Annotated in this window: 51 protein-coding genes and 8 pseudogenes; 18 read left to right on the forward strand and 41 right to left on the reverse strand. The window is 39.0% G+C overall.

Features of this window, described 5'->3' with window-relative positions:
- Positions 1 to 126: 126 nt before the first annotated feature.
- Positions 127 to 1,776 (forward strand): ribosomal protection-like ABC-F family protein, encoded by a 1,650-nt coding sequence (gene abc-f, locus ACQVGS_RS19090; protein WP_127695881.1) that lies wholly within the window; start codon positions 127 to 129, stop codon positions 1,774 to 1,776.
- Positions 1,777 to 1,829: 53 nt separating this feature from the next.
- On the opposite strand, the gene ACQVGS_RS19095 is transcribed toward abc-f, so the two are convergent.
- The 4 genes from ACQVGS_RS19095 to ACQVGS_RS19110 form a co-directional block, all read right to left on the reverse strand.
- Positions 1,830 to 2,651, reverse strand: coding sequence for a sugar phosphate isomerase/epimerase family protein (locus tag ACQVGS_RS19095; RefSeq protein ID WP_106020870.1), 822 nt, complete (start codon positions 2,649 to 2,651; stop codon positions 1,830 to 1,832).
- Positions 2,652 to 2,666: 15 nt separating this feature from the next.
- A complete protein-coding gene (locus ACQVGS_RS19100; RefSeq protein ID WP_106020872.1) occupies positions 2,667 to 4,010 on the reverse strand; it encodes a sugar porter family MFS transporter in 1,344 nt (447 codons plus the stop codon).
- An 83-nt stretch (positions 4,011 to 4,093) separates the two neighbouring features.
- The gene (locus tag ACQVGS_RS19105; protein ID WP_106020873.1) at positions 4,094 to 5,098 is read right to left on the reverse strand and encodes a LacI family DNA-binding transcriptional regulator; all 1,005 of its coding nucleotides are present in this window, start codon (positions 5,096 to 5,098) and stop codon (positions 4,094 to 4,096) included.
- Positions 5,099 to 5,190: 92 nt separating this feature from the next.
- The gene (locus tag ACQVGS_RS19110; RefSeq protein WP_106020875.1) at positions 5,191 to 6,216 is read right to left on the reverse strand and encodes a Gfo/Idh/MocA family oxidoreductase; all 1,026 of its coding nucleotides are present in this window, start codon (positions 6,214 to 6,216) and stop codon (positions 5,191 to 5,193) included.
- A 350-nt stretch (positions 6,217 to 6,566) separates the two neighbouring features.
- On the opposite strand from ACQVGS_RS19110, the pseudogene ACQVGS_RS19115 reads away from it, so the two are divergent.
- A pseudogene (locus ACQVGS_RS19115) lies at positions 6,567 to 6,883 on the forward strand (HIT domain-containing protein).
- Positions 6,884 to 6,893: 10 nt separating this feature from the next.
- Here ACQVGS_RS19115 and ACQVGS_RS19120 read toward each other — a convergent pair.
- The 8 genes and pseudogenes from ACQVGS_RS19120 to ACQVGS_RS19155 all read right to left on the reverse strand — a co-directional run.
- Positions 6,894 to 7,367: a GNAT family N-acetyltransferase gene (locus ACQVGS_RS19120; protein WP_101864964.1), complete on the reverse strand. Its 474-nt coding sequence runs from the start codon at positions 7,365 to 7,367 to the stop codon at positions 6,894 to 6,896.
- Positions 7,368 to 7,494: 127 nt separating this feature from the next.
- Positions 7,495 to 7,839: a DoxX family protein gene (locus ACQVGS_RS19125; RefSeq protein ID WP_106020877.1), complete on the reverse strand. Its 345-nt coding sequence runs from the start codon at positions 7,837 to 7,839 to the stop codon at positions 7,495 to 7,497.
- A complete protein-coding gene (locus tag ACQVGS_RS19130) occupies positions 7,836 to 8,435 on the reverse strand; it encodes a TetR/AcrR family transcriptional regulator (protein WP_106020879.1) in 600 nt (199 codons plus the stop codon). Before ACQVGS_RS19130 ends, ACQVGS_RS19125 begins: the two co-directional genes overlap by 4 nt.
- Before the next feature lie 164 nt (positions 8,436 to 8,599).
- Complete coding sequence (locus ACQVGS_RS19135) at positions 8,600 to 8,935, reverse strand: thioredoxin family protein (protein WP_106020880.1); 336 nt, start codon at positions 8,933 to 8,935, stop codon at positions 8,600 to 8,602.
- Positions 8,936 to 9,119: 184 nt separating this feature from the next.
- Positions 9,120 to 9,509 (reverse strand): DoxX family protein, encoded by a 390-nt coding sequence (locus tag ACQVGS_RS19140; RefSeq protein ID WP_106020882.1) that lies wholly within the window; start codon positions 9,507 to 9,509, stop codon positions 9,120 to 9,122.
- A gap of 126 nt (positions 9,510 to 9,635) precedes the next feature.
- A complete protein-coding gene (locus tag ACQVGS_RS19145; RefSeq protein ID WP_491830398.1) occupies positions 9,636 to 10,580 on the reverse strand; it encodes a ring-cleaving dioxygenase in 945 nt (314 codons plus the stop codon).
- Between the two features lie 26 nt (positions 10,581 to 10,606).
- Positions 10,607 to 11,227, reverse strand: coding sequence for a nitroreductase family protein (locus ACQVGS_RS19150; RefSeq protein WP_106020886.1), 621 nt, complete (start codon positions 11,225 to 11,227; stop codon positions 10,607 to 10,609).
- Positions 11,228 to 11,530: 303 nt separating this feature from the next.
- Positions 11,531 to 11,715, reverse strand: a pseudogene (locus tag ACQVGS_RS19155) (PLP-dependent aminotransferase family protein); the annotation flags it as partial.
- On the opposite strand from ACQVGS_RS19155, the pseudogene ACQVGS_RS19160 reads away from it, so the two are divergent.
- Positions 11,711 to 11,827, forward strand: a pseudogene (locus ACQVGS_RS19160) (MBL fold metallo-hydrolase); the annotation flags it as partial. The pseudogenes ACQVGS_RS19155 and ACQVGS_RS19160 overlap by 5 nt on opposite strands.
- A 100-nt stretch (positions 11,828 to 11,927) precedes the next feature.
- Here the strand turns inward: ACQVGS_RS19160 and ACQVGS_RS19165 are convergent.
- Positions 11,928 to 12,686, reverse strand: a pseudogene (locus tag ACQVGS_RS19165) (GNAT family N-acetyltransferase); the annotation flags it as partial.
- Between the two features lie 363 nt (positions 12,687 to 13,049).
- On the opposite strand from ACQVGS_RS19165, the gene ACQVGS_RS19170 reads away from it, so the two are divergent.
- The gene (locus ACQVGS_RS19170) at positions 13,050 to 13,931 is read left to right on the forward strand and encodes a carboxylesterase (RefSeq protein ID WP_106020890.1); all 882 of its coding nucleotides are present in this window, start codon (positions 13,050 to 13,052) and stop codon (positions 13,929 to 13,931) included.
- Positions 13,932 to 14,014: 83 nt separating this feature from the next.
- Here the strand turns inward: ACQVGS_RS19170 and pdxR (ACQVGS_RS19175) are convergent, their stop codons facing one another.
- Positions 14,015 to 15,463: a MocR-like pyridoxine biosynthesis transcription factor PdxR gene (pdxR, locus tag ACQVGS_RS19175; protein WP_326374263.1), complete on the reverse strand. Its 1,449-nt coding sequence runs from the start codon at positions 15,461 to 15,463 to the stop codon at positions 14,015 to 14,017.
- Between the two features lie 133 nt (positions 15,464 to 15,596).
- Here pdxR (ACQVGS_RS19175) and ACQVGS_RS19180 point away from each other — a divergent pair, with 133 nt between their 5' ends.
- A complete protein-coding gene (locus tag ACQVGS_RS19180; RefSeq protein WP_491830401.1) occupies positions 15,597 to 16,496 on the forward strand; it encodes a DMT family transporter in 900 nt (299 codons plus the stop codon).
- Between the two features lie 204 nt (positions 16,497 to 16,700).
- Here ACQVGS_RS19180 and ACQVGS_RS19185 read toward each other — a convergent pair whose 3' ends face one another.
- The 6 genes from ACQVGS_RS19185 to ACQVGS_RS19210 all read right to left on the reverse strand — a co-directional run bounded on the left by ACQVGS_RS19185 (position 16,701) and on the right by ACQVGS_RS19210 (position 24,169).
- Complete coding sequence (locus tag ACQVGS_RS19185; RefSeq protein ID WP_044161648.1) at positions 16,701 to 17,126, reverse strand: MaoC family dehydratase; 426 nt, start codon at positions 17,124 to 17,126, stop codon at positions 16,701 to 16,703.
- A 525-nt stretch (positions 17,127 to 17,651) separates the two neighbouring features.
- Positions 17,652 to 18,599, reverse strand: a complete 948-nt coding sequence (gene manA / locus ACQVGS_RS19190; RefSeq protein WP_326374265.1) for a mannose-6-phosphate isomerase, class I — start codon at positions 18,597 to 18,599, stop codon at positions 17,652 to 17,654.
- Positions 18,600 to 18,615: 16 nt separating this feature from the next.
- Complete coding sequence (locus ACQVGS_RS19195; RefSeq protein WP_326374266.1) at positions 18,616 to 20,550, reverse strand: PTS fructose transporter subunit IIABC; 1,935 nt, start codon at positions 20,548 to 20,550, stop codon at positions 18,616 to 18,618.
- Between the two features lie 148 nt (positions 20,551 to 20,698).
- The gene (gene manR, locus ACQVGS_RS19200) at positions 20,699 to 22,651 is read right to left on the reverse strand and encodes a mannose transport/utilization transcriptional regulator ManR (RefSeq protein ID WP_326374267.1); all 1,953 of its coding nucleotides are present in this window, start codon (positions 22,649 to 22,651) and stop codon (positions 20,699 to 20,701) included.
- A 264-nt stretch (positions 22,652 to 22,915) separates the two neighbouring features.
- Entirely contained in the window at positions 22,916 to 23,263 is a 348-nt protein-coding gene (locus tag ACQVGS_RS19205; RefSeq protein WP_106020902.1) for a DMT family transporter, read from the reverse strand.
- A gap of 141 nt (positions 23,264 to 23,404) precedes the next feature.
- Positions 23,405 to 24,169 (reverse strand): SDR family oxidoreductase, encoded by a 765-nt coding sequence (locus ACQVGS_RS19210; protein WP_326374268.1) that lies wholly within the window; start codon positions 24,167 to 24,169, stop codon positions 23,405 to 23,407.
- 166 nt (positions 24,170 to 24,335) lie between these two features.
- Between ACQVGS_RS19210 and ACQVGS_RS19215 the strand changes: the two genes are divergently transcribed.
- Positions 24,336 to 25,157, forward strand: a complete 822-nt coding sequence (locus tag ACQVGS_RS19215) for a MerR family transcriptional regulator (protein WP_106020905.1) — start codon at positions 24,336 to 24,338, stop codon at positions 25,155 to 25,157.
- Positions 25,158 to 25,280: 123 nt separating this feature from the next.
- Positions 25,281 to 25,739, forward strand: coding sequence for a spermine/spermidine acetyltransferase (bltD, locus tag ACQVGS_RS19220; RefSeq protein WP_286109162.1), 459 nt, complete (start codon positions 25,281 to 25,283; stop codon positions 25,737 to 25,739).
- Between the two features lie 102 nt (positions 25,740 to 25,841).
- Here bltD and ACQVGS_RS19225 read toward each other — a convergent pair whose 3' ends face one another.
- From ACQVGS_RS19225 to pdxR (ACQVGS_RS19255), 7 genes are all read right to left on the reverse strand, one after another.
- Positions 25,842 to 26,756 carry a Vgb family protein gene (locus ACQVGS_RS19225; RefSeq protein WP_326374269.1) on the reverse strand — a complete coding sequence of 305 codons (915 nt, stop codon included), beginning with the start codon at positions 26,754 to 26,756 and terminating at the stop codon, positions 25,842 to 25,844.
- A 219-nt stretch (positions 26,757 to 26,975) separates the two neighbouring features.
- Positions 26,976 to 27,848: a YitT family protein gene (locus ACQVGS_RS19230; RefSeq protein ID WP_101864953.1), complete on the reverse strand. Its 873-nt coding sequence runs from the start codon at positions 27,846 to 27,848 to the stop codon at positions 26,976 to 26,978.
- Between the two features lie 310 nt (positions 27,849 to 28,158).
- Positions 28,159 to 28,734, reverse strand: coding sequence for a class D sortase, LPxTATN-specific (gene srtD / locus ACQVGS_RS19235; protein WP_106021106.1), 576 nt, complete (start codon positions 28,732 to 28,734; stop codon positions 28,159 to 28,161).
- A 9-nt stretch (positions 28,735 to 28,743) separates the two neighbouring features.
- Positions 28,744 to 33,444, reverse strand: a complete 4,701-nt coding sequence (locus tag ACQVGS_RS19240) for an isopeptide-forming domain-containing fimbrial protein (RefSeq protein ID WP_491830407.1) — start codon at positions 33,442 to 33,444, stop codon at positions 28,744 to 28,746.
- Between the two features lie 438 nt (positions 33,445 to 33,882).
- Entirely contained in the window at positions 33,883 to 34,296 is a 414-nt protein-coding gene (locus ACQVGS_RS19245) for an ArsI/CadI family heavy metal resistance metalloenzyme (RefSeq protein ID WP_491830409.1), read from the reverse strand.
- Positions 34,297 to 34,350: 54 nt separating this feature from the next.
- Positions 34,351 to 34,668 (reverse strand): ArsR/SmtB family transcription factor, encoded by a 318-nt coding sequence (locus ACQVGS_RS19250; RefSeq protein ID WP_106021107.1) that lies wholly within the window; start codon positions 34,666 to 34,668, stop codon positions 34,351 to 34,353.
- 212 nt (positions 34,669 to 34,880) lie between these two features.
- A complete protein-coding gene (gene pdxR, locus ACQVGS_RS19255; protein ID WP_491830411.1) occupies positions 34,881 to 36,272 on the reverse strand; it encodes a MocR-like pyridoxine biosynthesis transcription factor PdxR in 1,392 nt (463 codons plus the stop codon).
- Between the two features lie 155 nt (positions 36,273 to 36,427).
- On the opposite strand from pdxR (ACQVGS_RS19255), the gene ACQVGS_RS19260 reads away from it, so the two are divergent.
- Positions 36,428 to 37,291: a DMT family transporter gene (locus ACQVGS_RS19260; RefSeq protein ID WP_491830413.1), complete on the forward strand. Its 864-nt coding sequence runs from the start codon at positions 36,428 to 36,430 to the stop codon at positions 37,289 to 37,291.
- Between the two features lie 445 nt (positions 37,292 to 37,736).
- On the opposite strand, the gene ACQVGS_RS19265 is transcribed toward ACQVGS_RS19260, so the two are convergent.
- From ACQVGS_RS19265 to ACQVGS_RS19275, 3 genes are all read right to left on the reverse strand, one after another.
- Positions 37,737 to 38,306 carry a flavin reductase family protein gene (locus tag ACQVGS_RS19265; RefSeq protein WP_106020918.1) on the reverse strand — a complete coding sequence of 190 codons (570 nt, stop codon included), beginning with the start codon at positions 38,304 to 38,306 and terminating at the stop codon, positions 37,737 to 37,739.
- Positions 38,307 to 38,867: 561 nt separating this feature from the next.
- Positions 38,868 to 39,713: a MerR family transcriptional regulator gene (locus ACQVGS_RS19270; RefSeq protein ID WP_491830415.1), complete on the reverse strand. Its 846-nt coding sequence runs from the start codon at positions 39,711 to 39,713 to the stop codon at positions 38,868 to 38,870.
- A 365-nt stretch (positions 39,714 to 40,078) separates the two neighbouring features.
- Positions 40,079 to 40,711 carry a type 1 glutamine amidotransferase family protein gene (locus ACQVGS_RS19275; protein ID WP_491830417.1) on the reverse strand — a complete coding sequence of 211 codons (633 nt, stop codon included), beginning with the start codon at positions 40,709 to 40,711 and terminating at the stop codon, positions 40,079 to 40,081.
- 538 nt (positions 40,712 to 41,249) lie between these two features.
- On the opposite strand from ACQVGS_RS19275, the pseudogene ACQVGS_RS19280 reads away from it, so the two are divergent.
- Positions 41,250 to 42,139 (forward strand): annotated as a pseudogene (locus ACQVGS_RS19280) (DMT family transporter).
- 92 nt (positions 42,140 to 42,231) lie between these two features.
- Here ACQVGS_RS19280 and ACQVGS_RS19285 read toward each other — a convergent pair.
- The 4 genes from ACQVGS_RS19285 to ACQVGS_RS19300 form a co-directional block, all read right to left on the reverse strand.
- Positions 42,232 to 42,648 (reverse strand): NUDIX hydrolase, encoded by a 417-nt coding sequence (locus tag ACQVGS_RS19285; RefSeq protein WP_044161664.1) that lies wholly within the window; start codon positions 42,646 to 42,648, stop codon positions 42,232 to 42,234.
- A gap of 432 nt (positions 42,649 to 43,080) precedes the next feature.
- The gene (locus ACQVGS_RS19290) at positions 43,081 to 43,698 is read right to left on the reverse strand and encodes an FMN-binding negative transcriptional regulator (protein ID WP_106020924.1); all 618 of its coding nucleotides are present in this window, start codon (positions 43,696 to 43,698) and stop codon (positions 43,081 to 43,083) included.
- 23 nt (positions 43,699 to 43,721) lie between these two features.
- Positions 43,722 to 44,240 carry a spermidine/spermine N(1)-acetyltransferase gene (gene paiA / locus ACQVGS_RS19295; RefSeq protein WP_105955134.1) on the reverse strand — a complete coding sequence of 173 codons (519 nt, stop codon included), beginning with the start codon at positions 44,238 to 44,240 and terminating at the stop codon, positions 43,722 to 43,724.
- 25 nt (positions 44,241 to 44,265) lie between these two features.
- Entirely contained in the window at positions 44,266 to 44,718 is a 453-nt protein-coding gene (locus ACQVGS_RS19300) for a MarR family winged helix-turn-helix transcriptional regulator (protein WP_044161669.1), read from the reverse strand.
- A gap of 114 nt (positions 44,719 to 44,832) precedes the next feature.
- On the opposite strand from ACQVGS_RS19300, the gene ACQVGS_RS19305 reads away from it, so the two are divergent.
- The 3 genes and pseudogenes from ACQVGS_RS19305 to ACQVGS_RS19315 all read left to right on the forward strand — a co-directional run bounded on the left by ACQVGS_RS19305 (position 44,833) and on the right by ACQVGS_RS19315 (position 46,508).
- A complete protein-coding gene (locus ACQVGS_RS19305) occupies positions 44,833 to 45,477 on the forward strand; it encodes a YczE/YyaS/YitT family protein (RefSeq protein ID WP_106020928.1) in 645 nt (214 codons plus the stop codon).
- A gap of 211 nt (positions 45,478 to 45,688) precedes the next feature.
- Positions 45,689 to 45,787 (forward strand): annotated as a pseudogene (locus ACQVGS_RS19310) (hypothetical protein); the annotation flags it as partial.
- A 19-nt stretch (positions 45,788 to 45,806) separates the two neighbouring features.
- Positions 45,807 to 46,508 (forward strand): YdeJ family lipoprotein, encoded by a 702-nt coding sequence (locus tag ACQVGS_RS19315; protein ID WP_491830421.1) that lies wholly within the window; start codon positions 45,807 to 45,809, stop codon positions 46,506 to 46,508.
- 211 nt (positions 46,509 to 46,719) lie between these two features.
- Here the strand turns inward: ACQVGS_RS19315 and ACQVGS_RS19320 are convergent, their stop codons facing one another.
- Both ACQVGS_RS19320 and ACQVGS_RS19325 read right to left on the reverse strand, forming a co-directional pair.
- A complete protein-coding gene (locus tag ACQVGS_RS19320; protein ID WP_326374273.1) occupies positions 46,720 to 47,313 on the reverse strand; it encodes a YdeI/OmpD-associated family protein in 594 nt (197 codons plus the stop codon).
- A 517-nt stretch (positions 47,314 to 47,830) separates the two neighbouring features.
- Positions 47,831 to 48,205: a hypothetical protein gene (locus tag ACQVGS_RS19325; RefSeq protein WP_491830423.1), complete on the reverse strand. Its 375-nt coding sequence runs from the start codon at positions 48,203 to 48,205 to the stop codon at positions 47,831 to 47,833.
- Between the two features lie 207 nt (positions 48,206 to 48,412).
- On the opposite strand from ACQVGS_RS19325, the pseudogene ACQVGS_RS19330 reads away from it, so the two are divergent.
- Positions 48,413 to 48,595 (forward strand): annotated as a pseudogene (locus ACQVGS_RS19330) (T7SS effector LXG polymorphic toxin); the annotation flags it as partial.
- Positions 48,596 to 48,651: 56 nt separating this feature from the next.
- Here the strand turns inward: ACQVGS_RS19330 and ACQVGS_RS19335 are convergent.
- Entirely contained in the window at positions 48,652 to 49,029 is a 378-nt protein-coding gene (locus tag ACQVGS_RS19335; protein ID WP_326365707.1) for a YdeH family membrane protein, read from the reverse strand.
- Positions 49,030 to 49,246: 217 nt separating this feature from the next.
- Positions 49,247 to 49,443: pseudogene (locus ACQVGS_RS19340) on the reverse strand (tetratricopeptide repeat protein); the annotation flags it as partial.
- An 89-nt stretch (positions 49,444 to 49,532) separates the two neighbouring features.
- Here ACQVGS_RS19340 and ACQVGS_RS19345 point away from each other — a divergent pair.
- The 3 genes from ACQVGS_RS19345 to ACQVGS_RS19355 all read left to right on the forward strand — a co-directional run bounded on the left by ACQVGS_RS19345 (position 49,533) and on the right by ACQVGS_RS19355 (position 51,076).
- Positions 49,533 to 49,916: a VOC family protein gene (locus ACQVGS_RS19345; protein ID WP_491830425.1), complete on the forward strand. Its 384-nt coding sequence runs from the start codon at positions 49,533 to 49,535 to the stop codon at positions 49,914 to 49,916.
- A 130-nt stretch (positions 49,917 to 50,046) separates the two neighbouring features.
- Entirely contained in the window at positions 50,047 to 50,385 is a 339-nt protein-coding gene (locus tag ACQVGS_RS19350; RefSeq protein ID WP_024120329.1) for an MmcQ/YjbR family DNA-binding protein, read from the forward strand.
- 229 nt (positions 50,386 to 50,614) lie between these two features.
- Positions 50,615 to 51,076 carry a CarD family transcriptional regulator gene (locus tag ACQVGS_RS19355; protein ID WP_101864051.1) on the forward strand — a complete coding sequence of 154 codons (462 nt, stop codon included), beginning with the start codon at positions 50,615 to 50,617 and terminating at the stop codon, positions 51,074 to 51,076.
- 873 nt (positions 51,077 to 51,949) lie between these two features.
- Here ACQVGS_RS19355 and cspC (ACQVGS_RS19360) read toward each other — a convergent pair.
- Complete coding sequence (gene cspC, locus ACQVGS_RS19360) at positions 51,950 to 52,153, reverse strand: cold shock protein CspC (protein WP_010333137.1); 204 nt, start codon at positions 52,151 to 52,153, stop codon at positions 51,950 to 51,952.
- 896 nt (positions 52,154 to 53,049) lie between these two features.
- A complete protein-coding gene (gene cspC, locus ACQVGS_RS19365) occupies positions 53,050 to 53,253 on the reverse strand; it encodes a cold shock protein CspC (RefSeq protein ID WP_010333136.1) in 204 nt (67 codons plus the stop codon).
- A 935-nt stretch (positions 53,254 to 54,188) separates the two neighbouring features.
- Between cspC (ACQVGS_RS19365) and desA the strand changes: the two genes are divergently transcribed.
- Positions 54,189 to 55,217 (forward strand): Delta(5) desaturase DesA, encoded by a 1,029-nt coding sequence (desA, locus tag ACQVGS_RS19370; RefSeq protein ID WP_476965927.1) that lies wholly within the window; start codon positions 54,189 to 54,191, stop codon positions 55,215 to 55,217.
- A 517-nt stretch (positions 55,218 to 55,734) separates the two neighbouring features.
- Here the strand turns inward: desA and ACQVGS_RS19375 are convergent.
- Positions 55,735 to 56,328, reverse strand: coding sequence for a TetR/AcrR family transcriptional regulator (locus ACQVGS_RS19375; protein ID WP_029318098.1), 594 nt, complete (start codon positions 56,326 to 56,328; stop codon positions 55,735 to 55,737).
- Between the two features lie 157 nt (positions 56,329 to 56,485).
- Here ACQVGS_RS19375 and ACQVGS_RS19380 point away from each other — a divergent pair, with 157 nt between their 5' ends.
- Positions 56,486 to 57,481, forward strand: a complete 996-nt coding sequence (locus ACQVGS_RS19380; RefSeq protein ID WP_029318099.1) for an NADPH:quinone oxidoreductase family protein — start codon at positions 56,486 to 56,488, stop codon at positions 57,479 to 57,481.
- Positions 57,482 to 57,671: the final 190 nt, after the last annotated feature.

Here is a 57,671-nt window from a genome sequence, read left to right on the forward strand (position 1 = left end):
TGCCCATTTTCTAAATACGTACGCTATTTCTGAAGAATAGCTTATTTAATCATGGCAAAGGCACGGCTAATCCTTCCAAAACATTTGGGAGGATTTTTTTGTTCTCCCTTAAAGCGAGGGATATAGATGAAAGAACAATTAAAACTTATAAACGTCAGCTATGAAGTGAAGGATCTTACCGTTTTTAAAAACGTAAATGTCAGCGTTCAGCAAGGCGATATCATTGGGATTATCGGCAAAAACGGGGCTGGAAAATCGACGCTGCTTCACCTGATCAACAAGGACTTAATTCCGTCACAGGGACAAATCCAATGGATGCAGCACGGCTTAAAAACGGTGCTGGTTGAACAGGAGACTGAATCGTATTCCTTTGAGAATCAGACACCTGCCGAAGTGAAACTGCTGGAGAAATGGCACGTGCCAGCCCGTGATTTCAGCCAGTTAAGCGGCGGAGAAAAACTGAAAGCACGGCTGGCAAAAGGGCTATCAGAGGATGCAGACCTTTTCCTGCTAGATGAACCGACAAACCATCTTGATGACATAAGCCTGCAATTTCTCATTCAGCAGCTGAAAAATGTTAGCGGCACTGTCATTCTCGTTTCGCACGATCGGTATTTCTTAGATGAAGCTGCCACGAAAATATGGTCAATCGAGGACCACACGCTGACTGAATACAAAGGGAACTACTCTGGTTACATGAAGTTCCGGAAAGAGAAAAGACTGACACAGCAGCGCGAATATGAAAAACAGCAGAAAATGATTGAACGGATTGAAGCCCAAATGACAGAACTCACTTCATGGTCAAAAAAAGCTCACGCACAATCGACGAAAAAGGAAGGGTTTAAAGAATACCATCGTGTAAAAGCAAAGCGCACAGATGCCCAGATCAAATCGAAACAAAAGCGGCTTGAAAAAGAACTCGAAAAAACAAAGGCTGAGCCTGTCGATCCGGAATATACTGTTCGTTTTTCAATTGATACAACTCATAAAACAGGAAAACGGTTTTTGGAAGTTCAACACCTGACGAAGTCATTTGGCGAAAAGACACTGTTTCAAAACGCCCGCTTTACGATTCAGCACGGAGAAAAGGTTGCCATTACAGGCCCGAACGGCAGCGGAAAAACAACCTTATTGAAAGTCATTCTTGGACAGGAAACGGCTGAGGGAAAGGTGTGGATATCACCATCAGCAAAAATCGGTTATTTAACACAGGAAGTATTTGATTTGCCTTTAGAACAAACACCGGAGGAGTTATTTTATCAAGACACGTTCGAGGCGAGAGGAAATGTCCAGAATATCATGACGCGATTGGGATTTACCGCTTCTCAATGGACAGAACCAATTCAACATATGAGTATGGGCGAGCGTGTAAAGTGCAAGCTGATGGCTTATATCTTAGAGGAAAAAGACGTGCTGATATTAGATGAACCGACCAATCACCTCGACCTGCCGTCACGCGAACAGCTGGAAGAAACACTGTCACAATACAGCGGCACACTGATTGTGGTATCGCACGACCGTTATTTTCTCGAGAAAACAACGAACAGCAAACTCGTTATTTCAAACAATGGCATCGAAAAGCAATTGAATGACGTTCCTTCAGAAAGAAACGACCGGGAGGAGCTTCGTTTAAAGCTTGAGACAGAAAGACAAGAAGTGCTGGGAAAACTCAGTTTTATGACGCCAAATGATAAAGGGTACAAGGAGCTTGATCAGGCTTTCAATGAGCTTACGAAACGGATGAAAGAGCTTGATCATCAAGATAAAAAAAACTGAGCGGGAATGTTCAAGCGGCATTAAAAAGGACAACAGCCGTTGTCCTTTTTTCTTTATATTTTCAAGCCTTCCCATGACCTTAATGTCTCTAATGATGACTTATAATACCCTGCCACTACTTCCAAATAGGCATTTCCTTTCATCGGAGTAAACGGATCTGGTCCAGCCGCCACCATCTCCATAATTATCGGGCCTTTATAACCGATAAAATTAAGCGTTTCGATTTGCTCTTTGAGATTCGCATGGCCGTTTCCGATCGCCTGGCGATTTGAATCAGCCACGTGATAGACTCCGAGTTTCTGCCCTGCCAATTTAATGGCCTTTACAGGATCAGCTTCTTCTATATTCATATGATACGCATCGAGAAGTACTTCGAGATTGGGGCTGCTGACATCGCGAATGAATTGTAAAGCTTCTTCACAAGTGACCACTTGGTGATTTTCGTATCGGTTCAGTACTTCAAATACCACCTGAATCTGTAATTCCTTCGCTTTGGCCATGATTTTTTTAGCGCCTTCGACCAATAAACTCCAATCCCGCGCATCATCACCGCTCCCTCTCACTTTACCGACATCGCCGTGAAGACAGATACGGGGAGCCCCTAAATCCACAGCCCAATCCAGTAAATCTAAGAAATACTGCACAGCCTTTGAACGAACTTCTTCATTCGCACTTGAAATATCCACATTCCTTGGCGTTACCGATAAAACCTTTACTTGATGAGCAGCCAATGTTTCGGCAATGTCTTTCGGATTCAGCGAAATATCCCCTTCGACCTCAACCCCATCTACTCCGATTTCTGCAGCCAGCCGGCATTTTTGTTCAAATGGAATGCTGCCGAAAGTCCATAAGCATAACCCATATTCTCTTCCCATATTGAAATCCCCCTTTTAGAAAGATGAAACTGTATTCTTTGACATAATTTCTCCTTCAATCTGTTCCAATGATTTGCCTTTTGTCTCCGGCACATATTGATAAACAAAGAGAAAGGCAAGTACACCAATGGCGCCGTACAGGAGAAATAAAGCACCTGTACCTATCAGATCTAAAAGCAGCGGGAAGGACAGCGACACTGCAATATTTGCCAGCCACAGACAGGTACTAGCAATTCCCAGCGCCGTTCCCCTGACCTGCAACGGGAAAATTTCAGCCAGCACAACCCAAACGACCATTCCCCAGCTCGCTGAATACGCTACCATAAACAAGCATAAGCAGGATAACAGCAGCCAATCGGGTGCATGAAAGAACAGCGTACTGATGCCCAAAATACCAAGTGCCAAAGACATTCCGACATTGCCGATCAGCATGAGCTTTCTTCGCCCTATCATATCAATCAGCAGCAAGCCGATGATCGTAAATAAGACATTGATAATGCCGATGCCAATGGTTCCTGCAATGGCACTGGAAGCGCCGAACCCCGCATTTTCTAAGATGGTCGGTGTATAATAAATAATCGTATTCGTGCCTATTACTTGCTGAAAGATGGCGACCCCAATACCTATGAATAAGATCGGCCTGATTGCCGGGGATAATAATGTTGATATGGAAACACGTTCCTTCGTCTTAATCTCCTTCATACTGCGGATCTCAGCATCGATTGTTCTCGGATCTCTCGTCAGAAGCAAAATATGGCGTGCTTCATCCTCACTTCTTTTCTGCAGCACCCATCGCGGGCTTTCAGGCATAAAAAACATGCCGGCCATGAGAATGAAGGAGGGAATCACTGCTAATAGAAGCATCAGATCCCACCTGCCCGAAGATGAAAAAACAAAGTTTACAATATACGCCATGAGAATTCCGAAAGAATTCATCAATGTATTCAATGAAGCGATTCTGCCTCTGATCGCGGCAGGCGCCATTTCTGACAGATACAAAGGAACAATTGCCGAAGCTCCTCCAACTGCTACACCTAATTCTATTCTGAATAGTAATAATATTCCGATATTATGAGCTAAGCCTGTTCCAATGGCTCCAATTGTAAAAAGCACACCTAGCCAGATGATTGTTTTTTTCCTGCCATAGCGGTCGGAAAATCTTCCGCAAAAGGCTGCCCCGGCTAAAGCGCCAATCAGTACTCCGCTGACAACCAATCCTTCTAAAAATGGAGTCAGCTCCATGTCTTCTCTAATAAACAGCAGCGCGCCGGATATTACACCCGTATCGTACCCGAACAGCAAACCTCCTAATGCCCCGAAAAAATAAATAAGACTGATATAGGCCTTTTTGGATGTCATCAAGACACCTCCGACTGATTGTATTTAACGTTTAAGTAGGGGAGATCCCTTCGTTTAAGAGAAAGATCCCCCAAAATACAGGGTCATAACAGTGAAGCCGTTGAATCCCGCACGATTAATGAAGGAGACAGCATCACGCGCTGTATCACTTTCTTTTGTTTTGAATCGGCCATGCCGTCCATCAGCAGTTCAATTGCCTTTTCTCCCATTTCTTCAGTCGGCTGTGCGATAGTCGTCAATTGGGGATCACTGATCTTTGCAAGGATGCTGTTGTCAAACCCAATTAGAGAAAGGGATGAAGGAATAGAAATATGAAGTTGCCTTGCAGCCTGCAAAACGCCTAAAGCAAGCAGCTCAGTCGTCACAAAGACAGCCGTCGGCCTATGTTTTTGATTAAGCAGCTTTAAACTGATGTCTTTACTGGCTGACAAGTCATATGGACAGTCCAGAATAGCTGATTCATCGATTTGGATTCCTGAAACACGCAGTCCTTCTTTAAAGCCGATGACACGATTTTTGATTGATGCATTGTTAATCTTTTCTGCTATGACAGCTATATTTGTATGCCCTAAATGAGCTAAATGGACAGCTGCCTCGTATCCCCCTTTAAAATCATCCGCCACTACATTGTCTACAGGCAGATGCGGTATATCTCTCGACAGCATGACAACCGGCATGTCGCTTTCAATTAGCTCGCGTATCGCCTGACTGTTTTTGAGACCCGTCGCCACAATAATGCCGTCTACATGCTTTTGCTTCAGCATGGTGATATATTCTTCTTCTCTCAGCGAATGATTGTCCGTACTGCATATGATGACACTGAAGTCCTTTTTACGGCCGCTGTCCTCCACGGCTCTGGCCAGTTCGGCCATAAACGGATTGGCGATGTCAGGAATGAGCAGTCCGATGGTCTTCATCATTTTTCTCGCTGAAGTCACAACACTTGGCTGATATTGAAGCTCCTCAATCACTTTCCAAATTCTATTTTTCGTTTTTTCACTTATATTGCCGGTGTTATTAAGAACCTTTGAAACCGTAGAGATTGAAACGTTTGCTTCCTTAGCAACATCATAAATGGTTGTTTTCATAAGAAGGCCACCTTTATAAAATAGATCCTCTCTAGTATAAACGAATGCTTACCAGAATTTCTTTTTAAAAAAGAGCTTCTTCTATCAAAAACTCAAACCGTTTGCGGCACTCCGTTTTTTAGTGTAACAGGCCGCTTCGTTTTGCAAGATTCTATACAAGCTGCGGCAATGGCAAGTGCTGCACGCGCATCTTCGCCTGTAACTAAGGTTGGCTTATGATTTCGAACGGCATCCACAAATGATTGTAACTCATCAACATAAGCATCAAATAATAAGTCCTGATCGTAGCGAATCGTGTTGTAGCTGACTCCGTCTTTGTTATACCTTGTCATGTTTGTATGGCGGATATCTCCGATGGTCAGCATGCCTTCAGATCCGAACACTTCTCCGCGGACATCATATCCATAAACGGCTTGGAAATTCGCTTCCGCCGTTGCAATCGCTCCGTTATCAAATTTGATCGTGACAACTGCAGTATCCAAAAATCCTTTGTCTTTAAAATCAGGTCTGACAAGAGCATCGGCCGCGGCATAGACTTCAATTGGCTTTGCATTTGGATTGAGAAAGAGTAAGGTATCAAAATCATGAATCAGCGTCTCTAAAAATATCGTCCATTGAGGAATTGAAGTCGGATCGCCGAGTGCCGGATCTCTTGTGATGGAACGCATTAACTGTGGTGTGCCGATTTTTCCTGCACGGATTTCTTCATATGCACTGCGAAAGCCTTTAGCGAAACGTCTGTTAAAACCGACCTGGAGCGGAACAGATTCTTCATTTACTGCTCTGATGACCTCATCCGCTTCTTCCAGCGTAACAGCCATCGGTTTCTCGCAAAATACAGCTTTCCCCTTCTTTGCCGCTGCAATAATGTTTGCGGCATGCGTCCTTGCTGGCGACGCAATGATGACCGCATCAATAGCCGGATGCTCCAGCATGTCTAACGGATCCGTAAACGCTTTAATATTTGAGCCGAGCTTTTTTGCAAATGCTTCTGCATTCCCCGGAACCGGATCTGCAACCGCATACAAATCTGCTCCTTTCACACGGAACGCAATACTTTCTCCGTGAAAAGCTCCCATCCGTCCCGCACCTAATAGCCCAACCTGTACATTCCCCATCAGTACCACTCCCATTCTGCGAAAATAAGGAAAGTCTTTCTCTTTAATATCATTATAGAATAAAAAATAACCCCTAAAAATATTTCTAAATACGTTTAATATAGGGAAAGTCTTTCCTAACTGGTTTCAATTGTAACCCCTTACATTTTTGAGGTCAATCTTTTTTTGCTGTGTGTAAAGCAGACCTCTCCTTTAGCCGTCGATTAAGCCTGCAATGACTAAGGGTTCAGGGGCAAAAAAATACCAAGGGTGTGCGGCCCCTGATCGTTCAGATGGAAACTTCTCATATATAGAAGAGAGGTAATGAAGAAAAGCAGAAGAGAAAATGAAATAAAGTGAGGATGGATCATATGACTGAAGACTTTTACTGTGATGACGTATTTAGCGGCAAAACGAAGCAAATAAGGTATTAGAGGCAGATAACGTATTGGCTTACTATCATACAAACCCTTTTTATCCAGTCCATATTGTGGCTGTCCCGAAGAAACATATCTCCTCATGATCACCCTGGAAGAGAACGACCATGATGTGAATGGGTGTCATTCAAAAGGTCGCTTCCATAGTGACGGAAGAAAAAGGTGCATGCCGTGTGATCACTAACTTAGGAGCTTACCAGGACTCTAAACATCTGCATTGGCATATTGTGTTTGGGAAACCGCTTAAGTAAGCAGCTATTATCAGCACAGCTGTTTCCGCATACGTATATTGGTCATGGCATATCCCATCTTCTGATAAAGATAGACGGCTGTCTCGTTATGTGCAAACACATGGAGAGCAAGTCTTTCCGCCCCAAGCTCTCTTGCTCTTTCATCCAGACTTTGAAGCGCCAATTGAGCCAGCCCTTTACCGCGAAAGGCTTCATACAATCCAAAGGAATAGATAAACGCTTCCTTTTGCGGATGAAGCGGATCAGCATACAGCCAGAGCCAGCCCATCCTTTCCCCTTCTTCATTTGTGATGTTCCAAAAGAAATGATTGCTGCTGTTTCGTCCATTCGGAATCATTTTCTCATATGCCTGTTCCGATTTCTCAAACGCCTCTTTTTCCGTCCAAGTTCCCGATTGTATGTTTTGTTTCGCATAATTTTGCACGGACATCCCTCGAAATGCTTCGAACTCCTCCACAGTCATGTCTTCCAAAGTTAACGCCATCCTGTATTCCTCCTTTATGAAAAAAGTCCAGCTGGTGCCGGACGAATAACGTACAAATGAAGATCTATTTTCTATTATTCGATAAGAGAAGGAGGTCTCCTGCAAATTGGTTTGTTAAGTGAATAGCTTACGTGGACTCCCAAATGATTATAATGATAGAAACAATCAAACAGATCATTGCAGGGATCGTCATGAGTACTGATTGGCGCGCTCGAACAATGTGCGCATGAACCGCTCCCGCCATGAGAACGACAAACAGGACGCCTGCCCCAAATGCTGCATACCGATTCCAAATTCCCGCTGTCATAGCAAATGCCCCCGCTATTTCAAGAATACCAGTAACAGTCAGAAACCATAACGGATATTGATAATGCCGCCAATGCTCCACTTGAAAGGGCACGCGGAACACCTTTATGATGCCTCCCACGAGCATAAAAGCTGCCAAACCGACTTTCATGATCATAGATATCATCTTGCGTCACTCCCTTTTGGAAGCATCCCGTATATTAAGAGATTGACAACCTGCGCTGCGAGACTTGCCGGATCTTTGATTCCGGTTAACAAATATGAATCGGTCAAATGTTCAATCATGCCGATCAAGCATTCCACCACGGTTTCCATTTCCAATTCGGAACGAAAATAGCCAAGGCGCTGTTCTGCTTCTAAGTTGTCTTTCAAAACCATCGCGACATCTTGTTTCAATTGTTTCGCTTCTGGGTTGAGAAAAAAACCGATCCTTGTTAAATCCTTGTCCTCCGCCAGAAACTGAAAAACAGCTTCCACAGCAGAGAGCACTCCGTTTGTTACATCGTTCGCATGTAATCCGGTTTCCAAGAGAAGTGATTCTGTCAGCTTTCTTAAGCGAGAGTGGAAATCGTTGATTAACTCCTCAAAGATGGCTTCTTTACTTTGAAAGTACAGATAAAAGGAAGGCTGCGTCAGTCCAGCTCTTTTCACAATGGCACTTACCTTCGTTTCATGAAATCCCCGAATCGAAAATTCATGTGCAGCAGCTTTGAGCAATCGTTTCCGGCTCTCCTCCCCTTTACGTCCTTTTCTGCTTTTCACATCGGATCAGCCTCCACAAAACAAAAAGATATTTTTCAGTAACATTACTTATGAGTATTATTTCATGCATTTGGATTTTATGTCAATGAATTTCATATCCATCTGCTTCCTTCATAAAAACATAACGAACATGACTTGAAGCCATGTTCGTTTAGCTGCACATTTTATTCCTCATATAATTGATAAACTCTTTTTAATTTCTGCTCCAGCTGTTCAAAATGCACGAAACGCGCTTCTCTCAGAAATTCAGTACCCTCAATAAATAAAAGAAGAACGGGGACGGTGAAGACCGAAAATCTGCCGGCAACCTCTTCTACATCGTCAGCATTGATATGCCCCAATGTGATGTTTGGAAACTGATCCAATAATATTCTAAGCTGCGGCAGAACAGCATGACATACTGTACAGCCGGGTCTTGATATATAGATAAAACTGAATTGATGCTGCTTAATAAAATGCTCTATAGCATCTAATGAATGTAATTCTGTCATCTCTTTCATCCATCTACTCCTTCAAATTGGTCTGTTTTTCATGACCAAGCATCGATACGTATCATTCACTATACACATTTATATTTATGATATCCGCTTTTTTGCTTTGCAGGGTACCTGCAAGTTTGCATGAGAATGGCAAAACAAAAGAACAGTTACCGCTTGCCAGTAACTGTTCTTACATACTTTCGTATTAAAAATGCAAAGCGTAAGCCCCTGAACCGATGAGTGCAACCCCGATGGAGACTGCAATCAGCACCACGTTATATTCAAAACCGCCGGCGCCATTCGCAAATCCTTTCGCTCCATGGACTTTTACGATAGCACCTAACATAATGATCGTTATGATAGCAGCTCCAAGCGGGAGGAATACACCTAAAATAAATAAAATTCCGCTTACTAATTCCCCAAGACCTGATATAGCGGCCGCGACGTTACCTGGTTTAACCCCAATTGACTCGAACCATTGTCCGGTTCCTTTAATCCCGTAACCGCCAAACCAGCCAAATACTTTTTGTGATCCATAAAACAGAAACACCACACCAATCATAATACGAATAAGCAATAGTCCTGCATCTTCCATTTTTATCTCTCCTTATTTTTGATGTAACATGATGTGCTGAAAGGGAGCACGTCTTGTTATTTACCTCCAGTAACTTCCAGCGGTCATCTGTTGAATATATGTCTCTTTATTTCTCTTCATGCGTTATTACAATCCGTCTAACTCTCTCACTTCAAACGGCAGCAGCCCTTGTTCAATTTGTGTTCGATGCGGTTCATACTGCACAGGCAGCATCAACCTTCCACCCATTGTTTCTGGTGATTCATCATGAGCAAAGCCCGGCGGATCAGTTGCGATTTCAAACAGGATTTCCCCATGTTCTCTGAAGTAAACCGCATTAAAATAATTTCTATCCTGAACAGGAGTCACACCGTATCCGTGAGAAGCAATATATCTTTGCCAATCTAATTGATCTTCGTCATCGCTAGCACGCCAAGCGATGTGATGCACCGTGCCGACTCCCATTTGTCCGCGGCCAATAGGCGTTAATTTAAGGTCAATCACATTTCCGATATCACCGGCAGAACGAAAACGAACGAAGTCTCCTTCCTTGCCGACTTGTTCCAGTCCCATGATATTTTCTAATAGCTCAGCGGTTTTATCAGGCTGTGCTGATAACAGGGTTGCACCGCCAAAGCCTTTAATGGCAACATCAGGTGTTATATCTCCAAACGTCCACGTATTGGCTTCTCCTTCTTCTCTTTCCACGATTTCTAAGTGTAGACCGTGCGGATCATCAAATTCTGCATATTGTTCTCCAAAACGCTCGATTTTGGTGTATGGAACGTTGAACTTTTCAAGTCTCTTTTCCCAAAAAGCCATAGCTCCCTTCGGTACGACATAAGAAGTCACGCCAACTTGACCGTCCCCAATGATGCCTTGGCGGGCTCCTGCCCACGGAAAGAAGGTGATGATTGTTCCCGGCTTCCCGCCTTCATTTCCAAAATAAAGATGATACGTACCTGGATCATCAAAATTGACAGTTTGTTTGACCAATCGAAGTCCCAGGACTCCTGCGTAAAAATCTGCGTTTTCTTGAGGGTGACCGACAATTGCTGTAATATGATGTATTCCCATCATTTTTTTAGCCATTTTTACCCGCTCCTTCACATGTTCATTTAGATATACTCAACAAACTCATTCACAGGTTTCCGGTAACCGCGCGGCCTTCTGCTCTCTATTTTTTCTTTCCCAATTGTAATCATCATGACAACCTCAAATTGATCATCTATATTCAAAATCCGTTTCACGGCTTCAGCATCAAAGCCGATCATAGGGCAGGTGTCCCAGCCCTTTTCCTTAGCACTCAGCATAAACATCATCGCAGAAAGTGAAGCATTCCTTATCGCCTCATCCCTCTTAAATTGTTCTCCCTTGCTTTCATAAAATGAAACGGTGTCTTGAACCATGTGGTCATACTCTTGCTTATTTAGCACCCCCAACACCTTTAATCCTTCATAGATGTCAGCCGCTTGCTGATATGCCTGCTTATCTCCTAATACCAAAAGAACCGCAGATGAGCTAAACACTTTATATTGTCCGTTTGCGGCCTGTTTCAGCTTTTCTTTTACATCCGGGTCTAGAACCGTCACATATTTTGTATGCTGTAAATTAAAAGCCGATGGAGCCAATGCAACCCATTCAAACATCTCATTAAGTTCTTCTTTCGTGATTGGATGATCTGATAGGAAGTTGCTTGCAGATCTTCTTTCTTTGACTAGCTGTGAAAATTCAGCCATTTACGCCACTCCTCTTTTATCTCGAATTCGAGATATTATTTTTAAAAAAATCACATTAGAAGGATTGAGATTCTATATACAAGCAGGTTTACGCTTGGTCTTGGCTATTTATCTCGAATTAAAATATCTTGAATATGAGATAATAATAAAATATGGATGTTCTAATGTCAACAGTTTTTAAAAAATAATGGAATTTTCCACTGAAGCAGATGTTAATAGTTGTGCCATCACCGCTTGTTTCATAAGAACCTATATGTTTGGTGTGTGATCTTTTAGCCCGGCTCCAACTTTTTTTCTTTCACCTTACTTACTTGCCAATTCTTTAATCATCAAACCCAATTCATAAATCCCCTTTTGAAGTCTTCAAACGATGCATAAGCATATGATAAGCGAACATAATTCCCTTTTTCCTGAGCATAGATACTGCCGAGATTGAGAAGAATCCCTTTTGATAAAGCTTTTATATAAAGGGATTTCATTGATATGGAGACTGTCAACCATTGGGCATTATCCAGAGAAGAATTAAAAGGCTTTATTCATGAAAAAGGCATGTCATCTCATGTACTAGTGCCGGATGATGGCGAATCATATTCATTTTAAATGGCGAAAAGAGTTCATGTGAATAAGCATGATATTCTCCGTCAGCTTGGTGCTCAAGAAAAGGCCCTTCCTTGGAAGGGTCTTTTTTAACCTGATTTTTAAAAAAGATGGAGTATTTGGTTGATATCTTAAATCCTAGTTTTTTTGCTAAATGAATAGATGATTTGTTGCTGACATCACAATCCCAGCTAGGGCTGACGCCGTTTTCGAGACAATCATTTATAAACTTACTCCCAGCAATATAAGCGAACCCCATCCCTCTATATTCTTCGTGAGTATAGATATCCATTTCTGCACGATCGCCGCCTAGAAATATAGAAGTGCACTCACTGACAACATAATTGTCATACAAAACAGCAAATCCAAATCCGTTTTTTAAAAAATTCGAGACTGAACCCCAATATTCCTCATAATAAGCTTTTTGAAATTCAGTGCTGCTTGAAATGATATCCTCATTTATTCTTTTTAATGTAACCCCCTTTGGAAGCTGAAAAGCCTTTTTGGCAGAAATTTGTTGAAAAAACGCATATCGCATCATTTGATTCAACTCATCATGCAGTACAGTTTTTATTACGCTGTCCCATGAGCGATTGGGAGAAAACAGAGTAAATCTTTTTTGGGATTTGGCTCTCTTTTTGTATAATTCAACGATAAATTCATTAACATTTTGATTCCTTTCATCCCCTGCAACATAATAAATTCCTGAGCTGGTTCCTATCAGAAACGATTGATCATCTGCATAAACAACTCCCGGAATTGTTTGTTCTAATATTGAATAAACAAATGTCGGGCAACATGTTTCTTTATGATGTATCAATGTTTTGACTTTACTATATTGTTCTTTTTTTATCTCCTGCAAACTGTACCCTCCTATCACTTTCCCTCTTTAATCCGTAAAAGAATTCCCCTCTTTTAACGACACTTCTGTAAAGAGCTCTCACCATGATTCAGTATGATACTTCAGCCTGATAAGGTTTGTTCTTAACGTTTCTAAAGGTATTTGTTGCATGTTTGTTAAAGCACTGCGACTTTCTCGGAAACGATTGATTTCTGTTATATGTATTCTTAGGCTTCTGTATCAAATTATTTATCCCCAATTTCATTTAGTATTTGATGCAAAACGAAAACTGTATTATATTGTAAATATCTCTGTTATAATCAATTACTTTACTTTTCTGCACGTAACAATACATTCTTTTAAAAAGGACGGGAGGAAATTTGCATGTCAAACCATTCACCAATTTTTCCCCAATTAAGTGACAATGGCATTCACTATTTTCAAACTTATGATGAAAGCCTTGGTCTTTGGCCAGTTCCCTACAAAGCATATTATGTATCCACTCGTTTCGGTCAAACGCATGTGATTGCAAGCGGACCAGAGAATGCGCCGCCACTCGTATTGCTTCACGGGGCACTATTTAGCTCCACGATGTGGTATCCCAACATTGCGGATTGGAGTAGCAAATACCGAACTTATGCAATCGATATCATAGGTGATAAGAATAAAAGTATTCCTGCAGATTTATGTGGTACAAGAACGGGTTACGCCGATTGGCTTCTTGATGTGTTTGATTATCTAGGGGTCGAAAAGCCTCACATGATCGGACTCTCACTTGGCGGACTTCATACTATGAATTTTATTTTACGTGCACCAGAGAGAGTAAAAAGTGCAACTCTTCTTAGCCCAGCGGAAACATTTTTACCATTTCATCACGATTTTTATAAATATGCGCTTAGTCTCACAGAACCAAATGGAGTTGAGAGTTTCTTAAAGTGGATGATGATAGATCGCAATGTGTTACATCCACTTTTTGTGAAGCAGTTTCATGCAGGAGTTATGTGGCAGGATGGAGCAAGACAGCAAACCCCTAAAGCCGACGGATTTCCGTATGTTTTCACCGACGAAGAATTAAAATCAGTAAAAGTCCCGATTCTATTATTACTAGGTGAACATGAAGTCATTTATGATCCGCATTCAGCCTTACAGCGCGCATCTTTATTAGTGCCTGGAATTGAAGCAGAAATCATCAAAAATGCGGGCCATGTTTTATCATTGGAACAGTCTGAAACAATAAATGAACGAGTTCTGAGCTTTTTAGAATAGCCAGTAAGATGAGGAGACACCCACCACTCTACATATTCATCTTATAATTTCTAAGAACCTATCTATCAACATTGAATGCATTTTTATTTACTTGCCAGTTCCTTAATGATCAAACTTAATTCATAAATTCCCTTTTGGAGATCTTCAAGGGATGCATAAGCGTATGACAAGCGAATATAATTGCCTTTTTCCTGTGCATAAATACTGCCAAGATTGAGAAGAATCCCTTTTGTTAAGGCTTTTTTATAAAGTAATTTCATAGATATCGAGGGCAATATTTTTAACCAGATAAAGAATCCCCCTTTTGGAATAGTCCAAACAGCTGCATTCTTCATATTGGTTTCTAAAGCGCTCGTAACAAATTGCCTTCTTATCTTTAATTGATGTCTCACCCGTTCTAAATGCCGCTGATATTGGCCAGATGTAAACCATTCCGCCGCTACTCTTTGAGACAACGAACTCGATCCGTAATCTGTCTGCATTTTAATGTCAGATAAACGTTCAATCACTGGCTCTGGCCCGACTATCCATCCAATCCTTAAGCCCGGGCTTAGCGTTTTCGATAAACTTCCTACATATAGCACATGGCCGTTTTTATCTATTGTTTTAATAGGATATGGCGGAATGTCATCTATCCACAGCTCACGATATATGTCATCTTCAATAATGGGAAGCTGCGTTTTTTCGCTTGCGGCAAGGATTTCTTTCCGCCGCTCTTCTGACATTAAGATACCAGTCGGATTTTGAAAACAAGGGTTTGTATATAATATGGCTCTCCCCCGTTCCCCCTTTGTCATATGAATATGGTTTGGCAAAAGCCCCTCTTTATCCATAGGAAGTCCGGTCAGATTCATTCCGGCTGATTGAAATACATGTAATGAATAAAGATAAGATGGCTGATCAAGTAAAACCGTTGAACCTCTTTGCAAAAGTCCCATTGATATAAGCTGTAAGGCTTGCAGTGCTCCTGAAACTATAAGAATGGATGAAGGTGAAGCCTGAATCCCTATTGTTTTTAAATAATCACTCAATGCCTCTCTTAAAGGCAAGTATCCTTTTGGTTCCTCATATCCGAACGCCTCTATGTTTTGAGATACCTTGCCCATAATCTCTTTCATAGCAGACAAAGGAAAAATCTCATTTGAAAGTTCTCCTTTGCTTAGCTGTATAAGATCAGAATTTGATTCTGATTTATTGATCTCTTGAACAATTCTTCGGCTTGGCTGCTGGATTCCCGAAGTTACATATTTCTCCCAATTGGGTGCAGAATTCTTAGCCAACAGTGTCCAAGTATTGTTGATGACAACTGTCCCTTTGCCCATTCTGCCTTCAATCAACCCATCTGCCATCAATTCCTCTAATGCTGTGATAACCGTGCTTCGATTTACATGAAAGTCTTTTGCAAGCGTTCGCTGGCTTGGAATCTTACTTCCAATCGGCCACTCTCCATTTCCTATTTTCTCTTTTATATAATCAATGATTTGTAAGTACTTAGGAAGCTTTCTAACCGTTTTTTCTTCTGTAACGCTCATCAAAAGCAGTCTCCTTCAACTAAAGTGGTTGGGTCAAAAATTGTGTAACTGGTTGAAGCCATTTTATCAAATCTCTATTAGTATAAAACACACTAAATAACTGGTTGGTTTTTGTAAAGAAGGAGTGAAGATCATGAAAAAGAAAACTGTGCAACTCATCATATCTTACAGTCTTATGATCGGTTTGTGGGCATCAGCTTTTCCGGGAATTCGTGTAGGTCTGGAATATTACACACCCGAACACCTTGCTTTATTTCGTTTGTTAATCGGATCTATGGCATTGTTGCTTTTTGCTGTGCTGACTAAAATTCGCTTACCTGACATGAAAGATATCCCTGTCATCTTATTATTAGGGTTTTTAGGTTTTGCACTCTATCACATTTTGCTTAATAAGGGTGAAAAAACAGTTAGTGCCGGGATTGCAAGCTTACTCGTAACCACAGCACCAATCTTTTCTGCGGTATTGTCTCGCCTGTTTTTTGGTGAACATTTTGGTTTTTCTAAATGGATTGGCTCTATCATTAGTTTATTGGGTGTGTCATTTATTTCATTAGGAACAGGAGACCATGCGCTTTCAATGAAAGGAATTCTGTTCATTCTGCTGGCAGCTTTTGCAGAGAGTATTTATTTTGTTTTTCAAGCCCGTTATATAAAAAAGTATGGTTTTATTCCATTTGTAACGTTCACGATTTGGGGTGCAGCCTTACCAATGCTTGTTTTTCTTCCAGGCCTATGTGGGGAGTTTTTAAACGCCTCAATGAACTCCACATTGTCTATCGTTTACTTAGGTTTATTCCCGACGGTCATCCCATACTTTGCGCTTGCATATGTAACTTCAATCGTCGGTGCTTCTGAAGCAACGATTTCACTTTATGTAACACCTGCTTTGACGATGGTGATTTCCTGGATGTGGATAGGGGAAATGCCTTCACTTATTTCACTGCTAGGCGGAATGGTGACTGTCAGCGGGGTATGTTTCACCTACATAAAAGGAAGCAAAATAAAGATGTTAAAGGAGATGAAAAAGTTCTAATTTCCTTTTCTGTCTTGATGTACGGTATCGGTCGGTACCCTGCTTCATGTCATGACATGAATGAATAAAAAAACATACCAATCGTATTTGGTATGTTTTTTTCTAAGATGAGCTCTTAACATTGTAAGTCCAAAAAAAGCATATCTTAATTATACTCTCATCGTTTGATCAATTGGTGATCAAAAACCTTTACTATTACATTATTTATTGCTTAATCAATACTGATAACTCACCTTCGAATACTTTTTCTTCTTTATGATTATAAGTAAATATCAATACAGTAAGTATTCCCGTTCCACTTTTCTTTGGTTTCTTATCTACCACCTCAACAACTGAATGCAATTCATCGTCTGGATACACGGGTTTTATGAATTTAATATGATTCATCTCTGTTCCAGCGATAATATCGTCGCCATAGAACCCCTCTTCAATCCAAAGCTTAAAAGAAATGGCTAACGTTTGTATGCCAGAAGCGATGATTCCATTAAATCTGCCTTTATTCGCTTTTTCCTCGTCTACATGCATATATTGAGGGTCAAATTCTTCCGCAAACCTCATTACATTTTCTTTTGTTACCCTAAAAGACTTTGTATGAAATACTTGTCCAATCGCAAATTCATCCAACTTCATAAATACACCTCTTATCAAAATATTCCTTCATCAACTATCACACAAAAAATACTTTATCATATTTCATGTAGATCATCCTTTACATTCTTACCTATAAAACTTGTCAGATCAAATGTTCAGTTTGGGGAAAGAAACATTTGAAATAGCGAACGTGACAGCTCAAAGATGATTTTGCCCACGAAATAAAAAAACTGCGTTTATAATAGGATAACTTGTTTTTTACAAACAAATCATTCAGAAACACATTTCGTTTTCTTCTCTTTTTATCCATATAAAATTGAAGCAGCTTTTATAGGTTGTCTTTAGCAACGTGATTGTTGTCTGCAGTTAATCTGCTGACATCATACTCCCAATTGCAGATAAGATAAAAGAAGCTATCGAATTGGTGTCCATAGTGAGTGAATATGAAAAAAGATACCAGCTGGTATGTTTTTATATTGAAACATTCAATTAGCTCAAAATGAGATCACTTTGGTTCGTTCTTTATATCAATCTTAAAAAATGAAACTGGTATAAAGTTTTATTTTACAGATGAGATACGATACACTCCGAATCCCCTGTGAGTTTGAATTCCCCAAACCCGTAAGGCAGCAACATATGATCTCCTTTTTTAAAGTCATATGTACGCTCGCCGGAGATTATCCGGCCTTCTCCTTCGAGGACGCTGACAAGAAGGAATGATTTTTGCTGTTTTAAACTTGCCGATCCTGTTAACTCCCACTTTTCCACTGAAAAATAAGGGCACTCAATCAATACGGCTATGTGCAAATCATCTGTTTGTTTATATTGAACCGTTTGCTGCTCTGGCGCAAATGGTACGTCTATCACTTCTATGCTCTTTTCCAAATGGAGCTCACGCAAATTGCCTTCTGTATCTTTCCGGCCATAATCATACAATCTGTAGGTTGTATCGGAATTCTGCTGCGTCTCTAAAATGAGAATTCCTTTCCCAATCGCATGAACGGTGCCGCTTGGCACATAGAAGAAATCCCCCGGTTTTACCTTTACGCGGCGCAGGAGCTTGTCCCATTTTCCACCTTCTATCATCGAGATCAGTTCTTCCTTTGTTTTTGCGTTGTGGCCATAAACGATTTCTGCATCTTCTTGGCAGTCTATGATATACCAGCATTCTGTTTTTCCGAGCTCTCCTTTTTCACGCGTTTTTGCATACTCATCTTTCGGATGCACCTGAACGGATAAGTCTTGATTGGCATCCAAAATTTTCGTGAGAAGAGGGAAGCGGTCCCCCTTCAGATGTCCGAATAAATGCCGGTAATGTTCCCATAATTCGCTGAGCATGAGCCCCTTGTATATCCCGTTTTGAACAACACTTTGTCCATTTTGATGTGCTGCAAAAGCCCAGCATTCCGCCGTTCGTTCTGATGGGATGTCATAGCCGAAAGCAGCCAAAGCGGTGCCGCCCCAAATCTTTTCTTTGAAAACAGGCTTGAAAAATAACGGTTCAGTCATCATGAAAAATTCCCCCGCTTTATATGATTTCATCCAGGAGTTTGTATGCTTCGTCTTTTGTCTGGACAGAGAGCAGCCTTTCCCTATAGCTGTCATCCATCAGTTTTCGAGATAGCATTTGCAGCAGTTTCAGATGCTGGTTCCCTCCGCTATCTTTCGGTACAGCGATCATAAAGATTAACTTTGCTTCTGATCCATCAAGACTGTTCCAGTCAATGCCTGATCGTTTGATTCCAAACACTACACTAGGCTTCTTGACGGCATCAGACTTCCCGTGCGGGATCGCGATATTCATTCCAATCGCCGTTGTCCCCTCTTGTTCGCGATTCATGATCGCTTGTTTAAAACCGCTCTCTGAATGCAGCATACCTGCGCGGGACAATTTTTGAATCATTTCATCGATAATGTCATCTCTGGTTTCGCCTGATAATGTTGGTTCAATAAGATCTATACTCATAATGTCTGTCAGCTTGTTAATATCCGTCTTCTGTCTGTTTTCCGCTTCATTGTGCTGTTTGGGAGCGTCATTCGATGCTGCAGCTTCACTCAGCCCGGCGGGTGAAGAAACCGGAATATCTTTTTTTAGTACATTAACTAAAAGAGCGGTGGTAAGAGATCCGGCAATCACTGCAATAAAAAACATCAATACATGATCAACGGCGCCTAGTACTGCCACTATAGGCCCGCCGTGCGCTACTCTGTCTCCGACATTGCCGATCATAGCGATCACAGAACCAATCATAGAACCTGCCATAATCCCCGGAATGACGCGAAGCGGATCTTGTGCCGCGAATGGAATGGCTCCTTCAGTGATGCCGAAGAGTCCCATGGTAAATGATGCTTTTCCCATTTCTCTTTCCGACTCCTGAAATTTCCTTTTTCCAAAAAACGTGGCAATCCCCAGGCCGATCGGCGGTATACAAATGGCGACGGCAATCGGTCCCATAATTTCATAGTTTCCTTCTCCGATCATGGCCGATCCGAACAGGAATGCCACCTTGTTTACGGGGCCTCCCATATCAAATGAAATCATTGCGCCTAAAATCAATGCCAGCAGGATGGAGCTCGAACCTTTCATGCCCGCCAGCCATACCGTTAAAGATTCGAAAATTTGGGCTACAGGTGCACCGATCAAAAACACAAACGCCAAACCTACAATTAGTGAAGCGAACACTGGAATAATAATAATCGGCATAATCGGCTGAATCGCTTTTGGAACCTTTAATTTTTTGATCCAAAGGGCAGAATACCCCGCCAAAAAACCGGCGATGATGCCGCCGAGAAAACCGGCGCCGCTTGCACTGCCGTAAAAGCTTCCCGTCGCTGCAATATATCCGCCGATCATTCCTGGTACAAGCCCGGGCTTATCAGCGATGCTGTACGCGATATATCCGGCCAAAATCGGGATCATGAATGAGAATGAGGCACTTCCGATCTGTTCAATCGTTTTCCAAAAAGATTCATCCGGAATGACTAAGCCTTTCGGTGTTTTCTCACCTCCAAGCGTTAATGCAACCGCTATCAATAATCCGCCGACGACGATGAATGGAACCATAAAAGAAACACCGTTCATTAAATGACGATAAATCGGATTTTGTTTTTTCTCCTGTTGATTGCCGGCTTCCGAATTTGAAACTGAACGGTAGACCGGCACATCGCCGCTAAGTGCTTTTTGAATTAATTCTTCCGGTTTGCGGATACCATCCTGAACCCCGACAGACAACAGTTTTTTTCCTATAAACCGGTCTTTGTTTACCGAACGGTCTGCCGCAATAATGATCGCGTCTGCTTCACGAATCTCCTCACCGGTCAGCTCATTTTCCACTCCGATTCCGCCTTGGGTCTCGACTTTCATTTGGACGCCTAATCTGTCGGCAGCTTTTTGCAGATTTTCAGCCGCCATATATGTATGGGCAATTCCATTCGGGCATGATGTAATCGCTAACAGTTTCATACGAGTCCTCCTTTAAAGTATGAATCATAAGGCCTGTAACAACTGTATATCAAAATCATGCTTGTAAAAGCGCTGTTTTTTACCGTTAATTCCGGAAAAACCGGCATTTTTCCATATACAAAAAAAGCAGTCCCTCAAAGCCCCGCTTTTAATAATCCAAATAAGATAAAAATCTCATAACATTTGTTTCCTTCGTCAGCTTATGAATGAATGCCGGCTGCTCACTCAGATATGACAGTTCATGGAACAATTGCTTTGTCATGTTTTGATCCTCGTGTTTGACAGCCAGCATAAAGACGAGTGACACTTTTTCGCCCCCCCAATCAAGCGGCTCTTTTAATGTGGCAATCGCAATCGTTGATTGTTTTATCAATTTAGAGTTTGCATGAGGAATTGCAATGCCAGCTCCAATGTTTGTCGCCGACATTTTTTCTCTCATCACAGCATGAATGGCATACTCCTTTTCCACATAGCCTTTCTCGTATAAGACCATTGCCATTTGTTCAATCAGCTTGTAGCGATGAACTGACTCTTGCTGCAAAAAAACTAAGAAAGGAGTCGTATTGTTCAGCATCTTAAACGTTTTTTGTGTTTGGCGTTGCGATACGTCAACCTGATCCATAAATGCACTTAGTTTCTTCTCATCAGAAGGCTCCAACAGCGGTGATACAACAATATGAGGAATCGGCACATGTTCCAACGCTATCGTGGAAATGACAAGATCTATGTCCCCATGTTTTGTTGTGTAATCTGCTAAATCAGCTTTTGCAATACAGGCCTTCACCGCGATTTGATGAAATTTCCGTTCAATTTTTGTCCGCAGCAATTGTGACATTCCAATGCCCATGTGGCAGACGATGATTGCCTTTTTACGCTTCTCGCTGCTGTGGTGCAAACGTTCGACCGCAGCTTGAAAATGCAATGTCAGATAAGCGGCCTCTTCCTCAGGAATAGAAAGAGCAAACGTTTGATTGATGTCTTCCAGAACGTCAATGATCATATGAAACAGATAAGGGTACATTTTTTTTATGTCATTTAGCATTGGATTTGATACAGAAAGATCATAATTCAGCCGGTTTAGCACTGTATTGAGATGGATGTTCAATCCGTTGATCAAATCCTGATCACTATGAAAATCAAGCATTTTTAGCTCTGATACACGATCGATTAAATGCCGCACAACCATGGGAAGCAAGGGATTTTCCAGAACCTTTTTTTCTTCTCCCCGAGATCGAAAACGAACTTTTCCGCCGAGTATATGCAGCGTTAAATATACGGCTTCTTCTCTAGGGAAGCGGATGGCAAAAACCGCTTCCAGCCGTTTTAAACATGCAATTGCCCATTTATATTCTATCTTCTTTTCTACTGCTGCCATTTCTGTTGGCGAAATCGAGATGGGCTGCTTCTTTTTGATTCGGCGTATCATCAGCAATGTATGCAATAATAAATTCTCGAACGTTTCATCTGTGAAATAGATAGAACGGTGCTTTTGCAATGTTTTGAATTCATTCGACACAAATTTCACTTCATGACTTAAGAACTTGCTTTTGATAAATTGACTTGTAAACTCTGGATTATCAATCAAATCAGAGATTCTGGCTAAGGCTTTTCTTTTATTTCTTTCATTTCCCTCGATCTTTAAACCGAGCCGCTGCTTTGACACCAATTTGAGATCAAATCGCTTCAGCCACTCTTCAATTTCATGTAAATCCCTTTTGATGGAAGACTTATTCAAAAAATGCTGAGCGGCAATTTCTTTTGCTGACACATGTTTTGGGTTCATTAATAATTGATAAGCGATTTGCAGAATTCTTTCTTCATCGGACTGGTGCTTTGAGCCAAAATGTTCAGTACCTAATTGTTGAGTTAACCGGGCCCTTTCATGTTCTTCTATATTTAAATAGACACCTAATCCTGGTTTGCGAATGAGCTGAGCAGGAGAATGTTCATGCAGATAACCTTCGATCGTTTTCAGATCATTCCTGATCGTTTTTTCAGAACACTTTACCCTGTCGGCGAAATCTTGCACGACTAAATAGTCATCAGGTTCAGATAACAACAGATACAAAATGTCTTTTTGTCTAGTATTCATGTATCTCATCTGTTTTTCTATCCTTCCTGTGTTTCACTCAAATGATGTACTAATAGTATAAGTATACTACATAAGAAACCGCTTACATTATAAAGTAAAATAAAAGTGCTAAAAGTTTCGTTTTTTACCGAAACTTCCTGAAAAATTGGATTTATGCGCAGAAAATCTACTGTTCATTCATCAAAAAGAAGATACTCACCATGAATGAGCACCTAGTGATTGCAAGAAAGTCTTATAAAAAAAGAGCAGCTCCTCAGCTGCTCACCACAACACTTACTTACCTGTACTGACTGCTTCACCATGTCCTGGCCCGAAAGCATTTAATACGACTACTCCCACAACAATGAGGAGAATTCCTATGCCGCTTGCAAAATTAATTTTCTCTTTCCAGACGAGAATGGAAATCAGTGTGGTTCCCACTGCCCCCAGTCCAGCCCATATGGCATAAGCTGCATTTAATGGAATCGTTTTTAGAGCTAGTGAAATACAGAAAAAGGATATAAAAAAACTCACAAAAACCCCAATAACAGGCCCAATCTTAGTAAAACTCTCTGAAGCTTTCAGCATAGACGTTCCTGTAAGTTCGCCTAACACCGCAATGATCAGATATACATAACTCATGATTCGTCACCCTTTGTTTATCATTTATTTAATATAGATACCTTTCTCCCCTGCAATGTTCTCAAACGCCCCCGTATAATGACTACTCAAAGTCATGCCTATTCTCCTCTACCCATGGGGCAAATGTTCTGGCAGGCTCTCCTAAAACCCGTTCAACTGTCGGCAAACTGTATACACTTGTTCAGGCGGGTTTTTTCCCATTTCAATGATGAAATAATCAATAAACTGCTCGTCATATCCTTTGCTCTTCCATTCTGTTTTCACTTCATCTACTGTCATTTCAATCAGCTCAATAGGTTTTTGAATCACCTCTGAAATTTGTTTAAGCATATTTCTCGGGTTTAATGCTTCTGGCCCAGTTAAATCATATGTTTGTTTATGATGGCCTTCCTCCGTGAGAGATTTTACTGCAACAGCCGCAATATCAGTTTCATGGATTCTGGCGCTTAGACTATCAGGGAATGCAGTACGGATAAATCCTTCTTTTTGAATAGATTCTGTCCAATCATTTAGTACATTTTTCATAAATTCTACGGGCCTTAATATTGTCCACTCCATCCCGCTATTTTTAATTACTTCTTCAATAGGGTTTCCTTCATAATCCACCAATGCCACAATTTTTTTAACGCCAGCTTTTTCAGCCATTTGCACAATTCTTTGATTGGCCAAGAATTTAGTGTCTGATTGATCACTTTGTGTCATTAAAAATAAACCGTCAACTTTATAAAGATGTGACTGTAAAGTTTCAGGATGATCAAGATCTCCAGAGACAAGCTGAACTTCAGCAGGCAGATTTGTTTTGTTTATGGCCCTTGTTAACGCCTTCACTTTAACTCCTTTTCCATTTAAAAGCTCAACAATGTGCCCGCCTACTGTTCCCGTAGCTCCTGTAACTAAGATTGTCATGTTTATTCCCTCCAACATTTTCATTTTTAACAAACAAGGCTATACAATGATCGGAATCATCAATGAAATCTATTTTGACTGCAGCCACTCCGAAATCGTACTCATCTCTGCCCTTCTTGGTTATAATAAAGGGTGGTGTAACACCATAGTCAAGGAGAGATTTTTAATGGATTTACATTTACATACTCATTTAACGACTGGGCAATTTGCCAAATTAATGGGGATAAGCAAAGACACACTGTTTCACTATGATCGAATTGGAATTTTTTCTCCGGAAGTGAAAGCTCCTAATGGTTACAGGTATTATTCAATCAATCAAATCGATGTTTTTCATGTGATTTCAACCCTAAAAGAATTAGAAATGCCACTAAAGGAAATAAAGGAGTATCTGAACAAAAGATCCCCCGATGAACTTATTTATCTTCTCGAAAGTAAAGAATCAATACTTGACACTAAGATTATACAGCTTCAAAAAATGAAAAAAATAATCTCGGAGAAATCGAGAATTACGAAGAAGGCAGCTGAAATAGATCGTTCAGCTATTCTATTTGAAGAAAGGCAAGAAGAAGCATTAGTATTAACTGAAGCAGAGCCTTTTACAGGAGATAAAAGCATTTACAATTCCATGATCAATCACAATAAGTATGTAAACACTCACAATTTAGATGCCCATCATTCACCAGGCTGGATGATGGATACGAAGAAAATCATAAGCGGTAAACCCTTTAGTTATGATTATCTTTATACGAGAGTGAACAAAACATTAAATCATTATCATTATGTACAAAACAAAGGCACATATTTAACCGCGTATCACGGAGACGGTTATTCACGTATTAAAGAAACTTACGATAGATTGTTAACTTTTTCTCGCGGCAAAGATATAAAATTACAAGGCTTTTTCTACGAAGAAGTGATGTTAGATGAGCTATCAGTTAAAGGCTATGAAAAGTATTTAATTAAGGTTTTTGTGCAAATTGTAAAGTAAGGGGATTAACTGCAGAACTCATTGTTCCTCGTAAAACTACATGATGTGGATGAAAGCGTAACAACGTTATTGATCTGAAAATCTTCTGTCCTTTTCAGAAAAAGAGAAAAAAGGGGAATGACTATGAATATTGAGATAAAGGCGGTAACTGAAGAGAATCGTGAATCTATTCTGTCTCTTCATGTTCACAAGAGCCAAATATCATATATAGAATCAACCAAGCAATGTCTAGAGGATGCAACAGAATGTCAGTATTATAAACCTGCTGGACTTTATTACAAAGGGGAGTTAGTCGGTTTTGCTATGTATGGATGGTTTCCTGAGATTGATGAAGAAAATAAAAACGGCAGAGTGTGGCTTGACCGATTTTTCATTGACGAGCGTTTTCAAGGTCAAGGATTAGGGAGCATTATGCTTGAAGCTCTTATTCATCACCTTGCTGAGCTATATACATGTAACAGAATTTATTTAAGCATTTTTGAGAGCAACATTCATGCTTTGCGCCTGTATCAAAAATTCGGCTTTACATTTAACGGTGAGCTCGATTTTAACGGCGAGAAGGTCATGGTAAAAGAGCTATAAGTACTTAAGCTGTTGAAAAGCTACATTGACGAGACTTCAATTCATGTAACATTATGGCGTTTCACGCAAATGAAAAAGCATACTATGTTCTTGGTATGCTTTTTAAATTCTTTCAGCACTTTCTCTTGATTTCAGTAAACGCAGCTTTCCGATTTTATTGCATTCTAACGCGAACCATACACTGCCTTCTTTGTCACAGCCAATTCCGTGAGGCTCGCCATTAGAGGTTTTGATTGTATATTCTTCAAAGGTTCTCTCTTTCGTCAATCTTCCTATTTTATTTGCTCCCCATTCAGTGAACCATAAATCCGATTCGACTCCCGCAGCAATAGCATGAGGCCGGGCATTTGGTGTAGGAATATCATATTCCGTTATTTCGCCGGACATCGTGATCCTTCCTATTTTATTTCCCATTATTTCTGTAAACCAAAGGGCACCATCATTTCCGTTTGCAAGACCTACTGGCGCTGCTCCCGGTGTTGGGATTGGGTATGCCGTTATTTCTCCTGATTGGGTTATCTTGCCGATCGCATTGTTTTGGTTTTCAGTGAACCAAAGTGAGTCATCGGGCCCCAACGTAATAAAAGAAGGATATGATTCTTTATTCGGCAGTTCGTATTCATGAATCACCCCTTCTGCTGTCAATCTCCCTATGCGATTTCCATTCATTTCAGTAAACCAAATATCACCGTGAAGACCTTCAGTAATTCCATATGGCGCTGAATTTGGATGGGGTAATGGGTACTCTGTAAATATGCCCTTTTCTGAAAGCCTTCCAATTTTATCAGTCCCATTTTCAGTAAACCAAATATCACCTATTGAAGATATGGTCAAACACAGCACTCGTGCATCAGGAGTTGGAACAATACATTCTTTGATTGTTCCATCTTGATGAAGACAACTGATTTTATTTGCTTTATGTTGAGTAAACCATACATTTCCTTCACGAGAGACCGCTATCCCATAAGGACCAGAATCCGCTTGCAACATATCTATTTCTTGCAGCTCAATATTCAAATAAATCCCTCCATTTAAGCATAACCTGATACAAAAAAGCCTCCTATTCTCATTATACGAGACAGGAGGCAATGGAATTCCAGTACAGACTTTAACATACTGACTTGCTGGTTACCTTATTTTCTGAGCGTGAAGACAAAAACAATTTAATATAAAATTTCTGAGACTTATCATTTTAAAAGCGGTATCTCACTTTTGGGTTAGAAGTTCTGTTTTTCTCTAATGACTCGTATGTCTTCTAAAATTACTGCCCTTCACTTCAGCTACGTCATATACGGTAACAAAGGCATTTTTATCAATTTCATTAATAATTTCCTTTAGTTTTGTTTCTTCCAGGCGGTTGATGACACATGTGATTTCTTTAAATTTCTCGTGGGAAAAACCGCCATAAGCTTCTTTATAGGTAGCACTTCGGCCTAACTGATCACGTATAGTCTCTACCATTAATTCAGGCTGGGTTGAAATAATTTGAAAGGTTTTAGAACCACTTAAGCCTTCCTCAACGATATGTATGACTTTGGACGCAATGTAGTAAGCAATGACTGACAGTAATGCCCCTTGTAAGCCAAATACAATGGATACAAAAATAAACACAAAAAGGTTTAAGAATAAAATGAGATCGCTCGTTCCAAATGGCAATTTTCGAGATAGCAGCACAGCGAGCATATCAATTCCATCCAATGCGCCGCCGTTACGTAACGCTAACCCCATTCCCAATCCAAGGATAATCCCGCCAACAACGGTTATTAACAGGGTATCCCCCTCTATGATGGCTGGAGTGTGGTGGAAAAACATTGTGCCAGCGGCAAGTGATACGATTCCGATAATGGATAATAATGCAAAGTCTTTCCCGATTTGCTTATATCCTAACCAGACAAACGGGATGTTTAATGCTGCAATAAGAACCCCTAGCGGCAAATCAAATAGCTGTGAACCAACGATACTAAGTCCTGTCACCCCTCCATCAGATACACTGTTTGGAATCAATACGGTTTCCAGTCCATATGCCGCTATAATTCCTCCGATAATAACCATTATGACTTGCAGTACTCTTTTTATTTTTAAATGCTTATGTTTTTTGTTTGTATTCATCTCATTCCTCATTTCGAATATTTAGTCTTAATTTAAATATACCATAATAGGTTTATTTATTCTAAAGACCATATACAGAACGTATATATATGTTCCCCAACAGTAAACCAATAAATGAATTCCTCTGATAAGTTCCAGAACTTGCTTCTCCATGTTCATAACCCGGCGGATTTCTTCCCTTGGGGTGAAACATTTGAAAAAGCGAAATACGAAAAACAAGCGTGTTCTCTTGTTACTTCCCTCAACTACTCATTAAAAAAAGCTGGCGAGAATATCTCGCCAGCCTAAATCTTTGGGATTCTTAATTGTTTTAAATCCGTTTTCCATAAATAATATATCGTTTTGGAGCATTGCCGATATATGAAAACGGATAACACGTAGTTAGAATGAGCTCCTCTTTTTTATGCTGCAACGTAATAATGGAAGTATCATTTTTATCGACAATTTTCATATTCTCAATCTTATACTGAAAACTCCCATATGGCAGCGTAATCTTTAATTGATCACCTTTTTTTAGTTCTCCCGTCCGGCGAAAAACGGTATCCCGATGTCCCGATAACACAATTTGTCCGTTTTCATTTGGATAATAACTTTCTTTGTAGTGACCGACGCCCTTTTCCAAGTCATCTGCGTCAGTCCCTTCTACAATCGGAAGCTCTGCATTTATTTTTGGGATTTCAAGAACACCGACAGCTTCCCCGACCTTAGGTTTAAAAGATGCTTTTTCTGCTTCTCGCTCCTTGCTAGTTTCAGGATGTCCCGCTGCCAGCTTAGCTTCTTCTAAAGCTTCTGCTGTCTTTTGATTGGTATCCACCACTTTCCAGACTCCATAGCCTATGAAAATGAGTCCGGCACTTATGATGAACAAAGGAAACGCTTTTTTTATAATTTGCATTTAGGCATTTCTTTTCCTTCTAAAATACCAGAGGACTGATCCAATTAACAATAATCCAAAACCAACAAGAAGAATATTATAATTGTTTGTCGCCGTATCCGGAAGCTCATTTCCGGTATTTGTCTTTTCACCTGTTTTTTCTGGTGTTGATTTACTTGGCTCACCAGAAGGATTAGAGTTGCTTGGTTTAGCAGGATCGCTTGGTTTTTCAGAGCCTTTCGATACAACTTTCATCTCTGCTTCAGGCTTATCTGGCTTATCAATACTGCTGCTTTCTACAGTTGCCACGTTTGTAATCGTTTTGCCTGCATATCCCGGCTCAATTTTCGCTTGGAACGTCACAGTCCGCCATTCAGTGTCAGTAACATCGCCAAAGTTAGCAGTAATCTTGCCGTCCTTGATTGTTGCTTCTCCGCCGTTGCTCGCTTTCAAGCTGCCTTCGACATACTTCAATCCGGCTGGAAGCTTATCTGAAATAACCAGATTTTCTACTTTACCGTCGGATACTGTGTTTCGGGTTTTAATGGTGTAGACTACCGTGTCCCCTGCTTCATACTTTTCCTTATCTGAATCCAAGTTCTTCACTGTTTTTTCAGATTCTAAAACAGGATTTCGCGGATATACCTTCAATTCATGGCTTGGTTTGTCAGGAGTCTTGATATTGTCGCTGCTGATGTTTGCAGTGTTCACGATATCCTTTCCTGCTTGACCAGAATTCACTTTTACTTCGAATGTCACAGAGTGCCACTTCGTATCGGTCACATTGCCAAACTCACCTGACGTCTTACCCTCGGCATAATATCCATGATCATCGTCTTGATCATCACTTACTGCTGTGCCATCCACTTTCAATGTTCCTGCAACATATTCTAATCCTTCCGGAAGAGAATCCGAGATGACAAGATTTTTGACAAGACTGTCTTCCATCGTGTTTCGGGTTTGGATTGTGTAAAGAAGCGTGTCGCCCGATTCTGGATGGTCCGCATCTTTATTTCCCTCAGCTTTTTCCTTAATGGAGGCTGTTTTCTTTGATTCTAATTTTGGATCTTTCGGATCCACTGTGATGTCTGTTCCCGGTTTATCCGGTGTGTCGATATTGCCGCCGTCAACGGTAGCCACGTTTTTAATCGTTTTCTCCGCATATCCGGACTCAATTTTCGCTTGGAATGTCACAGTCCGCCATTCTGTGTCTGTGACGTCTCCAAAGTCAGCAGATACCTTACCGTTTTTAACATTTCCTTTGCCATCATGGCTTACTTTCAAACTGCCTTCAATGTACTTCAGACCATCTGGAAGTTCGTCTGAGATGACGAGATCAGTTACTTTACTATCCGCTACTGTATTTCTTGTTTTGATGGTGTAAACAACTGTATCTCCTGCTTCATATTTCTCTTTATCTGAATCCAGATTTTTTACTGTCTTTTCTGAATTCAAAACTGGATCTTTCGGAGTAACTTTGACCTCATGGCTTGGTTTATCCGGTTTATCAGTATTGTCACCGCTAATGCTAGCCGTATTGACAATATTTTTACCTGCTTGACCAGCTTTTACTTTCGCTTCAAATGTAACAGTATGCCATTCCATATCAGTCACATCACCAAATTGGCCTGATACTTTGCCTTCTGTCACATCGCCTTTATCATCATCGCGGGCATCACTGACTTCTTTATTGTCTACTTTTAGTGTGCCAGGAACATATTCTAAGCCTGCCGGCAGTTTATCTGCGATGACAAGATCAGTTACTTTACTGTCCTTAACTGTATTTCTTGTTTTGATCGTGTAAACAACCGTATCTCCTGCTTCATACTTTTCTTTCTCTTCATCCAGGTTCTTCGCTGTCTTTTCTGACTCTAACACTGGATTTCTTGGATAAACTTTGACCTCATGACTTGGTTTGTCTGGTTTATCAATATTGTCACCTGTGACGCTGGCAGTATTCACAATTTTCTGATCAGATTGGCCAGCTTTTACTTTCGCTTCAAAGGTAACAGTATGCCATTCCGTATCAGTCACATTACCGATTTGACCCGACAATTTACCATCTGTCATATCGCCCTTATCATCATCTTGGGCATCGCTGACGGCTTTATTGTCTACTTTTAGAGTTCCAGAAACATATTCCAGTCCTTCTGGAAGTTCATCTGAGATGACGAGATTTTTCACCAGACTGTCCTCAACCGTGTTTTTTGTCTGGATGGTATAAAGAAGGGTATCTCCCACTTGTGTCTGATTCTCTTCTTTATTTCCCTCTGCTTTTGCTTGAATACTTGATGTTTTCTTTGACTCTAAGACAGGGTTTCTAGGATAAACTTCGACTTCATTTTTCGGCTTATCCGGAGTATCGATGTTGCTGCCAGTAACGCTAGCTGTATTTTGAATCGTTTCACCGGCTTGGCCAGCTTTCACTTTCGCTTCGAATGTAACAGTATGCCATTCGGTATCAGTCACATCACCAATTTGACCTGACACTTTGCCATTTGTCACATCACCTTTATCGTCGTCTTTGGCGTCACTGACTTCTTTATTGTCTACTTTTAGTGAGCCTGAAACGTATTCTAATCCCTCCGGAAGTTCATCTGAAATGACGAGATCTTTCAGCAGACTGTCTTCAATCGTGTTTCTCGTTTCGATTGTATAAAGAAGGGTATCTCCTACTTCTGGATGTTTCGCATCTTTATTGCCATCCGCTTTTGCTTGAAGGCTTGCGGTTTTCTTCGATTCTACATCCGGCTTTCTTGGATAAATCTCGGTATCATTGCTCGGCTTATCTGGTGTGTCGATGTTGCTGCCAGTAACGCTAGCCGTATTTTGAATCGTTTCACCAGCTTGGCCAGCTTTCACTTTCGCTTCAAATGTAACAGTATGCCATTCCGTATCAGTCACATCACCAATTTGGCCTGACACTTTGCCATCTGTTACATCACCTTTGTCATCGTCTTGAGCATCGCTGACTGCTGTACCGTCTACTTTCAGAGTGCCTGGAACGTATTCCAGTCCTTCTGGTATGGCATCTGAGATTGTAAGGGCTTTTACCTCACTGTCTTCTTCAGTATTTCGTGTTTGTATTGTGTAAAGAAGCGTGTCGCCTACTTCTGGGTGATCAGGATATTTGTTTCCTTCCACTTTTTCCTTAATTGCTGACGTTTTCTTTGACTCTAAGTCAGGATTCCTAGGATACACTTTGACTTCATTATTCGGCTTATCCGGAGTATTTATATTGTCTCCTGAAATGCTTGCCGTATTGATAATATCCTTTCCTGCTTGACCAGGCTTAACTTTTGCTTCGAAGGTAACGTTATGCCATTCAGTATCCGTCACATCGCCAATTTTGCCTGACACTTTGCTGTCTGTATATTGGCCTTTATCATCATCTTGAGCATCACTGACCGATGTACCATCTACTTTTAAAGTGCCCGGAACATATTCTAAGCCTTCTGGCACTGCATCTGAAATTGAAAGGTTTTTCACCTGACTGTCTTCAGCAGTATTCCGTGTTTGTATCGTGTAAAGGAGCGTATCTCCCACTTCCGGATGATCCGTATCTTGGTTTCCATCCGCTTTTGCCTTAATTGCAGACGTTTTCTTTGATTCAAGTACAGGATCTTTAAAAACAACCGGAGTTGTTACTTCGTTTGATTCGGTTTGTTTTTTCGTATTCGTTAATAAACTGTCATAGTCTATTTGCGCTTTGTTAGAAATTTCCTTACCGACATAACCTGTCTTGGCTTTCACTTTAAACTGTACAGTCATTCCATTAGGCAAGTTGTTCGTATTAGGTAAATCTCCTAATGTAATATTTACTTTATTACCATCGAAATTACCTTCATCACTATCGGATGCATCAGTTAAATTTTTTGTTGTCGAACCATTAATTAATTTTAATGATCCCGGAACATATTCAGTTCCCTCTGGAATTGCATCGGAAAAGCTTGCATCAGAAGCAATATCTCCGCCTTGGTTTTTGATTTGAACCGCATATGTTAATTCATCACCGGGTTGCACCTCGCCCTGTGGAGAGACTGACTTATTTGCAGTTACACATGGTTCTGTGCCAAGGAAAATATCATCCAAAAAGTTGCCGGCTCCTAAGCTTCCGCCGGCTGAACTCACCGCCTCAAAACCGAAACGCGTTGTCGTTTGACCTGCTGGAACAGTGTAAGAGCCTGAATGAGTTCCCCATGCCGTTTTTCCATCAGAAAATTGTTTTTGAACCACCGTATTGTATGGATTATTAGTTGCTGCCCCGATGCGAACCTGCATGGTGTCAACACCTTGCCGCCCCATATGGGATAAGCGCCAATAAATCGTTTGTCCGGGCGTTGTTTTCACGTCTTGATACAGCATGCCATTCTCAAAAGCGTTTAATTCCGCCCACCGATTGCCATCAGGAGGAGAAGGCCAGCCTTTTACTGTTGCAGGAATGTTCTTTTCATAATTCCATATTTCAATTGCCTTCTGACCAGAGGAATCATCAGTCGTTTTCCAGCCAGGTACCTCGGATTCGAGATAAAAGAGACCCGAATTATTATATGCAGTTCCTCTGGCAGCACCTTGCTCAAAGCTTCCGTTAATCAGTGCAACCGGAGCCAGGCAAGTATTAACTGCATTTTGAGTTACCTCTGTTTTATCTTCAGCGTGAATATGATTTGGCAGAACCGTCAACATATTTCCAGTAACCAATAACAAGACTGCAAATATCATGAGGGTTTTCCTAATATTCAGTATGTAAGTTCTAGGGATAAAGCCCTTTCGCACAGCTTTCACACTCCATAATTTATTTTTCACACGACTTGAAAAATCACAATATTCCGAACTCTGTTCTTAATATGACCTCCCTTCTCTCTTGGTTAATATAACAAAATATATGAATATCTTACAATGTGACAAAATATTCATATATCTGGCATAAAATAAGGTAACAATTCAAAAAACAAATGTATTTGTCGTAATTTGTCAAGGGAATTTTGTCCTTTTTTATACTAATATGGATTACTAGAGCAATGAGTGTAAAGCGATGATTCACTGCTGACATATTCGTTGGGCTACTATGACGGACTTATTTGATTACATAAAAAAAGTTGCCAACTATAGAACATCTATAATTGACAACTCCGTACATTAACAATTTTTAATTAAATTTCACACGGGTGTTACACAACAAGAGAGAGTATCTTGTTTTTGGTCATCACTATTCGATTTGGTATAGAAAAACTCCCATTCATTTCCATAGGGATCTGTAACCCAAAATTTATCTTGGACTGCGTAACAACATGTAGTATTCATTTCCTTACGTGCAAAAAATCCTTCTTTTTCTAGCCGCTCCTTATGTCTCAAAACTTCATCTAAAGTATCGACTTGGAATCCAAAATGATTCACTTGGTTCCCCTGTACCTGATCACGAACATTCAACGTAAAATTCAACCCCGGTTTATCTAACAGGAATTTTGCATAGTCTGTTTTTACTTTTACAGGTTTCACTCCAAAAACTTTTTCATAGAATTTGATCGATTCCCCTAAATTGGTTACATTAACCCCTACATGAACATACTTCATAATGATTCCCCCTTATTGATATTCATCAAGAAATTTTGATTTAATGGTTAAAATTTAACTGCAGCTTCCTTCCCCGCTCTTTCTAAATACACAACAAAGCTCTTCTGACAACAATTGATTTAACTCAGGATTATTTACATCATAATAGCTCCATGTACCCTTAACTTCTTTAGTAATTAAGTTCGCGCCCAGCAATATTTTCAGATGATATGAAAGCTTTGATTGTGTCATGTTAAAAATCTCAGTCAAATCACAAACACAGGTTTTTCCTCTTTGACAAAGTTCATACATGATCTCTAACCGTTTTTGATCTGCAAGAGCTTTAAATTTTTTTTCATAATTCTGAAGCAGTTCTAATTTCGTATCATTCATCATATCACCCTCTTTAATCAATTTTTTTGATGTATTCATTATAATCATAAATTTTCACTAAATTCAATAAAATGAATCAATTTTATTTGATTAAAGGCGAAAAACATACAAAAGCCGTTTTGTATGTTTCTTCCACCAACATTGTTAATCGCCGTACTTGCTCCTTTATCCAATATGAATGGTGAATATCAAATACAAAACTGAAAGCTCCCTTATAGCTCCCAAGCAGCTTTCAGCTTTTTTATGCCTTCTCGTATGTCGAATTCAGAAACCCCTGCAAATCCCAGTGAGACAGTTTTTGTAGGAGGATGTTTTTTATAAGAAAGAGAAACCGGATAAATTTTCACTCCATATTCCTTTGCCTTCTCAATTAACTCTTTTTCACTGAATGGCAAGAAAACGTCTAATAAGATACGAAGTCCAGAATTTTCCCCGCGAATCCTGACGTGTTTTCCTAATTCCTTTTGCACAGTCTCTAATAAAACTTGTCTTTTTTTTCGATATAGCTTTCTCATTCTGTTGATGTGTTTTTGCCACTCTCCATTTTTTATAAATTGAGCCAACGTCAGCTGACTGTGGCAGGACACTGTTTGCTTATATAAAGAAGTGATGTCATGGCCTTTTTTAAAAAGAGGCGAAGGGAGAATCATATAGCTGATGCGCAGTGAAGGAAGAAGAGATTTGGAAAAGGTGCCCATATAAATGACACGGTCATGCTGGTCAAGCCCTTGTAAGGATGGGACCGGCTGTCCTGTGTATCTAAATTCCCCGTCATAATCGTCCTCTATGATGAATGATTGATTTTCTGCCGCCCATTTGAGAAGCTGCATTCTTCTGTTAATCGTCATGATTGTTCCCAGCGTAAATTGATGGGAAGGCGTGACATATACAAGGTGTGGCTGCTGTTCTTTGATCTTCTGTATACAAATCCCTTCATCGTCGACCGGTATAGGAACGATATTCATACGATTGGCTTCAAAAATCTGCCGAGCTCGTGGATAACCCGGATCCTCATATCCTATGAAAATATCCGGTTCAAAAACCTGGCACAAGATTTGCAGAAGAAAAGGGTTCCCGGCACCTATGATCACTTGTTCAGGGACACAATGAACCCCGCGGGATTGATACAGGTACTCTGCAATAAGTGTTCTCAGCTCCAGCTCCCCTAAAGCATTTCCAGGCCGATAAAGCTCGTGGCCATATTGATCTAAACTATTGACCATACTTTTTCGCCAAGCGGAAAAAGGGAAGTGAGAAGAATCTACATTTCCATAGTGAAAATCAATCCATTGTTCATTTTCTTGCGCTTTTTTTCTCGCTGGTAATGTGCTAAGCATTTTACTATGGACAAAATCAGCATCATTATAATCAGCAAACCATCCGCTTCTTGGCTTGCTCACAATATAGCCTTCGGCAGCAAGCTGTTCATAGGCACGTTCTACAGTCGTTTGACTGATGGAAAGCTGATTCGCCAGAAGCCTCTTTGATGGCAGTTTCATTCCTTTTTGAATACGCCCCTGATGCATGTTTTCTTTGAAATACTGATAAAGCTGCTGATAAAGCGGAATATCCAGATTTCTATTTAAAAAAGGCGTGATATCCATTTGCGCGTTTCCCCTAACTGGTATGCATTTTTTTATGAAAACTGGCTGTTTTTAAAAGGTCAATTACAGTTTATAGTCATTGTAATCCTTACATACAGGTTTTGATAAGAGAAAAAATGATCTTAGGAGAAGAAACATATTATGGAGTGATTGAAATGAACAAAGCAACAAATGGCTGGATGAATGGTTTTCTGGGGGTGCTCATTTTCAGCGGATCGCTGCCCGCGACCCGCTTGGCTGTGGCGGACTTCGATCCGTTGTTCCTCACCGTATGCCGCGCTGCGATAGCTGGTGTATTGGCCGGAGCGCTCCTTCTCATCTTCCGGCAGCAGCGACCTGCCAAAGATGACATAACTGCGCTATTGGTGGTAGCGTTCGGCGTGGTGGTCGGTTTCCCGTTGCTGACAGCCTTGGCGCTTCAGTATGTCACATCCGCACATGCCATTGTTTTCATTGGGCTTCTTCCGCTCGCGACAGCGACCTTCGGCGTACTGCGCGGAGGGGAACGCCCCCGGCCAGCCTTCTGGATTTTCTCAGCTATAGGCAGCTTATTAGTAGCAGGATTCGCCCTCATCCAAGGCGGAGAATCTTCCCCGATCGGCGACGCGTACATGCTGGCTTCTATCGTCGTATGCGGGCTCGGTTATGCAGAAGGGGCCCGGCTCTCACGGCGGCTGGGAAACTGGCAGGTGATCTCTTGGGCTCTCGTTCTGTCGCTACCTCTTATGCTGCCATTGTCATTCTATTTTACGCCGGACTCATGGTCGGACGTCGGCGTTCCTGCGCTGCTCAGTCTTGCGTATGTATCCTTATTCAGAATGCTGATTGGCTTCGTGTTCTGGTATCGTGGTCTCGCACAAGGCGGTATTGCGGCGGTTGGACAGCTGCAGCTCCTCCAGCCCTTCTTTGGACTGCTGCTTGCCTCAGTGATTCTGCACGAGAAAGTGGGCTGGGCACTCGTAGCAGTGAATATCGCCGTTATATTGTGCGTGGCAGCTGCTCGGCGATTCGCAAAGTAAGATAGACTATGCAAAAACGGGGAAAACCTTTGTTTATTCCATTTCACTTTAACGAGTGAAACAAAAAGAAAAAAACTGCAAAAGCTAAAGAGAACATTAAAAAATACCAGGGGTGTCTACAACCCTTGGTATCTTTGATGCGGCCGAGAGACTTGAACATTCATGGATTATTCACCTACTAGGCCCCTAAATCAAAGCTTATTTTCTTTACACTCCGTATATTCACTTTCCCATCATTTCTATATGTTTATATGAAATGCGATTTAAAAAATGGAGTCGGTAACGGGTATTTAATCAGTAAAATACGTTTACTGTTACGTCATTTATTGCTTCATCACCTCATCTAAAGGCATATATTGAGGGTCAAATTCTATCGCAAACCGCACATAGTGGTGTTATGAGCATGTATGCCACGTAACAATGAAGGTGGGGGAACCTGAATGTTTCAATCAGTTTTGGAATCAAATGCGTGCTGACGTTCCTCTGCTTTACTATTTAATATTCGGTAGCTGGACTTTCCAATATGAAGCGGAATATCCAACTTTTCTAAATTTGGCATTCCATTTCTTAAGAAAAGCTCTTTATCTCGATATCTCTGTAAAACTTCTCCCACAATCCACTCTTGATCGCCCAAAGTGGACATACTGTGTACTTTACACTCATAAGCAAAATATGCATCATTTAAAATCGGTATCTCAGCTTTTAATCCTTCTTCGTATTGAATATTAAATTCTTCAAACTTATTGATATCTCTGCCACTATGGGTGCCTAATGCTTGAATTAATTCCGAACATCCCCCTGGAAGAAAATTCACACCGAAAACACCACTTTTCTCAATCATTTTGTACGTATATGTCTCTTTGTTTACTGATATGCCATACATTCCTGGAGAAGATCCGATATACGTATGCCAGCCGGAAGCCATTGCGTTTTTTTCACCCTCATATTGTGTCGTAACTACAGCTACCATTCCAGGGTAGGCGTACCAAATTGGTTCATCTATCGGTGCTCTCATATTCATCGCTCCTTTTTTTAGATTCATTTTTTATTAGGATTTGAGATACGATAAAACGTGTTTCAACGTAAAGCTAAAGCAGCACGTACAGCTCTAATATGATTCACTGCATTGTTATGAGGAATCTATCTTCCTTCACTATAGCCAGTAGCGATAATAATGAATCAACCCATAACAAAGCAGTATCTCCATCGTATGTTTCATTTAAGTATTCTACAGTGCAATCGCCGCAAGAACGTAATACGATATCAGGCCTGTGCTTTTGAAAATTAAGCTTTTGGCAGATCGAGCCCGCTTTAATAAAACACTCCTACCAACAATCCCCTGCTCTTTTTCAAGGCTCGCATCTAAATCGACAGGCACTTCTTCAAATGGACCTTTCGTTTTAAGGTGCAAGCCAGTTAATAAATGGGCTCCCAGTACATGACGGTTGGTTTCCGCCTTGCCATTGCGTCACGAGTAACCGAAGCATCTTGTCATCTTATACATCCTCCCTTTCAAATATTCATAAGAAGATGCACAAATCATAAACCCTATAGCAACTATAGGGTCAAGGATTAGTTATTTTTTTAGCACTCTTAATTCTGTAAGGAAGTCTTCTTCTCTTAATGAGTGAAAGTCGATTGGAAGAGAAACTTGATATACTTTTCCATCTGTTTGGATGCCATGAGATTCAATATATTGATAAAGCCTACGATAATATTCATCATAATTTTTTGCAGACCAATCAAATGCGATACATACATATTCACCGGACGGGATCGTGTCTAGCGTTATGTTTTTTTCTCCTATGTCTATCTCTTTTCCATTGCGAACAGTCGTATAAATACTGTTACAATAAATTTCACGAGAATCCTTATAGGGCTTGAAAGCATAAATGAATCCATAATAGTTATCTACTACATCTCCTATTTTTTCTACAACATCAGCCAGCTTTCTGTAATACAAATCTGATTGATGATGAGGATTAACTCGAGGCGTCTCTACTTTTATTATTGTTTGTTCATCTATATAACGAAAATAAACGAAACCTTCATCTTTTTTATTGCATATGTCTACTTGTTCATTAAGCTGATTCCTTCTTCTATGAAGTAATTGCCGGGCACGTTCAAGTTTTTCCATTTCTTGTACAATCATGTTTTCTTGCTCCTCAAGAAAGTGTTGCATATGTTCAGGGGTACAAGTATTTGAGCTGAAACGCTTGATTTCTTCCAGAGGTGTTCTAATATATTTTAGATACTTGATAATATCTAAATAAAAGAACTGTTTCACATGGTAATATCGATAGCCATTATCCTGATCTGTATAATAAGGCTTGAAAACTCCGATCCTATCATAATAGCGCAATGTTTGAATTGAGATGTTATTGAGACGGGCTGTTTCTCCAATTGTAAAATATTCCTTCATCCATTATCATCCTTTCTATCTGTTAGCTCTTCAGAAAATCTTTCATTTACCTATTCACAAATACGGGCTAAATCCTAAACGAACTAACTCGAGAAAATAGAAATCCCTAAAATCTGCTGAAGACGAGTTTTATACCAAACTGTTATGAATGAATACATGTATATCCTAAAGCCAATATTAGACTTTAGAAAAAAAGCTTAATCTCCCAAAAAGATTAAGCTTTTTCCCTTTACTATACTTAAACTAAGCCCTCAACATTGCTTTGTTTTATGAAAGCTTGTTTTCATTACAACATCACTTCTGAGTATTGTTAAAACATGTTTTTTATCGTCAAAAGTATATAAAACTCAGTTGAATGATTTCGCTCATCTCTCGATTGAATTCATTAATTCGTAGAAGTATTCTGGCTGATGTGTCTTATTGAGGTTATACCATGAATGTAATGTATCTGGCGCAAATATATCTAATTTTTTCAATACTTCCATCGCAAATTCCAGAGGAGCTACTCCTGACGCAGTAATCAAATTCTCACCAGATACCGCAGGCCCCACCTCATAAAATGTTTCTCCTTTATAATGAGGACAGACCATTTTAAGATACTCTAAGTCATTGCTTGTATGCTTTCTGGAATCTAGGTATCCCATATTCGCAAGGCCCTCCGTTGCACCGCAAATTGCAGCAACAATAGTGCCCAGCTCTAAAGCTTCGCGAACTTTTTTCAAGATAGGCTGATGAATATCTTCTCCCCAAGTATTCGCTCCAGGTAATATGATAAGATCTTTACTCTCAAGAGTGCACTCACCAACGGAAATATCTGGTTTTACGCTCAGACCTCCCATTGTAGTAATCATTTCTTGACTAACTCCTACTGTTACTACTTTAAAAGGTGCTGCATCTTTTTTGAAATATCTTCCTGAGTTTAGTTCAGCGATTAAATATCCATATTCCCAATCTGACATTGTATTACATACATATAGATAAACTTTTTTCGTTTGCATCCAATCACACTCCAATCACAATTGATATAGCCTATTATATAACTTCCCTGACAGAAGTTATCGTACTTGATGACATTAATTCTGACAGAACATCAATAAGTCTTTTCTTTAAGGCTTATTCGCTAAAAATAGATTTACCGTATAAGTAAAAGTAAATAAGGTAAAAGGCCTTAGCAGAATCATTCTGCGATGAGAGTTCCTTTGGTGTGGTGCGAGTAGAGATATTACCTCTAAATCTGTTATTTTATGAATTACCAGGAAGTCACAATTAATTACAAAACCCATAAGGTTTCATGTATAATCTATCTAGAACCAACTTTTTCGCAATATCAAAACTTTTAAAAAATTTAATATAAATAGGGGGATTAACATGCTACTCTCAAATACAAATCTATACACTTGGAAGCCATTTTCTACTTCACCGCCACCGCCGTTTACTCCAGCTGTTGAATCAGCAGTGAATAAGCTTATATTTAAAACAGATTAAGAATCTGCGAAATATAATATAAGCTGTTTCGCAGATTCGAAGGAGTAGACAATGAAATCTAAGATTCAGTTTATATTATCAATGATCATTTTCGGCACAATGGGTTTAGTTGTAAGATACATTGATTTATCTTCGAGTGAAACAGCTTTACTAAGCAGTTCAATTGGATGTCTATTTTTAATAGTCGTGTTTATGATGATGAAGAAAACCATTCCATGGAAATTAGTCAAAGCAAATGCTTACATCTTATTTCTTTCTGGTATTGCATTAGGAGGGAATTGGATCTTTCTTTATCAATCGTACGATCATACAACACTTACTAATGCAACACTAGGGTATTACTTTGCACCTGTGTTTGTCATGATTCTCTCACCATTTGTCCTTAAGGAACGATTATCTGTCAAAAAAATGGTTTGTATTGGTGTAGCGATCATAGGCATGTTATTGATTGTTGGAAATGGCATAAGTGCATCTGGAACAGACGATCTCTTGGGATCTTTTTTGGATTAGTTGCGGCTGCATTTTACGCTGCATTGATGTTACTAAATAAATTTATACACCGCATGGGCAGGCTGGAGATTACAATCATCCAACTTGGATTAACAGCATTGCTGCTCTTGCCATATGTGTTTTTCACCGAAGGATTCGGTATCTTTGGAGTATCTGGATCATCCGTTCCTTTTATCATCATTTTAGGGATTGTAAACACTGGAATTGGATTTTGGTTATTTTTCTCGGGGATGCAAAAATTAAAAGGACAGAGTATTGCTATGTTAAGCTATGTAGACCCATTTGTAGCTATATTAATTTCTGCCATTATCCTGCAAGAACAAATGACCATTGTTCAAATGCTAGGTGGTGCACTCCTTTTAGGCTCAACATTTGTTAGCGAGAATAAATCAATCACATTTTCCAAAACGATTAAAGAAAACATCAGCTAAGTAACGTACAAAACAGGGGGAAGCATTTGTTCCCCACTGTTTTGTTTCTTTTGTTTGCAACTTGACCTAAACTAACCTGACGATTACTGCCATTACCCTATTGTTCCTTGATTATTATATAGGGCATATCCTGTCAGCATTTTATTAAGTCCTTCTGAGTAATACGGCATTCGTTCATTTGCCTGTTCAATGTCAACCCATTCAATTTGCAATATCTCGTTTGGCTTTTTAATCGCTTCTGTTCCTCCAACAATTCGTGCTTCAAATGTAAAAAGGATAGCGTGATGATTCCTCTTTACATATTTCGCTTCGTTAACAGCAATTAAATTCCCTATTTCTACTTCAAAACCTGTTTCTTCATGCACTTCACGTATAGCAGCTTCTATTAACGTCTCATCAGGTTCAACTCTTCCACCTGGAAGTGACCAGTGTCCTTCATGATTATCCACCATTAATATCTGATTACACTTACTTTTAATCAACGCATACACAACTTTTACTTCTTCCATGGGAATCTCCTTTATAGAACAAAATTCATCCTCGGTTGATTTGTTGATTTTCTATATATTACTATAAATGATAACTGGTTATTTTTGGTAAGAAATCTCTCATAGCTTTTCTGCATAAAAAAATAATACCAAAGGAAGTTAAACCCTTGGTATCATTAGGATGCGGCCGAGATGACTTGAACCTTCACGGGTTATTCACTAACAAGCCCTCATTCTGAAAGCTTATTTTCATTACACTCCGTATATTCATTTTCCGTCATTTCTATAAGTTTTTATGAATTGTGATTAGAAAACCGAAAGAGCCCCGCCAGAAGCCTCTGCTAAAAACAGCAAGTGTTCCTTGAACTTTCACACGAGTTGAAGGCTCTGCAGAATCAAACATTTGAGCAGTACCACGCATTCCAAAGTTCACTAATAAAAGTGGACTGATATTTAATCTTTTAATCTCTTTTCCATCAGTTCTGCCATTTGCTTTGAATTTGGATTTCCTTCATTTCGTAATTGATCAATGATATTCATATAATCCTTTTCATTTCGGTTCTGACTTAATTTATATGAAGCCTGAATTTCTCCCACCTTCATCTTAAATCCGACAATACCTTTCAGCTGACTTTCTAAGAGCTGAGGAGAAAGCTTATCCCATAAAACTGGATTCTTGCGGTGCTTTTCGTATTTTTGCAGCAACATTGTCAGGTCATGTTTTAACTCTTCTTCGTTCAAAATGCTGGCTGTACCGTATACATGTACGGCTTGATAGTTCCATGTTGGGACATTTTCCTTTTCATACCAAGAGGAAGAGATATAAGCGTGCGGTCCCTGAAACATAACAAGCACATCTTCACAGGTTTCAAATGTTCTCCACTGAGGATTCCCATAAGCAATATGCCCCGTTATATAGTAAGTATCCCCCTCTTTCATTAACTGCAATGGCAAATGAGTTGCAATTGGCTTCCCTTGTGCTGTTGTGACAATTGTGCCAAATGAGTTGTTTTGAACAAAGTCCCAAATGTCATCGGCATTTGTAACCTTATAGTATTTTGGAATATACATATAAACCCGCCTTTCATAAAAAGTTATACGAGTGTTTTGATCATGATAAAGTCTATTTGTTCCTCATCACCCATATAAAAAGAGTGGGCTCCAGTTTGAACAAACCCCATTTTCTCATAAAAAGCAATAGCATTTTCATTTTTTTCCCATACGCCTAGCCAGATTTTCTTTTTATTAGATTCCAGCGCAATTTCCACAGCTTTATTGAACAGATATTTACCAAGGCCATGTTTTTGAAATTTGTTCTTGATATAAATCCTCTCGATTTCTAGTGATTCATCACCCATTTCTTCAGACTGAGCCTCATTGGTATTGACCTTTAAATATCCAGCGACTTCATGATTAAAATAAACAAAAAAGAATTGTGAAGAGATATTAGATAATTCCTTTTCCAACTGTTTAGAATGAAACGCACTTTCCAAATAAGCTTTCATATTTTCAGGTGAATTCTGGTCTTTGAATGTATCATTGAATGTTTCAATACTTATTTCTTGGAGTATTTTTAAATCTTCATGGCTGCACTTTTTTAGTTTTACACTCATGCTCATATATGCTCCTTTTATAAAATTAATAATCTCTCTTGTTCCCTTTTTTTACATATTCCCAGTCAACTTCTACATTTTTTCTCATTCTTTGAAGAAGGTGAAAAATGGTTTCTGCTTCTTTTTCAGAAAATCCCGCTAATGCGACACTATTCGAATGATCATTTTCTCTTTTTATAACGGGAAACACATCTTTCCCTTTTTCTGTTGGAAAGAGTTTTTTTATCTTTTTGTTATGCTCATCATCCATCTTTTCAATAAAACCGTTTATTTCGAGTTTTTTTATCGCACGAGCTGCGGTTGTTCGGTCTACTTTAATCATTTCAGCTAACTTTTCTTGAATGATTCCTGGGTTTTCACATATTCGGACAAGGTACAAATACTGCCCTTTTGTGAGGTTATATTCTTTAAATTCTATATTGCTTATCGAATCTAATGCCCTGGCAATCATTCCGATTTCGCGAAGAATTTCCTTCATCATGACCTCCTTAGCGCATACTTTTGTTGCAAATACAACAAAAATGACTTATATTGAATATATCTTAACTTTGTTGTATTTGCAATAAAAATAACGAAAAAGAGGTCGAGTAAAGTGAAATATACTTTTTATGTATTAGGAATTTTCATTTTAACTCTTGGTATTTCCTTCACTATCCAATCAGACCTTGGAACTTCACCCTTTGATGCAGTTGTGGTAGGACTGTCTAAAAATGTGGGGCTTACAGTGGGAAGCTGGGAAATCATAATAGCGTTCATATTGATATGCTGTAATTCAATTTTAAATAGACAAAGACCGGAAGTTTTGGGGATGTTAACAGCATTTATAACGGGGATTGGGATTGATATGTGGCTTTTTTTATTGCACAATTTGCTAACACCTGACCTATGGTTCAGCAAAGTGATTTGTTTTGGAATCGGCTTAGTTGTTATAGGGTTAGGAACTGCAACCTATTTGCATACAAATTTTGCACCGATTCCAGTTGACCGATTAACATTAATCATAAAAGAATTAACCAAAACAAATATCTTTTTTTCGAGAACATTCATTTACCTCTTCTTCTTGATAGCTGCAATTATTTTAAATGGGCCAATTGGCATCGGGACTTTGTTAACCGTTTGTTTAGGAGGAATAATCCTTAATGCCTTTATGCCATTTACAGAACAAATATTAGACCGCATATTCACACACTCTAGTACATCACCACATGATGACAAAAATAAAAAGCATTCAATATAGTCTGCTTCATGTAAAGGGACAGTGTTGACACAAATATGATAGGTGATTCCTCATGAAATCCACCCGTATACAGTGTGGCCATCATTTCAAAAAGCTGTCTAGATTTATTCGATTGAGCTAACATTCGTTACCTCTCCTTGAACAATTTTTTCGAACTTTCATATCTATTCCATGGTAATATTTAGATATAACTAACTGAAAGGATTGGACAATGATGGGATTTGAAGCTAAGTCTTTGTTATCTGAAGCTGAAAACCGAAAAAAAGATTATAAAAAACTGATTAAGCTAAGAAAAGCATGTAAGGCTGTTGATGGTGAGGGATGAAATAATGAAGAAACTGAGAAATATTTTTTATTCTAATGTTGTCATGATGCTGCTCGTCTTATTGCTCGTTGGATGTATGGGCGGTAAGGAAGAAAAATCAAATAATGATTCTGCATTACAATCTGAAGAAAATAATAATGAGACTGAAGATAGCAACCAAATAACTAAGGATGAATCAGAGGCAACAACAGGATCAGAAGAATCCGGAACAAAGAATTCAAATGAAAATGCTTTAAAGGAATCCTCAACGGATGAATCAAAAGAAACCTCTTCAGAAGGATTAAAAAACGAGGCGAACAGCGAAAAAGACAATGTATTAGCGGAATATCCCTCTGAGAAAATCGAATATGCCAGAGTTTGGTTGCAGCTTGGAGCAAATCAAGAGATAGATGAACTGAATGTTCGACATATTTCGGCTGGCGAACCAATCAATCCGAATGATGACACCAGTGCTGGCTATCCTGAAGATGTTATCCAGTTAGCAGGCTCTCGTTTAGTGGATGGATCTGTAACTTATAGCGGTAATGGAGATGGTACGATTAAAGTATACAATGTTCCTTTACGCTGGGATTCCTCTGATGATGTAAGTAAAGGCGTAATGCGGGAAGTGACTGAGGATATAATAAAAAATGCAAAAACAGTGTACGTTGATACAGGAGACAGTGAAAAAATCAAGCGCCTTATTGACATAATGGCTATTCATTAATCAGTAATCGTTTTATTCAAACGAAAATGCCAAATAAAATAAGGGACGGTTCTTTCATACATTGAACCGCCCCTCTGTATTTTATTCTGACACAAGAAATACCAAGGGACTCAAAACTCTTGGTATCACGGTTGCCTTCATCCTTCAAATGCTTCTTGCATGACAGATTCATAGAAATTTCACTTAGCAAAATGCCTTCCTGACGAATATACTAATCCTTTAATCCCTTTCCATCGAGAATTTTCTTCATATATTTTTCAACCCTTGACTCTCGAGTTTTGGATTGTTTGGCTTGAGAAAAATAAAGAATGTAAGCTCTTTGCCGTCCCGGGGTCAATGCTTCAAAAGCCGTTTTCAAGGCAGGAATTTCATCGAATTTATGTTGAAGTTCTTCTGGAATGATGTATTCCGTATTCTTTTTAACATTCACTTCCAAACCGGCTTTTTCAACTTCAATGGCTTCATTAATATAAGCTTTCAAGATGGGTTCCATTTCAGCTATTTCCTGAACATTGGTGAACCGAATTTGGCGCGCCGCCTGTACATTCTCCGTTTGTTGGATGAGAATCCCATGAGGATCCTGTAACAAGGCGCCTTTGTGAAACAGAAGCGCACAATATTCTTTAAATCCATGTATTAAAACGACGTTTTTTTTATGAAACGTATAACAAGGATGCATCCACTTAAATTCTTCAGTCAGCTCACATTCAAGAACGATATTTCTTAACCGCTCATATTCTTCCTTCCACTTTTCAGCTTTACTTACAAATTCATCAACGTTAGGATTCATACTACTATTTGTCATCAGGACCCCCTCTTTTCCAAACAGTTTGCTTTTTCATTACGTTAGATTCACCGGTTTAATCGGCTTTTCGCCCATCACGCTCTTGATTTTTCTTCATCCCCTTCCCCTTAATTGGTATTTTTGACATCACGGTATTTGTTTTATTCTCCTATCAGCAATGATATAGGTTCCGTCTTTATTATGTATTCATAGATTAAGCTTAAGACGAAGTTTATGCAACAATAAAAAAAGACTCGGACAAGCTATTATAACAACGACAATAGATGTTTATGTTTCCCCAACAAACAAAGAGAAACTGCTGACCGTTTAAATGACTTACAGGTTAGGTAAGTCCGGCAGTAGACAATTGCAAAACAAGCACAAAAAAAGACCAAGGCAGTCAAAACCCTTGGTATCAATGATATTTACTTAGAAACAACCATCAGTTAAGGTGATAAATTAAGATGAAACAAGAAAAAAGCAAACGCTTTTACTTGATTTAATAATATTTTTCTATTCCTATGAGAGTATTTTAGCTTTATCCTAAACTTAAAATTCTTTTTATTACATTAGGAATAACAAATGACCGTTTGATTTCTTTATTTACTTGTATAATGTCTTTTTGTGTTTTCCCATTCTCTTCCCAAGTAACTTCTACTGTATAATCATTATTCGTATTTGGTGGATCTCCCATTATCGCTACTGCTATTTCTTTTGCATTCTTAGGTTCATCTGTTGCGTCACCTGATGCCTCAACAACACCATTTTCTTTAAACACAACCTCTTTTACTGAAAACCCAGAATCCCTTTTCCATGTAATATGAACCGCCCATAAGTCTTGCCTTGCAAGATCTATGTCTTTTTCAGGAGAATAGATAACACTCCATTTTCCATCTTTTGAATTACCCTTCAATATAGGAGGTTGGTGGGTGCCAGCATAAATAAACCATGCTAAAAAAACTAGCAGTGCAGCAGAACAAATAATTGCTAAAAAAAACTTACTTTTTTCATTTTTAACTCCAATCTTTCTATGTAATAAATAGGATGTAAACTTATTATATTCTAATATGAATAATTAATAGTAACATTAGGATATAAACTCATAGAAAAGATTGGACCAATGAAAGGACTTGAAGCAGATTCTTTGTTATCTGAAGCTTAAAATCGAGCAAAAGATTATAAAGATTTGAAAAATCAAATGATAAAGCTAAGAAAAGCATTGGAGGCTGTTGCTGATTTGCATGACAATGAGTTCTCTGGCAAAGGAACAGCATTTTATCACGATCATGTTGGTGATCAATGGAAGGCCTCTTTCCTCGACATTAGGGATAAAGCTTTTCAATAAAAGCAACTATTCTATTAAGATTTAACTTCTTTATTCCTATCAATTAATAAGGTTACTACAACACTACTTATGCTGACTAACGTTCCTAAAACAGAAACAAGAATGGTCGAAAAGCCATTGGGAATAAGAAATCCAATTGGAATCATCCCCAGAAAAGTGAAAACGATAAAACATTGATATACTCCAGATATTATTCTTACAACCATGTTGCCAAAAAAGGACATGGCTAATGGAGGGATGAATAAAAATACAACGATCCCAATGGATATCATTAAGATCATAGGCTCATCAAATGAAATGACATTATCTCCAGGGGAATCTTTAGCAGCCACTAGTATAACAACTATAGACATCATCAGTGTGAGTAAAACCAGAAAAAATCTTTTTAACATCGTTATGACTCCTTTTTTTATAAATGTGACTATAAACGGGTATCCTGCCTTTTTTCATTTTCATAACCATTTTATATATTTAATGAAAAAATATGCAGTCAAAACGCAGCTATCAATAATATTTATCACCACTTACTATTTAGACATAAATTTACATAATAGTAAATAACCACATTATATTCATATGTGACATTGCAATGCTTTACGTTTTTCCTTGCAGCTTCAAAGAATTTAAAAATTGTTCCTAAGCTCTTTCATATTTTCTAAAGAATCGATCAGGTTTCCTGCGACAATAAATTGACAACGTATAATTGGGACAGTTTCTTACACTCCAAAAATATTGAGTGCACGATTTGCATAATTTTTGGAGAAATACGTTTGTTTCATATAATATACATAAGACACTTTGAAAAAAGCCGGAACAGGACTTCTGACAAATGTGTGGGTTGTTTTGCTTGCAGCCAGTACCATGCGTCATAAATATCAAAGGAGGCAAAAACAGTATGAAAATCATTGTTACCAGTATATTCGTACAAGACCAAGACAAGGCACTGGAGTTTTATACAGAAAAACTGGGGTTTGTAAAAAAGGAAGACGTTCCTATGGGGAAATTCAGGTGGATAACACTTGTTTCTCAAGATGACCAAGATGGAACCGAACTTTTACCCGAACCAAATGAACATCCTGCCGCTAAGGAGTATCAAAAGAAGATATTCGCCGAGGGCTTCCCAGCAACAATGTTTGGCGTTACAGATATACGAAAAGAGTACACACGATTAATGGAAAAAGGCGTGAAGTTCACTATGGAGCCGACCATAATGGGAGAAGTCACAATAGCTGTCTTCGACGATACATGCGGCAACCTTATTCAGATCATACAGAAGTAACTTCATGACGTTCTTATATTAACACCTAATAGTCAAAACGATTAAAACAGATTTTACTTTGAGATATAATGATCTAGGAATCATTGGCTCATTTATCTATACTCATAAATTATAATGGCGGTGGCTTATTATGACTCTGAATGAAATAATTGATTACTGCCTGTCTTATCCAGACACCTATAAAGACTATCCTTTTGGTGAAGGATGGACTGTGATGCGTCACAAAGGTAATAAAAAGTTGTTTGCGCTTATCTTTAATTTAGATGGTCATCTATGCATCAATCTTAAATGCGAACCTGAGCGCGCTAATTTTCTGCGCAGCATCTATAAGGAAGTGAAACCCGGTTATCATATGAATAAAGACCACTGGAATACCATTATTTTAGATGGTGCCCTCTCGAAAGAAACTCTAGGTGATATGGTGCAACATAGTTTCGAATTGACAAAGCCGAAGAAGTCTCATAGCTAAAACGAAAAACTGATCTATGTTAATTAGTCGAGGTTTCAGGATATACACGGACCAATTGACCTTTCCTTTATTGGAAATCATACACGTTCCGTATTGTTTTTGCTTGATCTGATTTATTGAAAAAAGTTATTGACAACAAAAATATTATCATGTTATTATTAAATATTTTGATTATCCACCTCCATGTATGGTAAGCTTAAGAAGGTTACCATACATGGAGGTGGATAATATGTTTCAAATTGGCGATAACATTGTTTATCCAATGCACGGAGCAGGTATAATTGAAGCCATAGAAGAAAAAGAATTTTTAGATGAAAAACAACAGTATTATGTCATAAAAATGTCAATCAGTAATATGACAGTTATGATTCCAACACGTAAAATATTGAGTTCAAGTATACGACCAGTTACTGATATACTTGCATTAAAACGCATTATACACATTTTTCAGCATGGAGAATCAGATAGGTTACTGCCGTGGAAACAAAGGTATCAAGTAAACACGAACAAAATAAAAACGGGTGAAATACAAGAAGGTGCTGAAGTTGTACGTGATTTAATGCGTATGAAGAAAGAAAAAGCACTTAATTCAAGCGAAAAAAAAATGTTGGATAATGCATATGAATTTTTGATCAGTGAACTGGAAGTAATTAAAGGAATCACTGAAAATCAAATAAAAAGCTTCTGTTAAGGTTGATATTACATTCCAAAAACATTCTGAATTTTTCGGGAATATCATGATTAAAAGTAAATCATTTCAAAGACGTTCAACTTAGTTTAGAACATTAACCTCTTTTGTTATACCTACAATCTAATCCATTTTTATGATTTACATTTCTTCTACGAACATTTGAAGTTTTATCAAATAATTCGAAAAATAATCGCTTGATTTTTGTACCTGATTCACACTGGCACGGACAAGGAGCCGTAAGGATGGAAGAGAGGTAGGGCTTTCATTGTGTTAGGTATATCTAATTGATTATTTCTAGAAAAAAAATCAATCAATCTCCCCTCTTATCTTTAAGAATTTCTATATCCACTGCGACAGTCACGAGTTAAAGAAACCTACTTCTAATAAGGATCAGTTTTATGAAAAAATTGAAGTTGGTGGAATTTTTGTAGATTAATCAACAATACATAAAGATTGTTGAATGAACGAAGAAAAGGATGATTCTTTACGAAAAGGAATGATCCTTTTTGTTTACTGCTGGTCATGAATTAAAAAAAGAAGAGTGTCGGAATGATCATGGTTGACTCCCGTTTAGCGGCGGTTGGTACACGACACATTTAGAGTTGGCTATTATTTTTAAAATTTCGTGAAAGTTTGCTTCCTAATAAGATGTAGGTGTGTTTGAAAAGAAATAAATAACTTATATACATTACCGCATATTGTCAATCCAGTATGTTATACTTGTAAAGAAACCTTTGAAGCGTTAAATCTTTTTCTATTACCTGTACCATCTCCCTACTCGAACGTTGAGTAGGGTTTTTTATTGAGTTTTATACAGAGAACGCAAAAAAACAGGCCCCTATATTAAGAGCCTGTTTTTATCAACGAGTTAGATTAAGAAGCTTTTTGAACGTTAGCAGCTTGAGCTCCACGAGCACCTTGCTCAACGTCAAACGTTACTTTTTGACCTTCGTCTAACGATTTGAATCCGTCACCTTGGATTGCAGAGAAGTGTACGAATACGTCGTCTCCATTTTCACGTTCGATAAATCCAAAACCTTTTTCTGCATTAAACCATTTAACTGTACCTTGTTCCATTTTTGTTGCCTCCTAGTGTGTTACCACACATTTTAATTACTATCCCTGCCCAAAGTATCATCAAGACGAAAAGTCAATATTCATACTATCCTTTACACGAACAAAAATAATCTTTCTTTATCATAGCACGAAACGGAAATAATGGCAATTATATTATCGTTTAAATCATGGCATATTTGATAAAGGTGTGGATACTGTGCAGAAGCGGTAAGCGAAATAAAAAATGTCAATAATCCCGTATTGAATTTATAACATGATCTAAGAGGGCTTATTAATATCTACGGTTTGATCCCCCGTGAAAATGAATCACGAGTGTGTACTTCATTATTGATTGTTTAAAAATTTCTTAAAAAGCTCAGCTGTTTCTTGTTCAAGTGCAAGATATTCTTTTAAAAGCAGGGCTGTTCACTAGTAAAGCTTATCTCTACAGACGTCTCCAAACTGTCACTCATTGTTTAGTCCCGTTTGCCAAGAATACTTGGACCACAAATCATCTTCCTTTTCTTCATTACCACTTTCCAAAGCCTTTTAATCATTTTGACACACAACATTCAATCCGTATTTACGGTAGTATTTCCTTACTTGTAATGTTTTGCTCCTCAATCAAGGTTCACGGTCGAAATAAACCGATTCCCACAGGTTAGTGAAAAAAGAATGAATAGTATGTAATTGTATTCGAAAAGAAAAATAAATAATTTATATACATTCCGCATATTGTCAATCCAGTATGTTATACTATAAACAAACCTTTGAAGCGTTAAATCTTTTGCTATTACCTTGTAACATCTCCCTACTCGAACGTTGAGTAGGGTTTTTTATTGAGTTTGAGTATTATACAGAGAACGCAAAAAAACAGGCCCTATATTAAGAGCCTGTTTTTCTATAAACATTTAAGATTAAGCAGCTTTTTGAACATTAGCAGCTTGAGCTCCACGAGCACCTTGCTCAACGTCAAACGTTACTTTTTGACCTTCGTCTAACGATTTGAATCCGTCACCTTGGATTGCAGAGAAGTGTACGAATACGTCGTCTCCATTTTCACGTTCGATAAATCCAAAACCTTTTTCTGCATTAAACCATTTAACTGTACCTTGTTCCATTTTTGTTGCCTCCTAGTGCGTTACCACACATTTTAATTACTATCCCTGCCCAAAGTATCATCAAGACGAAAAGTCAATATTCATACTATCCTTTACACGAACAAAAATAATTCTTCTTCATCTTAACACGAAACGGAAATAAATGCAAATTAATATTATTGTTTTATTTATGGAATTATTTGTTAAACATGCAGAATAAGAGGCCTTCATTAACGATGGTTTGAAAACACGTGAAAATGAATCACGAGTGCCTTCAGCCCTTTTTCTTTGCTTAATCGTACTTCATTATTGATTGTTAAAGATTTCTTTACAAAGCTCAGCTGATTCTTGTTTAAGTGCTACAAACAGGGCTGTTCACTGGTAAAGCTTTATTTCTGCAGATGTTTGCAAACGTTACTCATTGTCTACCCCCATTTGCCAATATGCTCATAAAAAAATAAAACTTGATCTCAAATCATCTTCCTTTTCTTCATTACCACTTTCCAAAGCCTTTTGAATTAAGCAACTAGAAAATTCAAGGTCTTCCAGCTTACTTTATTTTGACTCTCAAAAATCAATCCATATTCTACACTTGTAAAGTTTGTTCCTCAATCAAGGTTCACGGTCTAAATAGATCGATTCCCATGGGGGAACAGGAGAGAGTTTGGTCCGATAAAGAGATGGGTATAATCTTTATACGACTTTTGTTTCCTGGCTGCCTCTGCTAATAAAGATTTAATTAAGCTGGAAATCAGTTTCACATTTCCAATCATTTTACAGAGGGATTGGAAATCCGATTCATTTAACAGCTTTTGAAAAGGATCCTTAGCTGGCTGGCGAGTTATAACAAAACCATGATACGTATCATATATGGAGTATGACAGCTGGGACTTCAAAGGGAATAAAACGTTTTCTATACTGAGCTTAAGAACATTAGGAAGGGGAAACTTTAATAAATGAATAAAGAAAACCTAAGGACTTTGAGAAAACTGGTTACCCCTTACGAAAAGTCCGATTTACAAAAAAGTATTTGTCAAATCATTAACACATTGGGACCATTTTTCCTGTTATGGTTTTTGGCATATAAGAGCTTGTCGATTTCTTATTTTCTTACATTAGCAATTTCTGTCGTTGCGGCAGGGTTTTTAGTGAGAACCTTCATCATCTTTCATGATTGCTGCCACTATTCCTTTTTTAAGAACAGAAGGGCGAATCGAATCCTTGGAACAATAACAGGAATTCTGACTCTGCATCCTTTTGATCATTGGGCACACGATCACTCTGTCCATCATGCGACAAGCAGCAACCTGGACAAACGCGGTACAGGCGATATTTGGGTACTGACCGTTGAGGAGTATAAGGAAGCCTCAACCAAGACAAAAATAATGTACCGTTTGTACAGAAATCCGTTTGTCATGTTTTTTATTGGGCCGATTTACGTCTTCGGGGTGACCAATCGTTTTAATCGTAAAGGGGCAAAACGCAAAGAACGGATGAATACGTATGTAACGAACCTGGGGATCGTCGCTTTGGCAGCACTTTTATGTTGGGCTATCGGCTGGCAAAACTTCCTGCTGGTTCAAGCGCCAATTTTTATGGTATCGGGATCCCTCGGAATTTGGATGTTTTATATCCAGCATACGTTTGAGGATTCTTATTTTGAAGAAGATAAGCATTGGGAATATGTAAAAGCAGCAGTGGAAGGAAGCTCTTTTTATAAGCTGCCAAAAATCATGCAATGGCTAACAGGCAATATCGGTTTCCATCATGTTCATCATTTAAGCCCGAGAGTCCCAAACTATAAGCTTGAAGAAGTACATAACAGCACTGAACCATTGCAAAACGTTCCGACCATTACACTGGCAACAAGTCTGAAGTCGTTAAAGTTCCGCCTATGGGATGAAGAAGGCAAAAAATTTGTAGGTTTTAGCCATTTAAAAAAAGCTCCTAAAAGCCAAGTATCAGTGCGGCTAAAAACGGATTAAATAAACTCCCCTTAATCGAGATAAGGGGCAGTGTATCTTGCAAAATAAAAGTGCAGACTCGCGCAAAGGTTTTGTGCAGGGGTCAGCACTTTTTTAATGCCAGGATACACTTGCAACAAAAAAATAATACCAAAGGTGATTAAACCCTTGGTATTATTGGGATGCGGCCGAGAGGACTTGAACCTCCACGGGTTATTCACCCACTAGGCCCTCAACATTGTAAATCCTTATCACTGATTATGAAAGCTTGTTTTCATTACATTTCCTATTTTCATTTTCCATCATTTATATACGTTTATATGAATTATGGTTAAAAAATGGTGAGCTAAAACGATAAAGATACCAACCTGTTCATTTGGTATCCTCATTCTTCAAGTACCCTCAATAAATGTAAACCACTGAATATTTTTATGACATTGCATGTGTCAATGATGCTTCTTAATTAAGGGACATTTTCTGTTTTTAGATTCGTTATGTCTTTTTCTGTTACGTAAAGAATGGAGATAAACTAATAGAATTAAGTGAGCTTTAAATGCTTCAAAAAGCTCTGATAACAAATCTCTTTATAATATTCATGTGAATTTATATCTTCACTCATTAGCCATTGAATGAGCAATCCATCTACAATAGATCGCATTGTTTTTGAAGCTTTTTCAACATCTATACTTTGGTCAAATACTCCTGTTTCCTGTCCAAAAATAATAATGTTAGATGTGATGCCCCAGCACTGTTGATAAAAGCTATGGTTAATTTTCCTGTACGTTTCATTTCGGGTTGCCTGAGACAAGAAATCTAAATAAACCTTGTAAAACTTTTCATTTTCCTCGGGAGAGACAAATATTGAATTTACATAAGCTTTCAACTTATCCAGTGGCGTAGATTCCGAATCCACTGCTTTCAATTCATGTTTATAAATTTTATTTGTAATCCACTCAAGTAGTTGAGAAAGGGTATCTTCCTTATTATCAAAGTAATAATGCACGACGCCCTTACTAACTCCTGCGTGATCAGCAATACTTTGTAGTGTAACTGAATTATAACCTTGTGTTGACACAGCTTGGAAAGCTGCCCTTAATATTTGATTCTTTCTTTCTTCTGCTTTTTTCTTCATAATAAACCTCCAGAAAGCTAACCTTCAATTAGTATACAACAGTTCATGAAATCCACACAAAATTATTCTGACCAGACAAAATAGTTTGACCGGTCAGAATAATTGTGTATACTTAAAGTGGTTTCACATCAAGATAGCATATTGGAGGATTTATAAAATGAAAGACGAATTCAAGGCTCTAGTTGTAAACAAAGTTGATGATGAATTTTCAATTAAAGTAAAGAATGTTTCTCCAGCGTTTTTACCAGAAAGTGATGTCCACATCCAAGTACACTACTCTGGAATTAACTACAAAGATGGACTTGCAGGGAACCCCAATGGGAAAATCGTAAGAAAATACCCATTTATACCGGGTATAGATTTAGCAGGTGTAGTCATTTCTTCTAATGATCCTCGCTTTAAAGAGGGGGATAAGGTGATTGCCACAAGTTATGATATAGGTGTTTCTCATTTTGGCGGTTTTAGCGAATATGCAAGTCTCCCTGGAGACTGGATTGTACCTTTACCTGATAATTTGACCCTCAAAGAAGCAATGATAGTAGGAACAGCTGGCTTCACAGCGGCACTATCTATTCAACGTCTAGAAGAAAATAACCTATCTCCTGAAAAAGGAAAAGTTCTGGTAACAGGAGCAACAGGTGGCGTTGGTAGTTTTGCTGTTTCATTCCTTAACTCTCTCGGTTATCAAGTAGAAGCTAGTACAGGTAAAGAATCAGAATATGATTACTTACGAAAACTTGGAGCTAGTACAATTATTTCACGGGATATGACCTATGGAGGGAAGGTTAAAGCCTTAGGATCACAAAAATGGGCGGCAGCTGTTGATCCTGTAGGCGGGGAACCTCTTGCCTCTATCTTAAGCCAAATTCAATATGGAGGTTCCGTTGCTGTTAGTGGATTAACAGCTGGAACAAAACTGCCAACTACTGTTTTTCCATTCATCTTAAGAGGTGTTAATTTACTTGGGATTGATTCTGTATATTGTCCAATGGAAACACGGTTAAAAACATGGCATCGTGTAGCAACTGATTTTAAACCATCTAGTTTAGAGGAATTTATTTCACAAGAAATTACTTTAGATCAACTTCCTAACGTTCTTCCTGAAATATTGGAAGGACAAGTAAGAGGGAGAACGATTGTAAATATCGTATGATTATTCATCAGAACTCATCCAGTTGCTAAAGATGAAACAATGTCTTAAAGGGATTTTCAACAGGAATTCCTTTACTTCTTATAACTTACTTTATGTTATTAGCAAAATACAAGGAGTGCCAGCAGTGCCCTCCCCACTCAGCTTACACAGTCGTAGTGGTATGAAAATGCTTTTTCATTTAAGCATTGTA

This window comes from Bacillus sp. SD127, assembly GCF_058566445.1.

Excerpts from the sequence above, each read along its gene's own strand:
- ACQVGS_RS19205 (WP_106020902.1), bottom strand. The coding sequence starts at position 23,263 with ATGAGTTATGTATATCTGATCATTGCGGTGTTAGGCGAACTTACAGGA.
- ACQVGS_RS19335 (WP_326365707.1), bottom strand. The coding sequence starts at position 49,029 with ATGTTAAAAAGATTTTTTCTGGTTTTACTCACACTGATGATGTCTATA.
- paiA (WP_105955134.1), bottom strand. The coding sequence starts at position 44,240 with ATGAGTGTAAAACTAAAAAAGTGCAGCCATGAAGATTTAAAAATACTC.
- ACQVGS_RS19185 (WP_044161648.1), bottom strand. The coding sequence starts at position 17,126 with ATGAAGTTGGATGAATTTGCGATTGGACAAGTATTTCATACAAAGTCT.
- ACQVGS_RS19230 (WP_101864953.1), bottom strand. The coding sequence starts at position 27,848 with ATGAATACAAACAAAAAACATAAGCATTTAAAAATAAAAAGAGTACTG.
- ACQVGS_RS19240 (WP_491830407.1), bottom strand. The coding sequence starts at position 33,444 with ATGATATTTGCAGTCTTGTTATTGGTTACTGGAAATATGTTGACGGTT.
- ACQVGS_RS19260 (WP_491830413.1), top strand. The coding sequence starts at position 36,428 with ATGAACAAAGCAACAAATGGCTGGATGAATGGTTTTCTGGGGGTGCTC.
- ACQVGS_RS19100 (WP_106020872.1), bottom strand. The coding sequence starts at position 4,010 with ATGACATCCAAAAAGGCCTATATCAGTCTTATTTATTTTTTCGGGGCA.
- ACQVGS_RS19170 (WP_106020890.1), top strand. The coding sequence starts at position 13,050 with ATGTCAAACCATTCACCAATTTTTCCCCAATTAAGTGACAATGGCATT.
- ACQVGS_RS19105 (WP_106020873.1), bottom strand. The coding sequence starts at position 5,098 with ATGAAAACAACCATTTATGATGTTGCTAAGGAAGCAAACGTTTCAATC.
- ACQVGS_RS19380 (WP_029318099.1), top strand. The coding sequence starts at position 56,486 with ATGAAAGACGAATTCAAGGCTCTAGTTGTAAACAAAGTTGATGATGAA.
- cspC (WP_010333136.1), bottom strand. The coding sequence starts at position 53,253 with ATGGAACAAGGTACAGTTAAATGGTTTAATGCAGAAAAAGGTTTTGGA.
- abc-f (WP_127695881.1), top strand. The coding sequence starts at position 127 with ATGAAAGAACAATTAAAACTTATAAACGTCAGCTATGAAGTGAAGGAT.
- ACQVGS_RS19355 (WP_101864051.1), top strand. The coding sequence starts at position 50,615 with ATGTTTCAAATTGGCGATAACATTGTTTATCCAATGCACGGAGCAGGT.
- cspC (WP_010333137.1), bottom strand. The coding sequence starts at position 52,153 with ATGGAACAAGGTACAGTTAAATGGTTTAATGCAGAAAAAGGTTTTGGA.
- ACQVGS_RS19320 (WP_326374273.1), bottom strand. The coding sequence starts at position 47,313 with ATGACAAATAGTAGTATGAATCCTAACGTTGATGAATTTGTAAGTAAA.
- ACQVGS_RS19315 (WP_491830421.1), top strand. The coding sequence starts at position 45,807 with ATGAAGAAACTGAGAAATATTTTTTATTCTAATGTTGTCATGATGCTG.
- ACQVGS_RS19285 (WP_044161664.1), bottom strand. The coding sequence starts at position 42,648 with ATGGAAGAAGTAAAAGTTGTGTATGCGTTGATTAAAAGTAAGTGTAAT.
- ACQVGS_RS19270 (WP_491830415.1), bottom strand. The coding sequence starts at position 39,713 with ATGAAGGAATATTTTACAATTGGAGAAACAGCCCGTCTCAATAACATC.
- ACQVGS_RS19345 (WP_491830425.1), top strand. The coding sequence starts at position 49,533 with ATGAAAATCATTGTTACCAGTATATTCGTACAAGACCAAGACAAGGCA.
- manR (WP_326374267.1), bottom strand. The coding sequence starts at position 22,651 with ATGAGATACATGAATACTAGACAAAAAGACATTTTGTATCTGTTGTTA.
- ACQVGS_RS19180 (WP_491830401.1), top strand. The coding sequence starts at position 15,597 with ATGAAAAAGAAAACTGTGCAACTCATCATATCTTACAGTCTTATGATC.
- ACQVGS_RS19120 (WP_101864964.1), bottom strand. The coding sequence starts at position 7,367 with ATGGCGTTAACTTTGGAAGACATGACTGTGGAGGAGTTCGAAGCATTT.
- ACQVGS_RS19245 (WP_491830409.1), bottom strand. The coding sequence starts at position 34,296 with ATGAAGTATGTTCATGTAGGGGTTAATGTAACCAATTTAGGGGAATCG.
- ACQVGS_RS19110 (WP_106020875.1), bottom strand. The coding sequence starts at position 6,216 with ATGGGGAATGTACAGGTTGGGCTATTAGGTGCGGGACGGATGGGAGCT.
- ACQVGS_RS19210 (WP_326374268.1), bottom strand. The coding sequence starts at position 24,169 with ATGACAATCTTAGTTACAGGAGCTACGGGAACAGTAGGCGGGCACATT.
- ACQVGS_RS19195 (WP_326374266.1), bottom strand. The coding sequence starts at position 20,550 with ATGAAACTGTTAGCGATTACATCATGCCCGAATGGAATTGCCCATACA.
- desA (WP_476965927.1), top strand. The coding sequence starts at position 54,189 with ATGAATAAAGAAAACCTAAGGACTTTGAGAAAACTGGTTACCCCTTAC.
- pdxR (WP_326374263.1), bottom strand. The coding sequence starts at position 15,463 with ATGAGCGTTACAGAAGAAAAAACGGTTAGAAAGCTTCCTAAGTACTTA.
- ACQVGS_RS19275 (WP_491830417.1), bottom strand. The coding sequence starts at position 40,711 with ATGCAAACGAAAAAAGTTTATCTATATGTATGTAATACAATGTCAGAT.
- ACQVGS_RS19290 (WP_106020924.1), bottom strand. The coding sequence starts at position 43,698 with ATGTATATTCCAAAATACTATAAGGTTACAAATGCCGATGACATTTGG.
- bltD (WP_286109162.1), top strand. The coding sequence starts at position 25,281 with ATGAATATTGAGATAAAGGCGGTAACTGAAGAGAATCGTGAATCTATT.
- ACQVGS_RS19350 (WP_024120329.1), top strand. The coding sequence starts at position 50,047 with ATGACTCTGAATGAAATAATTGATTACTGCCTGTCTTATCCAGACACC.
- manA (WP_326374265.1), bottom strand. The coding sequence starts at position 18,599 with ATGATGACTGAACCGTTATTTTTCAAGCCTGTTTTCAAAGAAAAGATT.
- ACQVGS_RS19150 (WP_106020886.1), bottom strand. The coding sequence starts at position 11,227 with ATGGCTGAATTTTCACAGCTAGTCAAAGAAAGAAGATCTGCAAGCAAC.
- ACQVGS_RS19215 (WP_106020905.1), top strand. The coding sequence starts at position 24,336 with ATGGATTTACATTTACATACTCATTTAACGACTGGGCAATTTGCCAAA.
- ACQVGS_RS19265 (WP_106020918.1), bottom strand. The coding sequence starts at position 38,306 with ATGAGAGCACCGATAGATGAACCAATTTGGTACGCCTACCCTGGAATG.
- ACQVGS_RS19135 (WP_106020880.1), bottom strand. The coding sequence starts at position 8,935 with ATGAAAGAGATGACAGAATTACATTCATTAGATGCTATAGAGCATTTT.
- ACQVGS_RS19140 (WP_106020882.1), bottom strand. The coding sequence starts at position 9,509 with ATGGAAGATGCAGGACTATTGCTTATTCGTATTATGATTGGTGTGGTG.
- ACQVGS_RS19250 (WP_106021107.1), bottom strand. The coding sequence starts at position 34,668 with ATGAATGATACGAAATTAGAACTGCTTCAGAATTATGAAAAAAAATTT.
- ACQVGS_RS19300 (WP_044161669.1), bottom strand. The coding sequence starts at position 44,718 with ATGAAGGAAATTCTTCGCGAAATCGGAATGATTGCCAGGGCATTAGAT.
- ACQVGS_RS19375 (WP_029318098.1), bottom strand. The coding sequence starts at position 56,328 with ATGAAGAAAAAAGCAGAAGAAAGAAAGAATCAAATATTAAGGGCAGCT.
- pdxR (WP_491830411.1), bottom strand. The coding sequence starts at position 36,272 with ATGGATATCACGCCTTTTTTAAATAGAAATCTGGATATTCCGCTTTAT.
- ACQVGS_RS19145 (WP_491830398.1), bottom strand. The coding sequence starts at position 10,580 with ATGGCTAAAAAAATGATGGGAATACATCATATTACAGCAATTGTCGGT.
- ACQVGS_RS19125 (WP_106020877.1), bottom strand. The coding sequence starts at position 7,839 with ATGATATCTATGATCATGAAAGTCGGTTTGGCAGCTTTTATGCTCGTG.
- ACQVGS_RS19095 (WP_106020870.1), bottom strand. The coding sequence starts at position 2,651 with ATGGGAAGAGAATATGGGTTATGCTTATGGACTTTCGGCAGCATTCCA.